At 38.1% G+C, this 57,671-nt stretch carries 45 protein-coding genes and 1 pseudogene (2 of these 46 cut by a window edge); 43 read left to right on the top strand and 3 right to left on the bottom strand.

Features of this window, described 5'->3' with window-relative positions:
- Positions 1-108: the end of a LacI family DNA-binding transcriptional regulator gene (locus ACZ9EE_RS21415; protein WP_476030356.1), read on the top strand. The gene continues 903 nt to the left of window position 1, outside the view; the window shows 108 of its 1,011 coding nt (coding positions 904-1,011); its start codon lies beyond the left edge, outside the window; its stop codon occupies positions 106-108.
- A 35-nt stretch (positions 109-143) separates the two neighbouring features.
- Here ACZ9EE_RS21415 and ACZ9EE_RS21420 read toward each other — a convergent pair whose 3' ends face one another.
- The gene (locus tag ACZ9EE_RS21420) at positions 144-1,076 is read right to left on the bottom strand and encodes an ROK family protein (RefSeq protein ID WP_476030358.1); all 933 of its coding nucleotides are present in this window, start codon (positions 1,074-1,076) and stop codon (positions 144-146) included.
- 36 nt (positions 1,077-1,112) lie between these two features.
- Positions 1,113-3,347, bottom strand: coding sequence for an alpha-galactosidase (locus ACZ9EE_RS21425; RefSeq protein WP_476030360.1), 2,235 nt, complete (start codon positions 3,345-3,347; stop codon positions 1,113-1,115).
- Between the two features lie 738 nt (positions 3,348-4,085).
- On the opposite strand from ACZ9EE_RS21425, the gene ACZ9EE_RS21430 reads away from it, so the two are divergent.
- From ACZ9EE_RS21430 to ACZ9EE_RS21535, 22 genes are all read left to right on the top strand, one after another.
- Complete coding sequence (locus tag ACZ9EE_RS21430) at positions 4,086-4,970, top strand: carbohydrate ABC transporter permease (protein ID WP_476030362.1); 885 nt, start codon at positions 4,086-4,088, stop codon at positions 4,968-4,970.
- A gap of 21 nt (positions 4,971-4,991) precedes the next feature.
- Positions 4,992-5,876 carry a carbohydrate ABC transporter permease gene (locus ACZ9EE_RS21435; protein ID WP_476030364.1) on the top strand — a complete coding sequence of 295 codons (885 nt, stop codon included), beginning with the start codon at positions 4,992-4,994 and terminating at the stop codon, positions 5,874-5,876.
- A gap of 99 nt (positions 5,877-5,975) precedes the next feature.
- Entirely contained in the window at positions 5,976-7,244 is a 1,269-nt protein-coding gene (locus ACZ9EE_RS21440; RefSeq protein WP_476030367.1) for an ABC transporter substrate-binding protein, read from the top strand.
- A gap of 126 nt (positions 7,245-7,370) precedes the next feature.
- A complete protein-coding gene (locus ACZ9EE_RS21445) occupies positions 7,371-8,507 on the top strand; it encodes an SGNH/GDSL hydrolase family protein (RefSeq protein ID WP_476030369.1) in 1,137 nt (378 codons plus the stop codon).
- Between the two features lie 38 nt (positions 8,508-8,545).
- On the top strand, positions 8,546-9,889 hold the full coding sequence (locus ACZ9EE_RS21450) for a cellulase family glycosylhydrolase (protein WP_476030371.1): 1,344 nt from the start codon (positions 8,546-8,548) through the stop codon (positions 9,887-9,889).
- Between the two features lie 281 nt (positions 9,890-10,170).
- Positions 10,171-11,562, top strand: coding sequence for a glycoside hydrolase family 1 protein (locus tag ACZ9EE_RS21455; protein ID WP_476030373.1), 1,392 nt, complete (start codon positions 10,171-10,173; stop codon positions 11,560-11,562).
- Positions 11,563-11,649: 87 nt separating this feature from the next.
- The gene (locus ACZ9EE_RS21460; RefSeq protein ID WP_476030375.1) at positions 11,650-13,086 is read left to right on the top strand and encodes a glycoside hydrolase family 1 protein; all 1,437 of its coding nucleotides are present in this window, start codon (positions 11,650-11,652) and stop codon (positions 13,084-13,086) included.
- Between the two features lie 23 nt (positions 13,087-13,109).
- A complete protein-coding gene (locus tag ACZ9EE_RS21465; RefSeq protein WP_476030377.1) occupies positions 13,110-14,549 on the top strand; it encodes a glycoside hydrolase family 1 protein in 1,440 nt (479 codons plus the stop codon).
- Between the two features lie 51 nt (positions 14,550-14,600).
- Positions 14,601-15,848: a sugar efflux transporter gene (locus tag ACZ9EE_RS21470; RefSeq protein WP_476030379.1), complete on the top strand. Its 1,248-nt coding sequence runs from the start codon at positions 14,601-14,603 to the stop codon at positions 15,846-15,848.
- Positions 15,849-16,332: 484 nt separating this feature from the next.
- Entirely contained in the window at positions 16,333-16,869 is a 537-nt protein-coding gene (locus tag ACZ9EE_RS21475; protein WP_476033038.1) for an IS110 family transposase, read from the top strand.
- A gap of 91 nt (positions 16,870-16,960) precedes the next feature.
- Positions 16,961-17,149 (top strand): hypothetical protein, encoded by a 189-nt coding sequence (locus ACZ9EE_RS21480; protein ID WP_476030381.1) that lies wholly within the window; start codon positions 16,961-16,963, stop codon positions 17,147-17,149.
- A gap of 222 nt (positions 17,150-17,371) precedes the next feature.
- Positions 17,372-18,316: a hypothetical protein gene (locus tag ACZ9EE_RS21485; protein ID WP_476030383.1), complete on the top strand. Its 945-nt coding sequence runs from the start codon at positions 17,372-17,374 to the stop codon at positions 18,314-18,316.
- Positions 18,317-18,357: 41 nt separating this feature from the next.
- The gene (locus ACZ9EE_RS21490; protein WP_476030385.1) at positions 18,358-19,131 is read left to right on the top strand and encodes a sulfite exporter TauE/SafE family protein; all 774 of its coding nucleotides are present in this window, start codon (positions 18,358-18,360) and stop codon (positions 19,129-19,131) included.
- Positions 19,132-19,217: 86 nt separating this feature from the next.
- On the top strand, positions 19,218-19,766 hold the full coding sequence (locus ACZ9EE_RS21495; RefSeq protein ID WP_476030387.1) for a helix-turn-helix domain-containing protein: 549 nt from the start codon (positions 19,218-19,220) through the stop codon (positions 19,764-19,766).
- 351 nt (positions 19,767-20,117) lie between these two features.
- A complete protein-coding gene (locus tag ACZ9EE_RS21500) occupies positions 20,118-21,116 on the top strand; it encodes a Gfo/Idh/MocA family protein (RefSeq protein ID WP_476030389.1) in 999 nt (332 codons plus the stop codon).
- Positions 21,113-21,877 carry a sugar phosphate isomerase/epimerase family protein gene (locus tag ACZ9EE_RS21505; protein ID WP_476030391.1) on the top strand — a complete coding sequence of 255 codons (765 nt, stop codon included), beginning with the start codon at positions 21,113-21,115 and terminating at the stop codon, positions 21,875-21,877. Before ACZ9EE_RS21500 ends, ACZ9EE_RS21505 begins: the two co-directional genes overlap by 4 nt.
- 180 nt (positions 21,878-22,057) lie before the next feature.
- On the top strand, positions 22,058-22,960 hold the full coding sequence (locus tag ACZ9EE_RS21510; RefSeq protein WP_476033039.1) for an ABC transporter permease: 903 nt from the start codon (positions 22,058-22,060) through the stop codon (positions 22,958-22,960).
- Positions 22,961-22,975: 15 nt separating this feature from the next.
- Positions 22,976-23,857, top strand: coding sequence for a carbohydrate ABC transporter permease (locus ACZ9EE_RS21515; RefSeq protein ID WP_476030393.1), 882 nt, complete (start codon positions 22,976-22,978; stop codon positions 23,855-23,857).
- Between the two features lie 34 nt (positions 23,858-23,891).
- The gene (locus ACZ9EE_RS21520) at positions 23,892-25,397 is read left to right on the top strand and encodes an extracellular solute-binding protein (protein WP_476033040.1); all 1,506 of its coding nucleotides are present in this window, start codon (positions 23,892-23,894) and stop codon (positions 25,395-25,397) included.
- A gap of 54 nt (positions 25,398-25,451) precedes the next feature.
- Positions 25,452-25,808 (top strand): cupin domain-containing protein, encoded by a 357-nt coding sequence (locus ACZ9EE_RS21525; RefSeq protein WP_476030395.1) that lies wholly within the window; start codon positions 25,452-25,454, stop codon positions 25,806-25,808.
- Positions 25,809-25,905: 97 nt separating this feature from the next.
- A complete protein-coding gene (locus ACZ9EE_RS21530) occupies positions 25,906-27,138 on the top strand; it encodes a Tm-1-like ATP-binding domain-containing protein (protein WP_476030397.1) in 1,233 nt (410 codons plus the stop codon).
- A complete protein-coding gene (locus ACZ9EE_RS21535) occupies positions 27,135-27,959 on the top strand; it encodes a phosphoenolpyruvate hydrolase family protein (protein ID WP_476030399.1) in 825 nt (274 codons plus the stop codon). The genes ACZ9EE_RS21530 and ACZ9EE_RS21535 overlap by 4 nt, the downstream gene beginning before the upstream one ends.
- A 171-nt stretch (positions 27,960-28,130) precedes the next feature.
- Here ACZ9EE_RS21535 and ACZ9EE_RS21540 read toward each other — a convergent pair whose 3' ends face one another.
- Positions 28,131-29,291 carry an ROK family protein gene (locus ACZ9EE_RS21540; protein ID WP_476030401.1) on the bottom strand — a complete coding sequence of 387 codons (1,161 nt, stop codon included), beginning with the start codon at positions 29,289-29,291 and terminating at the stop codon, positions 28,131-28,133.
- Positions 29,292-29,449: 158 nt separating this feature from the next.
- Between ACZ9EE_RS21540 and ACZ9EE_RS21545 the strand changes: the two genes are divergently transcribed.
- The 20 genes and pseudogenes from ACZ9EE_RS21545 to ACZ9EE_RS21640 form a co-directional block, all read left to right on the top strand.
- Positions 29,450-31,600, top strand: coding sequence for a glycoside hydrolase family 52 protein (locus ACZ9EE_RS21545; RefSeq protein ID WP_476030403.1), 2,151 nt, complete (start codon positions 29,450-29,452; stop codon positions 31,598-31,600).
- A 106-nt stretch (positions 31,601-31,706) separates the two neighbouring features.
- The gene (locus ACZ9EE_RS21550) at positions 31,707-32,345 is read left to right on the top strand and encodes a YesL family protein (RefSeq protein WP_476030405.1); all 639 of its coding nucleotides are present in this window, start codon (positions 31,707-31,709) and stop codon (positions 32,343-32,345) included.
- 224 nt (positions 32,346-32,569) lie between these two features.
- Positions 32,570-33,904 (top strand): xylose isomerase, encoded by a 1,335-nt coding sequence (xylA, locus tag ACZ9EE_RS21555; RefSeq protein WP_476030408.1) that lies wholly within the window; start codon positions 32,570-32,572, stop codon positions 33,902-33,904.
- Between the two features lie 87 nt (positions 33,905-33,991).
- The gene (gene xylB, locus ACZ9EE_RS21560) at positions 33,992-35,491 is read left to right on the top strand and encodes a xylulokinase (protein ID WP_476030410.1); all 1,500 of its coding nucleotides are present in this window, start codon (positions 33,992-33,994) and stop codon (positions 35,489-35,491) included.
- A gap of 28 nt (positions 35,492-35,519) precedes the next feature.
- A pseudogene (locus tag ACZ9EE_RS21565) lies at positions 35,520-36,670 on the top strand (family 8 glycosyl hydrolase).
- Between the two features lie 381 nt (positions 36,671-37,051).
- Positions 37,052-38,623, top strand: a complete 1,572-nt coding sequence (locus ACZ9EE_RS21570) for a response regulator transcription factor (RefSeq protein WP_476030412.1) — start codon at positions 37,052-37,054, stop codon at positions 38,621-38,623.
- Between the two features lie 5 nt (positions 38,624-38,628).
- A complete protein-coding gene (locus ACZ9EE_RS21575) occupies positions 38,629-40,428 on the top strand; it encodes a sensor histidine kinase (protein WP_476030414.1) in 1,800 nt (599 codons plus the stop codon).
- Between the two features lie 80 nt (positions 40,429-40,508).
- On the top strand, positions 40,509-42,173 hold the full coding sequence (locus ACZ9EE_RS21580) for an ABC transporter substrate-binding protein (RefSeq protein ID WP_476030416.1): 1,665 nt from the start codon (positions 40,509-40,511) through the stop codon (positions 42,171-42,173).
- 252 nt (positions 42,174-42,425) lie between these two features.
- A complete protein-coding gene (locus ACZ9EE_RS21585) occupies positions 42,426-43,295 on the top strand; it encodes an ABC transporter permease (protein ID WP_476033041.1) in 870 nt (289 codons plus the stop codon).
- Positions 43,296-43,306: 11 nt separating this feature from the next.
- The gene (locus ACZ9EE_RS21590) at positions 43,307-44,236 is read left to right on the top strand and encodes a carbohydrate ABC transporter permease (RefSeq protein ID WP_476030418.1); all 930 of its coding nucleotides are present in this window, start codon (positions 43,307-43,309) and stop codon (positions 44,234-44,236) included.
- 112 nt (positions 44,237-44,348) lie between these two features.
- Positions 44,349-46,325: a glycosyl hydrolase family 28-related protein gene (locus ACZ9EE_RS21595; RefSeq protein ID WP_476030420.1), complete on the top strand. Its 1,977-nt coding sequence runs from the start codon at positions 44,349-44,351 to the stop codon at positions 46,323-46,325.
- A 172-nt stretch (positions 46,326-46,497) separates the two neighbouring features.
- Positions 46,498-48,030, top strand: coding sequence for an alpha-N-arabinofuranosidase (locus ACZ9EE_RS21600; protein WP_476030422.1), 1,533 nt, complete (start codon positions 46,498-46,500; stop codon positions 48,028-48,030).
- A gap of 253 nt (positions 48,031-48,283) precedes the next feature.
- Positions 48,284-49,945, top strand: coding sequence for an ABC transporter substrate-binding protein (locus ACZ9EE_RS21605; RefSeq protein ID WP_476030424.1), 1,662 nt, complete (start codon positions 48,284-48,286; stop codon positions 49,943-49,945).
- Between the two features lie 202 nt (positions 49,946-50,147).
- A complete protein-coding gene (locus tag ACZ9EE_RS21610; protein WP_476033042.1) occupies positions 50,148-51,152 on the top strand; it encodes an endo-1,4-beta-xylanase in 1,005 nt (334 codons plus the stop codon).
- Positions 51,153-51,219: 67 nt separating this feature from the next.
- Positions 51,220-52,065, top strand: a complete 846-nt coding sequence (locus tag ACZ9EE_RS21615) for an SDR family oxidoreductase (protein ID WP_476030426.1) — start codon at positions 51,220-51,222, stop codon at positions 52,063-52,065.
- Between the two features lie 184 nt (positions 52,066-52,249).
- Complete coding sequence (locus ACZ9EE_RS21620; RefSeq protein ID WP_476033043.1) at positions 52,250-53,044, top strand: Nif3-like dinuclear metal center hexameric protein; 795 nt, start codon at positions 52,250-52,252, stop codon at positions 53,042-53,044.
- A 317-nt stretch (positions 53,045-53,361) separates the two neighbouring features.
- Positions 53,362-54,324: an ABC transporter permease gene (locus ACZ9EE_RS21625; RefSeq protein ID WP_476033044.1), complete on the top strand. Its 963-nt coding sequence runs from the start codon at positions 53,362-53,364 to the stop codon at positions 54,322-54,324.
- Between the two features lie 12 nt (positions 54,325-54,336).
- A complete protein-coding gene (locus tag ACZ9EE_RS21630; RefSeq protein WP_476030428.1) occupies positions 54,337-55,209 on the top strand; it encodes a carbohydrate ABC transporter permease in 873 nt (290 codons plus the stop codon).
- Between the two features lie 86 nt (positions 55,210-55,295).
- The gene (locus ACZ9EE_RS21635; protein ID WP_476030430.1) at positions 55,296-56,945 is read left to right on the top strand and encodes an ABC transporter substrate-binding protein; all 1,650 of its coding nucleotides are present in this window, start codon (positions 55,296-55,298) and stop codon (positions 56,943-56,945) included.
- Between the two features lie 201 nt (positions 56,946-57,146).
- Positions 57,147-57,671 carry the 5' portion of a DUF624 domain-containing protein gene (locus tag ACZ9EE_RS21640; protein WP_476030432.1) on the top strand. 171 nt of this gene lie beyond the right edge of the window, so 525 of the gene's 696 nt are visible here — the first part of the coding sequence; it begins with the start codon at positions 57,147-57,149; its stop codon lies beyond the right edge, outside the window.

Below are 57,671 nucleotides of genomic sequence, written 5' to 3' on the forward strand. Positions count from 1 at the left end.
GTTAAGTTTATCATGGAAAAGTTAAAAAACCCAAATATAAAATACGGCCGAACATTTGTAAAGGGAAACATTATTTACAGAGGTTCAGTCAAAAATATAGCAAAATAAAAACAAGGCATCTGCCTTGTTTTATTTTGTTTAAATTATGAGACACTAGTGGCAATCTGTTCTTCTTGACGCTGTAAGTAGTGAAACAATGCACCAAGTAGATTCGCGTCATTTTTGAAATGACATATTTCAATGACTGGACGTACCTTTGCAATCTCTACTGAGTCTAAGATAATGTCAAGTTTTTCATAAATTCTTTCAATTAAATCAGTCCGGCTGCTTATAGCACCGCCGAGAATGATTTTCTCGGGATCATATACATACTGAATATTGTAGATGCCCTGTGCCAAATATAGATAGAATTTCTCAATCGAATGGATACAGTCTTGATCACCAGCTTCAGCTGCTTCGAAAATCATTTTACCGTTTAATTCTGATGCTGCAACACCTTTTACTTTCGCCACATCTTTCACAAGGGCACCTGTTGCTGCTACATGGCTCCAGGTGCGAAACGTATACTGACCGTTATCATTTTCAACGTTTACAACCATATAGCCAATTTCTCCGCCATGTAAATTGGCTCCTTTATGGATTTTCCGATCTTTTATGACAGCTCCGCCTATTCCTGTGCCAATAATCGTAAACATCACATTTTGATTATCTTTTGCAGCACCTTTCCATACTTCCCCTAGTGCAGCGCTGTTAGCATCATTCTCAATTTCAACTGGCAAGCCCGTAGACCCGCCAAAAATTTCTTTGAAATTTGGCCCATGGATACAGGGAAGAGCACTTGCGCCGCCTATGATCCCTGTCTCACTATCAACTCCGCCAGGACAGCTAAATGCAAGCCCAGTAACATTGTATTTTTCTTTATTTTCCAATGTAACCGAAACAATGTCAGTATGAAATTTATCAAAATCATACGGGGATGATGGAAAATCACCCTTAGTTAGGAATTCTCCATCTTCATTTATGACCGCATATTTAACGTTTGTTCCTCCAACATCAAATACCATGTAATTTCTCATTGATTGCTCTCTCCTTATTCCGAATGATAGTTTAGTTTATGCGTTGACCTCTTTTAATAGGAAAAGTTTCGAAGAGAAATCACCTGATTTTTCTCGGCTCCAGTACTCACCAGCACGATCGGTATAATCTTCAGCCAGTACAATTCCAATATTCATTAGTTCATCACCGTAGTGTGTTGTATCTTTTCCTTCAATTGCGTAAAGTTTAGTAGGATCCAGTCCTTTTAATTTAATACGATAGTATTTATCATTGGGTTTTGCTAAAACTTTGTAATAACCGACCATCGCTTCCTTTTTGTCTTGTGATACCACCATCCAGGAAACTTCATTGGATTCAAATGGATTTAGTAAGCGATAAAACTGACCATTCCGAACAAGCCGCCTTTTTTCTTTGAAAAATGAGGTTTGTGCCTGTACTTTGGCTTTGTCTTCTTCACTTAGTTTGGTAATGTCAAGTTCATATCCAAAGGTACCAAAGTAAGCAACATTTGCTCTAGTTTCCATTGATGTTATTCTGCTTACTTGATGGTTTGGTACAGCAGAAATATGGCTGCCTATTGAGCTTAGTGGATAAATCATTGATGTTCCGTATTGGATTTTTAATCTCTCAACTGCGTCAGTGTCATCACTTGCCCAAGCCTGTGGAGCATAATAGAGTAACCCTGGATCAAAGCGGGCACCGCCGCCAGCACAAGACTCAAATAGGATTTCTGGATATTTCTCTATTAGTCTCTCGTACAGTTTGTATACTCCAAGGATATAGCGATGGGCTACCTCTCCTTGCTGGTCGTAATCTAAGCTTTGTGAATAGGTTTCCGTCATATAACGGTTCATATCCCACTTGATATAAGATATCTTTGATTTTTCTAAGATAGTATCCATTAAAGAAAAGATATGATCGACGACCTCTTCTCTAGAAAAGTCTAAAATAAATTGGTTCCGTCCATGTGATGGCCGGCGGTTCGGTGTCGCAATGATCCACTCAGGATGTTCTTTAAACAGCTTTGTATCCTTGCAAACCATTTCAGGTTCAAACCAAAGTCCGAATTTCATACCTAACGCATCAACCTTTTCGGATAACCCTTGAATCCCATTTGGCAGTTTGTCTCTATCCTCAAACCAATCTCCTAGAGAACTTGTATCATCATTTCGTTTCCCAAACCAGCCATCATCTAAAACGAATAGTTCAATTCCGAGATCTCTAGCTGTTTCTGCAATGGATAAGATTTTTTCTTCATTAAAATTAAAATAAGTAGCTTCCCAGTTGTTGATTAAAATTGGGCGTTCCTTATCACGCCAATATCCCCGGGCTAAACGTGTTCGATATAAATCATGGTAGGTTTGACTCATTCCGTTCAGCCCTTCGTTTGAATAGACCATCACGCATTCAGGAGTTTGAAAGGTTTGGTTTGGTTTCAGTTTCCACCTAAATTGGAATGGGTTAATACCCATGGTTACACGAGTGACGCTATAGGTATCAACCTCGACCTGTCCTAAGAAATTACCGCTATAAACAAGACTGAATCCATATACTTCCCCTGTATGCTCAGTTGTGTCTAATCTTTTTAGGGCTAAAAAAGGATTATGTGCATGGCTGCTCGCTCCTCTTGCACTATAAATGGATTGGATTCCTTTTGATAATGGTTGAACCTCGACGTGCGCTTCACGGGCCCAAGCTCCGTAAAGATGCAGCATTTCAAATTGATCATCTGGAAAATCGACACTAGTACTCATGGCGTTGTTTAAATAGAAGGAATCTTTCCCTTCATTTACAAATTTAGCATTCCTGCAAATCACATTCCGATCAGAATAAATGGTATAACTTAAAATTAACCTACTTTGTAAAACTGCATCTATTAAAGTGATTTCTAATGTTTCGGCTTCCGTGTTGTCTTCCAAATAGGTTGCTGGTAAGTTAACGAGGGCAGGCTTGCCCGAAATAATTTGATAACTTTGATATTGATAGTTCGAAATATGACTGCCGATACTATTAGTTATCATGTGGGCAGGCTGCCGATAGTCCGTGGTTCCGAAGCTTGGATATTCTTGCTTTATATGTTCAAGTGATGATGTATGATCACCTTCAAACATATTGCAGGAAGGACGTATCTCTCTTTCAATTAAGTGTTTAAATGATTCTCTGTGTTGAATTCTCTGGCCAAAGTATAAATGTTCTAATTGATTGCTCTTCTCGAGCACTCTAAAAATGTAACTAACTTGATTGTTAAATAAATGAAATTCTCTTGTTTCTGGATTTACCTTAATTGTCAATTTTTTCACCTCAATAAAATAATGTACTATCTAACTTTAAAGGAATTAAGTTATGGAATCCCTTACACTTTATGGCGAATCCTAAATAAATCAGCTTATCCTTGGCTTATTACTTGTATGTTTAGTTAAAATTTTAACAAGTTTATTAAACTATTACAATATATTTTTTGATAAAATAAGGTAATCGATTAGTTAACAAATAAACGTTAATAACTTTGGATGACAAAAAACTTTTCTTATTTAACTAAAGAGGGTATTGATCTAGTAATTCTATTGTTGAAATGTTTAATATCTAGGGCTGAATTTAATAGAAAACTGAAAGGATATGTAAGATTAGGTAAAAGAGTAAATTTTAAAAAAATTCCAATTAAAAGTATAGACATTTAATTGGAAAGGAGTATATAATAAAATCACAAAGTAAGTTACTTAATTATTAAAGTAATAAATAATTAAAATAACTTTAAAAAATAGTTGCTAAAAACTAAAAGTGAGTTTAAGATAAAAAAGAAGTTGGAAAGGCTTTCAACGCTTAACCTTCTTACATTTTATTTTTCTTCTCTAATAGTTGTAACTATGTTGAGTACTTTATAAGCAAACCTTTATTACAGCTAAAATTAATAACTTACTAAATTAATAGAGGAGGAGAGTTTTTTTATAATCCGTTATGAAAAGGGTTACAAGCCATATGATTGTTGTAATAAAAAACATAGGGGAAACCCAGGAAAGTGAGGGCGGAAGATGAATAAATCGCGAACATTTCTATTCTATATGTTCATATTACCGTGGTTAATCGGTTTCTTTATCTTTACAGCTGGACCAATGATTTACTCTTTATACATGTCCTTTACTGATTATTCAGGACTTGGAACAGCCAATTGGGTAGGAATAGAAAACTACAAGAAGATATTCACAGATGACCCATTATTCTGGCAATCGTTATGGAATACATTGTTTTATACCGTTTTAGGTGTTCCTCTTGGTTTGGTAGTTGGGTATTTGTTAGCTGTGTTATTAAATAGCAAAGTAAAATTTATGGGAGTATTTAGAACCATATTTTACCTGCCATCTTTGGTGCCAACAGTTGCTAGTTCCCTTTTATGGATATTAATCTTCCAACCTGACTTTGGTATTGCAAACGCTATTTTAGGATTCTTCCATTTACCAACTTCTAATTGGTTATTAAGTGAAGAAATGGTAAAACCATCCTTGATTATTATGAGTCTTTGGGGTGCAGGTGGAGGAATGGTCATCTACCTAGCTGGTCTCCAAGGTGTCCCAGTTAGTTTATATGAAGCAGCAGAATTAGATGGAGCAGGAAAACTTAGAAAATTCTGGAATGTCACTGTACCAATGACTTCAAACGTTATCTTCTTTAACTTAATTATGGGTCTTATTGGCTCATTTCAAGTATTCACCCAGGCATATGTAGTCAGCAGCGGGAATGGTGGACCAAACTATAAATCACTGTTCTATGTGTTCTATCTCTATCAAGATGCCTTTAAATTCTTTAAGATGGGATATGCTTCCGCCCTTGCGTGGATCTTGTTCATTATTATCTTAATCTTCACTTTAATTCAATTTAAAGTATTTGGTAAGAAAGTTTACTACGAGTTCGATGAGTAATTGCAGGAGGGAGGAATAAGGATGGAATTAGCTGCGAAAGTAAACCCGAAAGTAAACGTGAAGAAAGAGAGAAGTATCAAAAAAGGGAGAATCATTGAAAGAATTGTAACTTATGCTCTGTTAATTGGTTTATCAATTGTATTTATCTTTCCATTCCTATGGCTGCTTGGAACATCTTTAAAGCCGGAGAGTGAAGCATTAAGTTTCCCGCCAACTATTATTCCAGAAACTTGGAAGTTCTCAAACTATAAAGATGTTTTTACAATGGTTAATTTTGGAAAGTACTATTGGAATTCGATTATTGTTACACTATTAACCGTTCTTGGAACAGTCCTATCCTCTACCCTAGTAGCCTATGGGTTTGCCCGGATTAAGGCGAAAGGTAGAGATGTATGGTTTATTTTATTGCTAGCAACAATGATGCTGCCACCTCAAGTAACCATGATTCCAGTCTATATGATTTTTTCTAAGCTTGGGTGGGTTAATACATTTTTACCTCTAATTGTTCCTGCTTTTTTTGGAAACGCATACTTCATTTTTATGCTGCGTCAATTCTTTAAAACCATACCAAAAGAGTTAGAAGAATCAGCCTTTTTGGATGGGTGCGGGACATTTGGGATCTTCTGGAGAATTATCTTACCATTATCAGTTCCAGCCGTTATAACGGTTGCTTTATTAAGCTTTATGTGGACTTGGAATGACTTCCTAGGGCCTTTAGTTTACCTAAATGATGATTCCATGTATACGCTTGCTTTAGGAATTCTGCAATTTAAAGGTGCCTTAATCATCTCATGGGGACCTATGATGGCTGCAAGTGTACTGATTATCTTACCTTTAATCATTCTATTCTTTGTAGGCCAAAAATACTTTATCCAGGGTATTGCTACTACAGGTGGTAAAGGATAAACATTTCTACAATTTGGTTTCACTTTGGAAAAATGAGAAATACCAATTTCATTTTTTCTGATTAACATATTCTTAATTTACCTAGGGGGTAACAATTACATGAGGAACAAAAAAGGATTAGGAATTTTGCTTTTATCTCTTGTTTTTGCACTATCCGTTTTCTTAACAGGATGCGGCTCCAAGTCAGATTCTGCAAGTGGCACTTCCAAAGATGTAACACTTCGAATCTTAACATGGAACAATAACCCAGAAGGAACAAAACTTGAAGGTCAAATCTTTAAAGAGTTTGAAAAAGCAAATCCTGGTATTAAAGTGAAACCGGTTTATGCACCATATGATAAGTACAATGACAAATTCTTAACCATGTCTGCCGGTGGAGACCAACCTGACTTAGTATGGCTTCAGCCTTCTGCTATGGGTCAATTTGTTTCCAAAGGTACATTAATGGATTTATCTGATAAAAAAATCAATAAAGATGAATATATGCCAAACGTTCTTGAATTAGGACAAGTTGATGGCAAGCAATATGCCTTAATCCGTGATGCTTCTACACAAATGATTGGTTATAACAAAGATATGTTTGATGCAGCAGGCGTACCATATCCAAAGGATGACTGGACTTGGGATGATTTCCTAGATGCGGCAAAGAAATTAACAAAGGTTGAAAATGGAAAAACAACTCAATTTGGTATTGAAAACTTTTATTTAAGTCTATTATTATCATCAAATGGCGGCGGACTTGTAAGTCAAGATGGTAAAAAAGTTATTATTGACTCACCAGAAACGATACAAGCAGTTAAATTTGCCCGTGATTTAATTAACAAATATCATGTACAGCCAACAAGTGCACAATCGCAAGGTATGACTAACCTATTTATGACTGGTAAAGCGGCTATGAAAGTAACTGGTCCATGGGATTGGGCCGAATATAACAAAAATGTAAAATTCAAGTGGGATATTGTGCCTGTTCCTGCCGGTAAAGCAGGAAACATTTCCCCTGCTGCGTATCTACCAATTGGAATCGGCAAAAGTACAAAACATCCAGAAGAAGCTTATAAATTATTACAATTCTTAACAACTGGTAAAGGTCAAGATATTCAAGCTAAGATTATCTCAGCTGTTCCTACTGTAAAACGTAATGCTGACCAGATCACAAGCATGGCTAATGCTCCAGAAAATGCAAAGTCGTTAGCTAATATTTTGTCAGAAGGAAAGACTGTCATGACTGCTCCGTACATTCCAGCATATTCTGAGATTGATTCAAAGTTTGTTCCGGTAACAGACAATATTAATTTGAAAAACTTAGATCCTGCTAAAGAATTAAAGAAATTCGCAGATCAAGTTCGTAGAGATTATAACTTGAAATAATGAATGAAGGGTACTTGTTAGGTCTCAAACAGGTACCCTTTTCCCTAGATTTTTGTGAAGATGGATTTACCGGTGAAGAAAACACATCATAAATTGATGCGAACAAAAATTAAAAGGAGGATAAAATTGGAAGATTTAAAGATTACGCCTAAATGGGTGGGGTCTTGGAGTATTAGCCCTGTCGACTTTAGTGCGGCACCGCTGTACCTTAACGAGCAAACACTCAGAGCAAGAATTAAACTTTCCATTGGTGGTACCAAAATCAGGTTAAAATTTTCGAATCGATTTGGCCATCAACCAATATTTTTATCAGGGGTATCGGTTGCCCTGTCCAAAAAAGATAGTGATATTGCAGAGGGCACAAATCGTGTGGTTACGTTTAATGGAGAGCCAGCTATCATGATCATGCCCAATCAGGAAGTTGTTATCAGTGATGAGGTAGACATAAAAACAGTAGATTTAGGGTCTATTTCTATTAGTCTGTTTTTTTCTGGAAAAACTAAAATTTCAACTGCGTTTTTAGTAAGCAGCCAGTGTTTTACCTCTGTAGAGGGGAATTATACGGATTCTTCTAAATTTCCGATTGCTAAAGAGGCGGGTAATCAACCAGCTTTACCGTTATTAACAGGTGTTGATGTTTTAACGGGTGAGGAATACTCATCTGTAGTAACTTTTGGGGATTCCATTACTGCTATGGATTGGCCGGATTATTTAGCAGAGCGTTTAGTAAAAGCGGGTAAGAAAATCGGGGTATTACGTCAAGCTATCGGGGGAAACAAGGTATTAAATGATAGCCCGGAATCCCTTCAGTATGGTACTGCCGGAATCCAACGATTTCAGAAAGATGTCGTCCACCAAACAGGCGCTAAGTATATTGTTGTTTTACATGGTGTAAATGACATCATTCATTCCTGCGGACCCCATCCGATTTCAAAATCGGTTAAGGCGGAAGAAATTATAAATGGACTACATAAATACATCCAATGGGCACATGAGAGCAATATGAAAATATTGGGGGCCACGATTATGCCGTTTGGCGGATATGCAGGGATTACTTCTTTAGAAGAAGAAAAACGGCAGGCGGTCAACCACTGGATAAAAACTTCTGGAAAATTCGATGGAGTGATTGATTTTGATGCGGCAATACAGAATCCTGAAAAAACGAACGAACTTTTACTAGAGTATGATTCAGGTGATCATTTGCATCCTAGTAAACAGGGCGCTAAAGCAATGTCTGATTTCGTAGATTTGGACATATTTTAAATTCATATCAATAAGGAACAACCCAATATTGTTCCTATATGCAGGAGGAAATGGTGGAACATTTTATAACCCGAAAAGATGATAAGTTGTTCAATGGCCAAGAGGAATTTCGGTTTGTTTCTATTAATATACCCAATCTCCATATTAATGAAGATCCATTACCAAACTGGCATCGTATTGATCCATGGGAAGTGGAGGATGCTTTAAAAACCATCCATTTAATGGGAGGACAGGTCACAAGGACGTATACGTTTTCCATTAAAGGCGGAATTCGTCCAGGGGAAAGTGGAAAAGCACATATCTACGGTCCAGGACAATTTGATGAAGATCTATTTCAGGACTTGGATAAAGTAATTGAACTGGCCAACAAACATAATGTAAGGCTAATTATTCCCTTTATTGACTATTGGGATTGGTTTGGCGGTATCAAGCACTTTGCTGCATTAAGAGGGAAATCAGCACCTGAATTTTGGACAGATCGAGAATTAATTGAAGACTTTAAACAACTGCTTCATTATGTTATTAATCGCACGAACTCATACACGGGCGTCCCCTATAGAGAGGATAAAGCCATTATGGCCTGGGAAACAGGCAATGAATTAGATGATTGTCCTGATTCATGGACGGCGGAAATTACGGACTATATTAGAAGTCTAGATAAAAATCATCTCATTATTGACGGGAAATACGGGCTATCAATAGCTTCATTAGATAATCCGAATATCGATATTGTTTCCAATCATTATTATGTCGATCGTGGACATGACATCGTTGGCCGGGTTACCGCAGATGTGGAACTAGCGAAAGGAAAAAAGCCGTTTATTATTGGGGAATTTAATCATAAGGATCCCCAAATAGTAAAGGAAGTGCTAGAAACGGGAATAGAAAAAGGGATGGCAGGTGCTCTCCTTTGGAGCCTTCGTTACCATAGTAAAGATGGTGGATTTTATTATCATGGTGAACCTAGTGAGCCTAATAATCCTTGTTTCAACTGGCCTGGGTTTCCTTCTAGAGAAGTCACGGGTGAAAGAGATAAACTTCAATTTTTGAGAGAGTCTGCCTATCGAATTAGAAACTGTCCAATACCTGAAGTCGATGAACCGGACGCGCCAATACTTTTACCGATTGAGTCTCCTGAAAGGATTAAATGGAGAGGCGCAGCTGGTGCAGAAAAGTATATTCTTGAACGAGCTGAACAACCGGAGGGGCCATGGATCGTCATTTCCGATAATATACTAGAAGATTCTATCCCATTTGTACCTTTTAAAGATACTCCTCCAAGTGCACGCCGATATTTTTATAGAATCAAAGCTTTGAATCAAGCGGGTCCATCTGCACCCTCCAATGTCGAAGCAGTAGATAATACAGTAAAAAGTAAGTAAAGGTGTTCCAGCCCGTATGGATAATAGTACGTTAATTCAAATATTGCAGTCATTTTAACCAAATGTCTATACTTTTTATCAAAAACGAATAGACAAATTTAAAATAAGATTTATAATAGAACGTGGAAGCGTTTTAGAAACATATAAAACTCATTAAGAACAATCCTATCTTTGCTTAAAAATGAATAAACCACTTGAGCCGATCCATTAGAGAGTTACGTTAAAGTTAGCTTTGTTGAAATTTGATAGAAAAAAATTAAATGCTGAGAGGGGTAACAAAAATGGAAAAGAAAAATGTAATACCAGAAGGATTTTTATGGGGTGGCGCTGTAACGTCTTTTCAAACAGAAGGTGCTTGGAATGAAGGAGGAAAGGGTCCTTCCATCGTCGATGCCCGTTCTGTAAAGGAAGGTCAATCGGATTGGACAACAGCAGTCGATTTTTATCATCGCTATAAGGAAGATATTTCTCTTTTTCAAGAGATGGGCTTTAATGCATACCGGACAAGTATTTCTTGGTCAAGAATTTTCCCAGATGGTGAAGGGGAAGTAAATGAAGAAGGTTTACAATTCTATGATGACCTTTTTGATGAAATGTTAGCTAGTGGCATCCAGCCGGTGATTACTCTTTACCATTTCGATTTACCGCTGGCATTAGCTGAAAAATACAATGGTTTTGCTTCAAGAGAAGTGGTCGATTTATTTGATCGCTATGCAAGAACTGTATTTAAGCGCTACGGACATAAGGTGAAATACTGGTTAACCTTTAATGAGCAAAATCTAGTATTAACGAATCCTCAGTTCTGGGGTGTAAAACTAGATGGTGCTGAAAATGAAGAAGCGTTGAGATATCAAGTTACCCATAATGCATTTGTGGCACATGCGAAGGCAGTAAAGTCCCTTCATGAACTAGTGCCAGGCGGGCAAATGGCTGGGATGGTTACTTATCAAGTAACGTATCCAAATACATGCAAGCCTGAAGATGCGATTGCAAATATGAAAGCAAAAGAATTGTTAGTCGATTTCTATTTTGATGTATTTGCCCATGGGGAATATCCAACGTACGTGACAAAGGATCTTGAAAGAAAAGGCATTATGCCAGTATTTGAAGAAGGCGATGCTGAATTATTGAAAGAAAATACAGTTGATTATTTAAGCATCAGCTACTATCAAAGTCAGACAGTTAGTGCAGAAAAAGCAGATGGCAAATGGCTTATTTCTGGTATGACTCCTAATCCGAACTTAAAGACAAATGAGTGGGGGTGGGCAATCGATCCTATCGGCTTAAGGGTATGTTTAAAAGATATGTATGCGCGTTATAGATTGCCTATTTTTATAACTGAAAATGGAATTGGTGTCCGCGAGGAGTTAAACGAAAACAATACGGTTGTAGATGATTATCGGATTGAATACCTAAGCGAACATATCAAGCAAATGAAGCTGGCAATGGAAGAGGGCGTTGATGTAATTGGTTACCTTACATGGGGGTCAACTGATTTAATCAGCTCCGGCGGTCAATTCGAGAAGCGCTACGGATTCATCTTTGTAAACCGCGGTGAAACCGACATGAGAGATTTAAAGAGATATAAGAAAAAGAGTTTTGATTGGTTTAAGAAAGTGATTTCTACGAACGGACAAGATTTAGAATCTAAGGAAAGTGTTTCTCTAAAATAATAGGATGCTGGAGTAATCCTAGAGACCTAAATAGATGGAGATTGGTAATATTACTAATCTCCATTTTATATATAGGAGGAGAACGATATGGAATCAATGACTATAAAAATTCCTAACGATTTTATTCTGGGCGCGGCAGCCTCTGCTTGGCAAACAGAAGGGTGGACTGGGAAAAAGGAAACACAGGATTCTTATATTGACCTTTGGTATAAGAATAATAAGCATGTTTGGCATAATGGTTACGGACCGGCTATAGCAACCGATTTTTATAATCGGTACCAAGAAGATGCAGGATTAATGAAGGAAATAGGAATAACTCATTATCGCACCTCGATTAATTGGTCCCGGTTTCTTATCGACTATGAAAATATCACCGTAGACGAGGAATATGCAGAATTTATCGATCATGTCATTAATGCACAAATAGAAAACGGTGTGGAACCGATGATTTGCTTAGAACACTATGAATTGCCAGGCTTGTTGTTTGAAAAATATGGCGGCTGGGGTTCTAAGCATGTGGTAGACTTATTCGTTCGGTATGCAGAAAAGGTATTTGAGCGTTACGGAGATCGTGTTAAACATTGGTTTACCTTTAATGAACCGATTGTTGTCCAAACGAGAGTGTATTTAGATGCAATCCGTTATCCATTCGAGCAAAACACAAAAAAGTGGATGCAATGGAACTATAATAAAGCACTGGCAACCGCGAAAGTGGTTCGTTTGTTCAAGCAGAAAGGATATAAGGAAAAATATGGTGCAAAGATTGGCATCATTTTAAATCCTGAAGTTACCTATTCTAGGTCTACCGCCGAACATGATAAAGAAGCGGCAAGGATGTATGATTTATTTTATAATCGTGTCTTTCTAGATCCTTCTATTAAAGGAGAATATCCTGAAGAGTTATATGAGTTAATGGAAAAGCATGATATTGCATTCGAAACAACTAACGAAGAGTTACAAGTTATTAAGGAAAATACGGTTGACTATGTTGGTTTAAATTTGTATTTCCCTCATCGTGTAAAAGCTCGTTCGAATGCCTGGAATGAGAGAACCCCCTTTCATCCTGCTTACTATTATGAGATGTTTGAACTGCCGGGCAGAAAGATGAATCCGTTTCGGGGCTGGGAAATTTACCCGCAAATTATGTTTGATATGGCGATGCGGATGAAAGAAGAGTATGGAAATATTGAGTGGTTCATTGCTGAAAATGGCATGGGAGTAGAAAACGAGTTTAACTATAAAGACGACAACGGAATCATTCAGGATGATTACCGAATTGAATTTATTAGTGAGCATTTACAATGGTTATTAAAGGCAGTGGAACAAGGATCTAATTGCATAGGTTACATGCTATGGGCTTTTACGGATAATGTTTCACCAATGAATGCTTTTAAAAATAGATACGGTCTTGTTGAAATTAATTTGGAACAAAATCGGAATCGAAAGATGAAAAAATCTGCGTATTGGTTTAGTGAGCTTATTAAGAAAAGAGAATTAAAAATTGATCGGGATGTATATAAATAATAAATCAAAGGAGGAGAAGATTTATGATCTCTAAAACATTAAATCCTTTTCCAAACGATTTTCTTTGGGGAGCAGCATCAGCTGCTTATCAAGTAGAAGGCGCGTGGAATGAAGATGGTAAAGGGGTTTCAAACTGGGATGAGTTTGTTCGTATCCCTGGAAAAACATTTAAAGGAACAACTGGTGACATCGCCGTCGATCATTATCATCGATACAAGGAAGATGTCCAGCTAATGAAAGAAATGGGATTGAAAGCCTATCGTTTTTCAGTGGCGTGGACTCGAATTTTTCCAAATGGAAAAGGAGAAATCAATCCAAAAGGGGTAGAGTTTTATGATAATTTAATTAATGAACTGAAAGAAAACAACATTGAGCCTATTTTAACCTTGTATCACTGGGACTTACCACAAGCTCTTCAGGATGAATATGGGGGCTGGGAATCAAGAAGAATTATTGAGGATTTCACTAATTACAGTGTTACATTATTTAAGCATTTTGGTGATCGGGTGAAATACTGGGTCAGTTTAAATGAACAAAATATTTTTACGGGGCTTGGCTATCGGATGGCTGCACACCCACCAGGTGTTAAAGATGAAAAATTATTTTATCAAGTAAATCATCATGCAAACTTAGCTAATGCGAGCGTAATCAAGGAGTTCCACAAATATGTCCCAGATGGAAAGATTGGGCCTAGCTTTGCTTATTCTCCAGCTTATACACTAACTGCTAATCCTAAAGACGTTTTAGCTGCAGAAAATGCGGAAGAACTAAACAGCCATTGGTGGATGGATGTCTATGCTTGGGGGAAATATCCAAAGGCAGCATGGACGTACTTGGAAAGTAATGGATTAGCTCCAACCATTGAAGCGGGTGACTTGGAATTATTAAGAGAGGGCATTCCTGATTTTATGGGGCTTAATTATTATCAAACACATACATTTGAAGAAAATCCATTTGAAGGCGGCGTTTCCCAAGGAGAGATGAATACTTCAGGGAAAAAAGGGACCTCAAAGCATTCCGGGCTACCAGGCGGATTTAAAACGGCAACCAATCCTAATCTGAAAAGGACTAACTGGGATTGGAACATTGATCCAGATGGATTAAGAATTGCTCTGCGCAGAATTACAAGCCGATATGATCTTCCGGTTCTGATTAGTGAAAATGGTTTAGGTGAATATGACAAGGTAGAAGCAGATGATGTGATTCATGATGATTATCGAATCGAATTTATCCAGTCACATGTAAAAGCAATTCAGGGGGCTGTTTCTGATGGAGTGGAAGTTCTTGGCTATTGCGTCTGGTCCTTTACTGATTTATTAAGCTGGCTAAATGGCTTCCAAAAACGATATGGGTTTGTTTATGTGAATCAGCATGAAGAAGGAGAACATGATTTACGTCGGATTAAGAAGAATAGCTTTTATTGGTATAAAGAAGTTATAGAATCTAATGGAGCTAAGCTTTAAAATATATATATAACAACTTAGAGTAAACTAATGATGGGATTGAAGGAATATATGAAAAAAAATGTTTTGACCAATTTAAGGGAGAAAATTTTATTTGTATGGCGAATCCCTTCCTTTCCAGTCCTATTTTTAATAAACTTTATTTTCGGCCTTTCTTCATCCTTTTTTGCACCCTTTTCTTCTCTTTTTGGGATCGATGAGGTAGGGATGAGTAACATTGGGTTTGGCGTTTTTATGACGATTATGGCAATTGGCGGAGTAACAATCAGCAGCTATATTGCAAAACGATCGGATACAAGCACCAGCCGAAAAAAGATAATGGTTGTAGCGGCTGCGGCTGGAGTAATCGGATATACGCTGTTCGCCTTCCTAAGAAATTATATAGGCTTAGCGTTAACTGGCTTTTTTGTTTTAGGGACAGCGGGGGCAGCGGTTCCACAATTATGGGCTTATGCTCGGGATGCGCTTAAACAAGCAAATATTCCAAGTGAACAAACACCATTTGTCATGAATATTTTTCGTATGTTTTTTGCTCTATCTTGGACTGTAGGACCAGCGTTTGGGTCTGGACTGCTGCAGGCAGCTGGTTTTAAAGGACTGTTCTTATCTGTTGCAGCAGGCAATTTTCTTTCACTGATAACCATCCTTTTTCTTCTAAAGGATATTCCAAGAGTACAGGTATCCATAAAAAAGGCACCAGCAATAGGAAGATATGTGAAGAAACCTCATATTTTTGCCTATCTAGCTGCAGCCTTCTTATTATCAACAGCCACTTCGATCCATATGTTGAACATGTCTCAATTTGTAACAAAAGTATTGCATGGAACGGAGATGGATGTGGGGATTATTTTTAGTGTCCCGCCGATGTTCGAAGTTCCATTGATGATTATTGTAGGGATAGTAGCAACTAAAATTGAAAATGCGATTCTCATAAAATTAGGATTTGCGATTGCATTTACTTATTTTCTATTATTAAGCTTTGTAACAGAGCCATGGCAAATCTATCCGATTCAAGTATTAAGTGCTGCTCAAGTTTCCATTACTGCCGGGATTGCTATTGCCTATTTTCAGGATTTTATTCCCCAAGCGCAAGGAACTGCTACAACGCTTTATATGAATACGACTTCAATTGGATCAACCATTGGTTATTTGTTATTTGGATTTATTTCTCAAATAATAAATTATGGAAGTTTAATAATCGTTTATACGGTTTTTGCGGGTGTTGCCTTACTTTTACTTGTTTTCTTTGGTAAGGAAAAAGTAAACAATGCTAAAGTCTGTAAAATGCATATCTTGTAACTTATATAAGATGACAAATCTATGAATATAATCGAAGCGGGCGTTCGGAATTATTGTTGCCAGCAGTGTCCTTAGGTCTTTGGCATAACTTTGGGCGGTGTCGATGTTCAGGAAAACGCTGTTGGTTCGATTCCCTTTAGCCCGCTTGCACAGGGATTATTAACTAATAAGTATCTTTATAGTAAGGATTGAAGATATTCCAAAGAGTTAATTCGCATAAAAACATACTAACATTAGTAGCACAGACCAAGGCCATGGTTTGTGCTACTATTTTTTATAGTAGAAGTGAAGGAAAGGTCGAGACACCCTCTGGATCCCAAGAATCCGTATTAAAAACCGACCGACTTCACACCTTATTTGAATCAGTATAGTATGTTGGATCCACGAGATCGCGTAAAAGAAAATGGAATCGATAAGGCACTGTGAAGACTTCTATGTTTTGGTCAAAGAGGAGAAATGAATTTGAAACATGTATTTGCATTTGATGTTAGTATGGGAAAAAGTACAATGGTCGTCTATAAATGGCTATCGAAAATGTGAGCTTGAAATTGAAATTAAACACACCAAATCATCGTTTAAAGCATTAAAGGAAAAGGTTGATGAAACCACTAAACAAGATGGAGAAGCTCCTGAAATAGTATTTGAAGCATCAGGAGTGTATTCTATACCGTTAGAACACTTCTTTCAAACAGAAGGTTATGCCTATCATCGTCTTAGTCCATTAGAGGCGAAATTTCAAACGGCCTCAATTAGTCACCATAAGACCGATCAAAGCGATGCCCACGAGCTTGCTAAATCGCATTTTCGATTAGAACGGGAAAAGACATATCAAGAAGAGCACTATTATAAACAAATGCGTGCACTTACACGTTATTATGATGAATTAGATCGGGAAATCTCACACATCTTAAATCGGATGCACGCTATTTTTGCAGCTAAGCTTCCCAGAATTAGAACGTCTTTTTTCTACGCGATCCGCACTCTTTTTAAATATCGTACAACTTTATCCTCATCCAGATGAAGTATTAGCCCATTCTAAAACGGTAGTTCGGAATCGGCTAAAAGCAAACACTCGAAAAAATTTATGACTTGCGCGTGCAGAATCGAAGGGAATGGCTTTACTTGAAGCTGCCAGAGATTCCTACCAGGCCATTTCAAAAGAAGATGTGCGATGTGAACAAGTACGGGATTATGCCAAACGAATCTCAGATTTAAAAGAGAAAAAAGAACAGCTTATAAAGCAAATGGTTGACCTTTCAAAAGAACGAATCGAATACCAGGTGCTATTGCTTGTTCATTAATATAAGTAATGAATCATTGATAGAAATAAAAGGAATCTATTGTTTACTGAAAGAATAAATAAAGATAGGCAAACAATCTTACAATGTTTGAAAATGGGCGTCTATGAACGCACCGCCGGATGAAGCATCGTTGTCAAGCAAACGAATGAAATGGACGTATTCGTCTTCTACATTTCTGCTTAATACCAGCTCCCAAAAAATCCAAAATGGTGGTAGATGAAAATGAGTAAATATGAAAAAGAGGCCGTAAATCGTATTATAGAACATGTTGGTGCGGAAAGAATTTTGGAAGCATTAAGTGAAGAAATTTCGTTATCAGATCTGAATTCTATGCTACTAGGTATTTTTAGAAATAGAACAACTAATTGTGCCCCAAGTGACTTACTTAAGAGGTATACAGCAAATATATTTGTCCAACCTGCAGCCATTAATCCAATCAAGTTAAAGCAAATGGAATTAGACCTATTGAAAATGGCAGAAAGCCTTTCTTTTTTTCCTCTTCAATTATCGCCGGCCGCTCCACTAGGAGCATGTTCAATCATAGCCCCAGTTAATCAAAATAAAGTAATTTCGGCATTAAGGGGGACAGAAATCGTCGCAGATTCGACCAACTCATTAGCATTATATATTTGTGAAAAGTTGAAAAAAGGTGAATTAAATAACACTAGTGATTTCCTAAGGTTCAGTAGTTCACAAAGGATAGTCAGAGCACAAGCTTTTTCGAAACCAGGCTTAGTACCTCACTTTCATCTTTTTTGTCTAGTTACTTCTGGGCGGGATAGGGGATCATACTATTTTGAAAAGCAAGCGCTCATGGAACAGCTTGTTTTTTATCAAGAGGTATTTCAGTCCTTCTTAGAAACCAAAATTATCATTAGGTTTATTAACTCAAAAGGATATAAAGATAGCGAAGGCCTTATTCTAAAAATAACTGACGAAATCAAAAATAAAGTATCACATATTAATATCGACTCAATATCCGAAATAGGAGATCATTCATACTATCAAGGCCTGCAGTTTAAAGTGATCATCAAAGTGAACGGAGAAGAAGTACCCATTGGAGACGGTGGGTTTGTCGATTGGTCCCAGAAGTTATTAGGTAATAAAAAAGAAAGAATGTTAATTAGTGGATTTGGTCTGGATAGATTTTTACAGATGAAAAATTAAATTTCTACTATCAAGGACTACCTAAAAAACTTAAAGGGGATGTGGAAATCATATTTGATTCGTTAGAACTGCCTGAGTGGATTATATCTATTGCAGTAAGTATTCTTATCGGGGTTGCAAAGACGGGAATTGCTACTTTGGGGATATTTAATGTAGCCCTCTTAGCACAGGTCTTTCCTGCAAAAGAAACAGTCGGAATTATGCTTCCTATGTTGATTATCGGGGATATATTTGCAGTCATTTATTATCGAAGAAGTGTTGTTTGGAAACATTTATTCTCACTTGTTCCTTGGGTTCTAGTAGGAATTTTCGTCGGTTTTTTTGTATTATGGAAGTTAAATAGCGATCAGTTAACACATGTACTTGGTATATTAATCTTAACTTTAATTATTCTCCAAGTTAGTAAAGATCTTATAAATTCAAAGATTAATAACCTCAGGCTAAATTCAAAGTGGTTCACCTATTTAATGGGGTCTTTGGCTGGATTCGCGACCATGATAGGAAATGTTTCTGGGGTAATCATGTCAATCTACCTTATAGCAAAAAAACTTCCGAAAAAAGAATTCATCGGAACGGGAGCATGGTTTTATTTATTTGTTAATGTGATTAAGGTTCCTTTTTATATTGGTTTAGGAATCATTACTTTAGATTCGGCATCCTTCGATTTTATGATTAGTCCTTTTATATTTTTGGGGGCATTTATTGGCATTCTACTCATTAAGTTTATCCCCCAAACAACGTTTCAACGGATCATCTTAATCCTTGGTACAATAGGAGCAGTAAAGCTAATTTTTCCTAATCTCTTTCATTTATGATATTCATATAACAATGTTTGACTATTCAAAAATGTTTAATTATAATAAAACCAGTTGAATAAAATTAAACATGGGCGTGAATGCAGATGGAATTAGGACAGAAAATACGAAAGCTTAGAAAAGAGCAGAACCGTAATTTATCTGAAATTGCTGATGCTTGTCAGTTTTCAAAGAGTTTGCTATCTAAAATCGAAAATGGAAAAACTGTTCCATCTATTGCGACTCTAGTGAAAATTGCTGATTCTTTGGGTACAAAGGTTTCGGTACTGTTAGATGATCATGAGGAATGTGGCTCTATTTGTACAACAAAAGAAACTAGTATGGGTCAATTAGTAAAAACAGAAAATGGTTATTCTTTTTATGCTTTTGCGGTTGAACGACAGGAAAAATTAATGCAGCCCTATTTATTCATAGCCAAAAAGGGTGAAACAAAAAACAATTCCTTATCTCATACTGGTGAAGAGTTTATTTACATGATAGAAGGTGTAATGAAGTATTTTGTTGGTGCTAACCAATATATACTAAGTGCAGGAGACAGTATTTATTTCGACTCCCTCGAGGATCATCGGTTGGAACCAATCACAGAGGAGGTTACTTACTTAGCTGTTTTTTCTCAAGCAAAAGAAATAGACTAATAGAGATTACTGTATATCAAAAAACAACTATTTTGAAATAGTTGTTTTTTTGTGTGTTTGGACAATAGGCTTCTCTTTCTTTTAAAAAAACTAGGGTTTACTAGTAATATTAATCCTTTTTCTAACAAAACCCTACATAAAATTAGTTTTATTTCGCGTATTTAATATTATCTTTAATATAATAAATTTTTTAAAAGTGAAGGAGTATAAGTATAGAAAAAAGAATATTTTAAAAAGTAAAAAAATTCAAAATAGTAGTTGACTTATTCAACACGGTTGAATTAAACTAAATATAGTTGAACTGGAGTTAAGTTTAACAAGTTGATTTACCAAAACTAAGGGGTGGAAATTATGGGTAAATGTTTTAAAGTAGGTCTAATTGGTGCTGGCGGCGTAACTGAATTGCATTTAGAAGGGTACAAGGATAAGGGAGATCGCGTTCAAGTGGCTGCGATTTGTGACTATAATCCTGTCATCTTACAGGAAAAAGCAGATAAGTATGGTATTCCTCTTAGATTTACTAGTATAGAAGACTTTATCCAATCTAGTAATGTTGATGTTGCAGTAGTTTGTACTCCTACCTCGATTAGAAAAGACGTACTTTTTCCACTTATTGAAGCTGGATTTCCTATTTTTGTAGAAAAACCGTTCTCTGATTCTATTAAAGAAGCAGTTGAAATAGTGGAAAAGGCAAAACAACATAATGTTCCTATTTCAGTTAATCAAAATTTTAGACGACACTATCCTTTCGAGCTTATTAAAGAAATCGTTAAAAAGGATACTATCGGGAATGTCAGTCAAATCATTTTTAATGAGATATTTTTCAGACAAGATCAAGGCTGGCGGTTGAATTGTGAACGTCATGCTATGTCCGTTATGGGAATTCATTGGTTTGATGGATTTAGATTAGTACTTGATTCTAATCCCAAGTCCATTTCATGCTTAATCCGATCATCTTCAGCCATAAATTGTACAGGTGAAACGGAAGCAACTGTACAGGTTGCGTTTGAGAATGAAGCAATTGTAACGTATGTACAAAGTTTTTCCAGTACATATAGGAAAAATGAAATGGTCGTTATTGGTGAAACAGGTACGTTAGTGGCTAAACATACTTCAGTAGAATTGTATCGAAATGGTGAAAATGAACCGGTACAGGTTTGGGAAAATAAAGTCTCTCGAGAAGAAGCTACATTCAGTGGGCTAAATCAATTATTAACCTCAATTGAAACCGGTAGTGAAGCTCCTAATAGCGCAATCGATAACTTGAAAACGGTTGCATTGCTAGATGCTGCGTATTTAGCAGCTAATGAAAATAAAATAGTCTCATTTAAGCAAGGTGTATTAGTATGACAAAAAAGTTTGCTTTTTCCCGACCAACAGAAACAATAGAAGAACAAACCACATTGTTTCAAAACTATCAATCCTTTGGTTACGATGGACTTCAATTAAAGCATGGTCAGTATGCACCTTACCTAGATCAGCCAGAGAAGTTTTTAGAGCAATGGGGATCATTAAAAGGTCTTGGATCTGGGTTAATAACTGCTGGAACCCTTGATGAGAAAAATATCGAGCAATTGCGAAGGGTTTATCGATTTGGAGAAAAAGTAGGTACAGACTTAATTATTTTCTGTCATTTGGTACCAAGAGAAACAGTTGGAAAGAATGATATTCGCAGATTTGCAGATTTGTTCTCAGACTTGGGAAAAGAAGCAGAACAATTTGGGGTCAAGCTGTCCTTGCATCATCATTATAATAATCCTGTTATGTATAGAGAAGATTTTGATGTGTTCTTTGAAAGAGTTAAGAATCAGTCGGTCGGGCTTACGGTGGATACTGCCCATCTTGTAAAGTCTGGTATTACTAATATTGAAGAGGTTATTCATAGCTTTGGTGGAGTAATTGATAACTTCCATATGAAGGATTTTGCTGAGGGTGACTGGCACGTACTAGGCAAAGGAGATATCAACTTTACACCAGTCTTTAAAGCTATTGAAGATATTAAATATAGTGGGTGGATTTCAGCTGACGAGGAAAGTGGAAGCGGTATCATTGATGGGATGAAAGACTGTTATGCATTTATGAAACAGGGACTGTCAATCATGATCGATTAAGTAGATGATCGATTGCTGTTATTACCTCATCTGTTAATAGTCTTTAAAGGGGTAATAACAGCAATAATTTATTCCATCTGGAACTAGGTAAACGTTTTTTCAGAAAGGTTGTGATTCTACTTGGAAACAACTACAACGATTACTCACGCTAGTAAAGTAGCTGTGAAGAAAAAGAAAAGAATGAAGTTTTTTGCAGATATAAAACGTGATAAGTATTTATATGTACTAGCTCTTCCCGGTGTTTTGTTTTTTCTATTATTTAAATATGTTCCGATGTGGGGGGTCATCATTGCCTTTCAGGATTACTCTCCATATCTAGGTGTATTCAAGAGTGAATGGGTTGGTTTAGCTCATTTTGAACGTTTTTTTACAAATCCTGATTTTATCTTGCTCTTTAGAAACACAATGATGATTAGTTTCTTAAATCTAGTATTTTTCTTTCCTATCCCTATACTCTTAGCTGTTCTACTAAATGAAGTACGTTCTCAGTTTTTTAAACGTACCATTCAATCCATTATTTATCTTCCACATTTTCTATCATGGGTTATTATTGCTGGTATTTCATTTTTATTACTGTCTGAATCAACAGGAATCATTAATCTGATTTTAGAAAAAGTGGGACTTGGGAGTTTCGACTTTCTCACCAATGAAAGTACATTCTGGTATCTATTAGTTGGCCAAAATATTTGGAAAGAAACAGGATGGGGTACAATTATTTTCCTAGCTGCGGTTGCTGGGGTGAATCCTGAGTTATATGAAGCTGCTAAAATTGATGGAGCTAGCCGAATCAGACAAATATGGCATATCACGCTGCCAGGAATCAAGAATGTGATCATCGTTTTATTTATATTGAGACTAGGTAGTATTATGGATGTTGGTTTTGAGCAGGTGTTTTTAATGATGAACGGTGCAGTCTCTCAAGTAGCCGATGTATTTGAGACATATGTCTATCGTAATGGGATTCAAAGCGGACAATTTAGCTATACCACAGCTGTAGGATTATTCAAATCTGTGATTGGTTTAACATTAGTAATTCTCGCTAACTGGATCGCTAAAAAATCCGGTGAAGAAGGAATCTACTAAAAAAGAGGTGTAGAAATGAGAGAAAGTGCTGGGGATCGCGTTTTTAATTATCTAAATATCATTTTATTAATTGTGATAGGAATTGTTACGATATTTCCTCTTTATTATGTCTTTGTTGTTTCGTTTGCCACCCCTCATGAGTATGTTGAGAAGAATGGATTTGTTTTGTTTCCGAAGGAATGGACACTTGCTTCCTACAAGTATCTATTAACCACCTCTGCCTTTTTAAAAGCGACAGGAGTTAATATTTTTCTAGCTACCGTTGGGACTGCCTTAAGTCTAATTGTTACTGCCGGAATGGCGTTCGCTCTTTCTCGTAAAAGATTAAGAGGAAGAAAGATTATGATGATGTTAATTTTATTCACGATTTTATTTCACCCTGGGATTATTCCCAATTATATTTTAGTTCGTGATTTAGGTTTGATCAATAGTATATGGTCATTAATATTGCCTGTTCTTTCCAGCGGATGGTATGTCATCTTAATGAAAAGCTTTTTTGATAGCATTCCAGCAGAGTTAGAAGAAGCAGCCAAAATAGATGGTTGTAATGATATAGGGATTTTCTTCAAAATAGTGCTGCCATTATCCTTACCTGCCATGGTTGCTTTTGGATTATTTTATGCTGTGGCCTACTGGAATACTTTCTTTAATGCGATTCTTTATATTAATGATTTTGATAAGGTACCTTTACAGGTTGTATTAAGGAATATGTTAATCGACTCTGACACCTCCACTGGTGGAGCGTCTGCAGCTGAAATGGTTTCTGACCAACAACTTCCTACTCAAACGATAAAAATGGCTGCCGTTGTCCTGTCTACGCTTCCAATTTTAGTGGTATATCCTTTTTTACAAAAGCACTTTTCAAAAGGTGTCATGTTGGGCTCTGTAAAAGAATAATGAAGTGAAGAAAATGGGGGGCGTTTAAGTGGGGATGAAGGGGAATTCAAAGAGGTATAGCTTATCATTTCTTTTAGTTGTGGTAATGCTGCTTAGCACGATATTAGCAGCATGTTCAAACGCTAGTGAAAGTTCATCGCAAGGGGCCTCAGGCGGACCAGTAAAAATTTCTATCATGTCCGACTTTACCATTGCACAGCCTCCTTCAAAGGATAATCCTGTCTTAAAGGAATTAGAAAAACAAACAAATACAAAGTTAGACATTACATGGGTGACGGGACCCGATTACTTAGATCGGTTAAATGTAGTCTTAAGTTCAGGCGATCTTCCTGACCTCATCAAAATTGATGATGTAACGAACCCGGTATTTCAAAAACTTGTTAAACAGGGGGCGTTCTGGGACTTAACCCCATATTTAAAAAACCAAAAGAACTTACAGAAGTATCCGGAAGTTATTTGGAAAAATACCTCCATTGATGGAAAGAGTTATGTTATTCCAGTTGCTCGTCCTTTAGATGGTTTCGTTACTCCGTCGATTAGGAAGGATTGGTTGGATAAGCTGGGACTTCAGGTTCCTAAGACAACCGATGAATTATATCAAGTAATGAAAGCCTTTAAGGAAGCTAAACTGGATGGCAAAGACACTTACGGGTATACCATGCGTGCGGATTATTGGTTGGAATCTGTATTTACAGGTGCACGTGCAAAATGGAAAGTAGTTGATGGGAAACTAGTGGACGTAACATTAGGAGCTGAAATAAGAGAAGCCTTATTGTATAAAAATAAATTATACAAAGAAGGCTTAATTCCACCTGATTATGCAGTCATGAAAGAAGATCAATTTTGGGATCTTGCAACTAGCGGACGAGCAGGTATAACAGCAGAAACCATCGAGGCAACATGGCGTTGGACCTATGATCAATGGAAACGGGATCAAAAAGTTGATTGGCTCCCATTAGTAGCCCTTAGTGCTCCAGGAAGAGAAGCTTATACAGAGCAATATAGAGGGTATATTGGCTGTATTGCGATACCAAAAGCAGTACCAGAAGAAAAGATGAAGAAAATTTTATCACTAGTCGATTATGGTGCATCTGAAAAAGGTGGAACCCTTACCCTGTATGGGATTGAAGGAACACATTATACACAAGAGGATGGCTTTAAAGTGACTACAGAACAAGCTGTTAAAGATAGCGTTGGTGTTGGAGCATTTGGAAAAATGTTTATGAAATTTGATCCGTACATGTATGCGTATGCACCTGGCATGCCAAAAGAAAAATTTGAGCGTAATAAGAAAATTATTGATGAAAAGGAACCTATTAGTGTACCCGATCCATCGATTGGACTAGTGTCTGAAACTCAATTAACAATGGGAGCAGACTATGATAAGAAAATCAATGATTTAAAAATTAAAGTCATTATGGGTAAAGAACCTATCGAATCTTGGGATAAACTGGTTAGCGAATTGAAAAAGGATTCTACCTATCAAAAAATTATCAAGGAAATGAATCAGGCCTACAAGGCTCGTGAAGCTTCCTACTAAAATATTTTCTTAGTTCTTGGTGAAACTTCAAAATAATCTAAAGGGGATGAGCACATGGCGACAATTACTAATTTGCAAGACAAAAAACACGTACTGGATATGGATTGGGGGAAAATTCAATGGTTATGCGGTCAGGAAATTGATCCAGACTGTGAAATGACTTTTGGGATGGTATATATTAATGCTGGTGATGCCAATACAAGGCATATACATCCGAATTGCGAAGAATATATTTTTGTGCTCTCAGGCGAATGCGATCATACATTAGGTGAAGAAGTTCATCATCTTGGTCCTGGAATGATGCTAAGGATTCCAAGAGGTGTATCACATAATGCAACAGTAACAAGCTGGGAACCGTGCCGAATGATTATTGCGTATTCAGCCCCTAATCGCATTACGATAGGAGAATAAATTCATATATTAATAAACTTCTAGGTTAGTAACAATTGGATGTGTAGTATGGGTTTACTACACATCTTCAGTTTTATTCTTAAGGGGTGTGATGGTTTTGACTAAGAAGGTGGTTCTTGTTGGGGCATTGGATACCAAGGGAAATGAATTCGAATATGTAAGGGATATTCTAGAAAAGTCGGGCGTGGAAACCTTGCTTGTTGATGTCGGTGTACTTAACCACCCCGTTATCTCTCCGGATATTCCTAGTTCAGAGGTGGCGAAATTAGCTGGAACAACTCTAGAAATACTTAGAAATGAAAAGGACAGAGGAAAGGCAGTTACCGTAATGGCTGAAGGGGCTGCCAAGGTTGTGGAAAAATTATTAGCCCAAGGCCTTATTAGCGGTATTATTGGTATGGGGGGGACAGCTGGAACAACTGTCGGGGCTTCGGCAATGAAGGCAGTTCCAATTGGTATTCCGAAATTACTTGTCTCCACTGTTGCATCTGGAAATACAAGGCCCTATGTGGGGGTAAAAGATGTAACGATGATGTATTCAGTCATAGATATTGCCGGCATTAACCAACTATCACGCCGTATCCTTGGCAATGCTGCCTATTCAATGGCTGGCATGGTTAAAGGGATTGCTTCTGAGCCTGAGAAAACAGAGGATAAAATAACAATAGGCATGACGATGTTTGGTGTAACAACTCCATGCGTTACAAAAGTGCAAGAGATTCTAGTTGAAAAAGGGTACGATATATTAGTTTTTCATGCAACAGGATCTGGCGGTCTTGCGATGGAGGAGTTAATCGAAGCGGGTTTCATAAAAGCTGTGGCTGATATTACAACCACAGAATTAGCGGACGAATTAGTAGGTGGTATTTTCACTGCAGGTCCCAACCGCTTAGAAGCTGCAGGAAAAGTAGGAATACCTCAAGTTGTTTCTGTAGGGGCACTCGATATGGTTAATTTTGGTCCACCTGAGTCAGTACCTGAAAAGTTTAAGGGTAGAAAGTTCTACCAGCATAATCCAACTACTACCTTAATGAGAACAACAGTAGAAGAAAATCAAAGGTTAGGGGAAATTCTGGCAAAGAAATTGAATCACGCAAAATCTCCGACTGTTGTCATTTTTCCAAAGGGCGGGGTATCGTTAATCGATCAGGCCTCCCAAGCGTTTGATGGGGTGGAGGAAAGAGAAGCACTTTATGCAGGTATTAAGGAAAACTTACGAATGGATATTCCTTTAATCGAGACCAATAAGGACATTAATGATTCTTCTGTTTCCGAACTTATTGTCGAGCATTTATTAAGTATTTTAAGAAAGGAGTTGTCTGTAAAATGACAATTTCTAGGGATGAGATTCTTCATCGTCTACGGAATAATATTGACGAAAATATAGCTATTGTAGGAGCGGGAGCTGGAACTGGGCTTTCAGCTAAATGTGCTGAAATGGGTGGCGTGGATTTAATTATTATATATAATTCTGGCAGGTACCGCATGTCAGGAAGGGGATCGTTATCCGGATTAATGCCATATGGAGATGCCAATCAAATTGTGGTGGACATGGGAAGAGAGGTTCTGCCAATTGTTGAAAATACCCCCGTATTAGCAGGTGTTTGTGGTACGGACCCTTTTAGAATTATGGATGTTTTTTTAGAGGATTTAAAACGTATGGGTTTTTCAGGGGTGCAAAATTTTCCGACAGTTGGGCTATGTGATGGAATCTTTAGACAAAATCTTGAAGAAACAGGAATGGGATATGATCTAGAAGTCGAAATGATAAGCAAAGCGCATAAGCTTGGCTTATTAACTACTCCCTATGTCTTTAATGAAGAAGATGCTGTAAAAATGGCCAATGCGGGAGCTGATGTTTTAGTTGCACATGTTGGCTTAACGACTAAAGGTGCAATTGGAGCCAAGACAGCATTAACACTGGATCAATCAGTGGATCTTGTCCAAAGAATACATGATGCAGGAAAATCAGTCAATCCGAATATAATTGTTTTATGCCATGGCGGACCTATTTCTGAACCGGAAGATGCAGCATATGTAGTGAGAAAAACAAATGGTGTGGCAGGCTTTTTTGGAGCATCTAGTATGGAGCGTCTGCCAACAGAAATAGCTATCACTGAGCAAGTAAGAAAATTTAAGGATATCTTATAAAATTACTTCAAATCCCTTTGGAAATTGAATTCCCGCTTGAAATCCATATAAAAGACAGGGAGACCCAAAAACACGGTCTCCCTGTCTTGGTGTGAAGGTGGAATAAATGAAAGCAGAACATAAAGAGGATATTTTAATATTTCAAAATAAAGTAGCCAATCATAATAAAAACTACAGCTGTCTTTTCCCGTCTTTAATAAAGTTTTGAGTCACGAAGGCAGCAACACCTAATGCAGCTGAATAACTGGACAAGGATGAAAATTGAATTTCCATTTCATTCTGGTGTAAGGACAAGGCATGATCTTCAATGGTTTTTCTAATAGGTGCCTCAAGCCATTTCTTTGCCTTAGCTAATCGATTACCGATAATGACTTGCTCAGGATTAAATGTATTTATAATGTTATTAATGCCATACCCCAGATAGAGGCCAATCTCCTTAAACAGCTCCAGTGTATCTTCGTCGTTTTTCTCAGCTAATTGGATCAATGATTCAAGTGTAGCATCATTATCGTTGGCCATTTTTAAAAGAGTATGTTCTGAAGCATACATTTCCCAGCAACCCTTACTTCCACAGCTGCAAGGTCTTCCGTTTACCTCGATTATCATATGGCCAAATTCTCCTGAATAGCCGTTATTTCCTTGATACAACTCACCATTCAGGAGAATTCCAACTCCAATACCGATTCCGGCACTAATATAAATGATATTTTCGTGATTTTGGCCTGCACCAAATTGTTTTTCCCCATAAGCGCCGGCATTTGCTTCGTTTTCAATGATAACTGGAAGTTTAAATACTTCCTCAATTTCTGACTTTAAAGTTACGTATTTCCAGCCTAGGTTGGGTGCCAATAAAATCATACCTTCTTTATCCACAATTCCAGCAACACCCAAACCCACACCAACTATGCCATATTTGCTTGGAGGCATTTCAGTAAGCATGGTATGGATACCTGTTTTAACCATTTCTTTTACAACTGAAAAACTAGAATCTTGAATCAGTTGGTTTTTTTCAATAATGATATTGCCCTTTAAATCGGTTAAAACACTAAGGATGTAATTAACACCAACATCAATCCCAATGGCATATCCTGCCGTCTTATTAAAGTGAAGAAGGACCGGACGACGGCCGCCGCTGGATTCACCTGGACCTGATTCATAAATAAGCTCCTCATCTAATAATTCATTCACCATGGAGGAAACGGTGCCTTTATTTAAACCGGTTACCTGAGCAATGTCAGCGCGTGAAATCGGTTCTTTATCGATTATCATTTGCAGTACCAATGATTTGTTATTTCGTTTCACCACTTGTTGGTTCCATGTAATCGTTGTCAATTAACAAATCTCCCCACGTTCGTTATTGTAAATCTATTTTAACATAAACTTAGTTTATTGGATATACAAACAAAGAGAGTGATGATATAATGAGGTCGTAAGTTAAGATTCGCTATATATTCTTTAATCAATATTATTGGAGAAAGTAGGGAAACAAGTTGACGAAAAACATGTTTTTCAACGCACATCATTCACCAATCGGAGCATTTTCTAGCTTTACCCTTGGGTTTTACAGGAACGGCGGAGGCTTGGATTTAGAGCTTGGCCGTTCACCACGAAAAAATGTCTATGTGGGTGTTGAATCGGCAGAACGTGAAGGAATCTATGAAGCACTTCCATTTTTTGAATTAGAAGATGATGAAAGTAAGCGCTATGATATTGAAAATATGGATCCAAACCCAGATAAGCCGCGCATCATTTTACCTTTTGAGAAGGGAAAAGTAGAACGGGATTTTCAGTTAGGAACCGATTCATGGAAGGCGGGCGATTTAACCTTCACCGTCTATTCTCAAGTGCAATCCGTACCAGATCCAGCTGCGGCATCTGAGGAAGAGCTAAAAAATACGTTAATCCCAGCGGTTTGGGCAGAGCTCACCATTGATAATACTCAAGGAAAGAATAGCCGCCGTGCCTTTTTTGGTTACCAAGGCAGTGATACATATAGCTCGATGCGCCGATTAGATGATACTTGTGACGGGATTGCTGGTATTGGACAAGGGCGACTAACAGCAATCGCGTCCAATGATCCTGAAGTGAAATCAGCTTTACACTTTAGTTTGGAGAATATTTTGACCACACCGTTTGAAGAAAACTGGACCTTCGGGTTAGGGCCTGTTGGTGCATTAGTGATGGATGTTCCAGCCGGACAAAAACGCACGTACAAATTTGCTGTCTGCTTCTATCGCGGAGGGTTGGTTACAGCCGGTTTAGATGCATCGTATTATTACACAAGATATTTTTCAAATATCGAAGCAGTGGCAGCATACGCTTTAGAAAATTTTGATTCATTCACAGCGGTTGCTAAAGATTCCAATCGTTTAGTAAGTGATGCTGAATTATCAGATGATCAAAAGTTCATGCTGATTCATTCGATTCGCAGCTATTATGGATCTACCCAATTGCTTAATGTCGATGGAGAACCGTTCTGGGTTGTTAACGAAGGTGAATATCGAATGATGAACACCTTTGACTTAACTGTTGACCAAATTTTCTTTGAGTTAAAAATGAACCCTTGGACAGTTAAGAATGAGTTGGATATGTTTGTCAGCAGATTTAGTTATGAAGATAAAGTTCGTTTCCCAGGGGATGAAACAGAATATCCTGGCGGTATCAGCTTTACCCATGATATGGGGGTTGCCAATACAGTTTCCCGTCCGCATTATTCTTCCTATGAGCTATACGGCTTGGACGGCTGTTTCTCCCATATGACATATGAACAGTTAGTAAACTGGGTATTGTGTGCGGCTGTTTATGTTGAACAAACAGGAGATGTACAGTGGTTACAAGCGAATTTAGATGTATTCGTCCGCTGCTTTGACAGCATGATAAATCGTGATCATCCTGAAGCAGATAAGCGTGATGGTATTATGGGTCTCGACTCTACACGCGTAATGGGTGGGGCAGAGATTACCACTTATGATAGCTTAGATGTTTCGCTAGGTCAGGCAAGAAATAATATTTATTTAGCCGGCAAGACATGGGCTTCCTATGTGGCGTTAGAGAAAATCTTTAAAGAGAATGGACTAGCTGACTTGTCTCAACAGGCTGCAGAGTTAGCTGAAAAATGTGCATCCACAATATCTGGCCATATGACGCCTGGCGGCTATATCCCTGCGGTTATTAAGGAAGGGAACGATTCGAAAATTATTCCAGCCATTGAAGGACTGATTTTCCCTTACTATACAAACAACAAAGAAGCATTGGATCCGAATGGCCGTTTTGGCACCTACATCCAGGTATTGAAAAAGCACTTAACTACCGTATTAACTGAGGGTATTTGCTTGTTTGAAGACGGCGGCTGGAAGATTTCATCTACAAGCAATAACTCCTGGTTAAGTAAGGTTTACTTGAGCCAGTTTATTGCCCGTGAAATTCTTGGGCTCGAGTGGGATGAAAAAGGAGCGAAGGCAGATGCAGCCCATGTTGCTTGGCTCACCCATCCAACTCTATCTGTTTGGAGCTGGAGCGATCAAATTATTTCTGGTGAAATCGCCGGAAGTAAATATTACCCGCGTGGAGTAACAAGTATTTTATGGCTTGAGGAAAGTAAGAAATCCGCACCATTAGTTGCTTCTGCAATGACTGAATAAAGGAATCGAGACTGTCTGGTAGTAACTGGACAGTCCTATTTTTTAATAGAAGTAATGCTATACTTGCCTTATAATAAAGATAGTACTCATCAAGAGGTGAAAGAACATGCAATTCAATTGGGTAGTTGGCAAGGCATACACAGGTTGTGAGTGGGTTATGAAACTAGCCTATGTAAATATTTTATGGGTGCTCTTTTCATTAGGCGGTCTTATTTTTCTCGGCATTTCCCCTGCATCTGTCGCATTGTTTACCATTTTAAGAAAATGGTTGATGAATGAGACGGATGTACCAATCTTTCGTACCTTTTTAAATACTTATAAAAAAGAGTTTGTCAAATCCAATCAGCTTGGATGGGTAATGGCGTTGATCGGGATGTTCCTGTATTTCGATTTCAAGTATCTGATTACGGTTGGAGGAACGATACAATATGTGCTTTCCATCCCGCTTGTGATTGTTGCGATTTTATATTTTATCACCATGCTTTATCTTTTTCCTGTTTATGTTCATTACGAATTACGCCTGATTCAGTATATTAAAAATTCCTTTTATATTGGAATCATAAACATGCATATCACTATTTTGATGATTGCTGTAACGCTCCTTATAGGCATCCTGTATCGTTCTATTCCTGGGATTGTTCCGTTTTTTAGCATAAGTTTATTCTCTCTCATGCTGATGACTGGGGCAAAACAAAGTTTTAATCGGATTGAAGCTAAACAAAAAAAACTTAGTGGACAAAATTAATAAACTCACTACCGAAAAAGCTGTCGCCGCAAAAATGGGACCGCTTTTTTCTTTGTCAAAATTTATTCAAAAATTTTCTATAAATCTTTGTTTATCCGATAGACAAACGAAGTTGAGGATGCTATAATCTAGTTAAACCTAGGTTAGAGACTACGAGATTAAAAGACATGTAAGCATTTACAAGACCAAGTCTATAACCGAAAAACCTTAGGAGGAATCCACCCATGGCTTATTTTGAAAATGTAAAAAACATTCAATTTGAAGGCGCAAATTCAACTAATCCTTTAGCATTTAAGTATTATAATCCACAAGAGGTAATCAACGGAAAAACAATGGAGGAATTACTACGTTTCTCTGTCACCTGGTGGCATACATTTACAGCAGACGGAACAGATCCATTCGGCGTAGGTACTGCAATTCGTCCTTGGAACCACTTAACAGGACTTGATTTAGCAAAAGCGCGTGTTGAAGCAGCATTTGAACTTTTTGAAAAATTAAATGTTCCATTCTTTGCTTTCCATGATGTTGATATTGCTCCAGAAGGAAGCACATTAGCTGAATCAAACAAAAACCAAGATATCATCGTTAACATGATTAAAGAATACATGAAGACAAGCAAGACAAAGCTTCTTTGGAATACTGCTAATATGTTCACAAATCCACGTTATACACATGGTGCGGCAACTTCTCCAAATGCAGATGTATTTGCTTACTCTGCTGCAAAAGTGAAGAAGGGCTTAGAAGTAGCGAAAGAACTAGGCGCAGAAAACTATGTATTCTGGGGCGGCCGTGAAGGATATGAAACATTATTAAATACAGATATGAAGCTTGAGCAAGATAACTTAGCCCGCTTCTTCCACATGGCTGTAGATTATGCTAAAGAAATCGGATTAAACGTTCCATTCTTAATCGAGCCAAAACCAAAAGAGCCAACAAAACACCAGTATGATTTTGATGTAGCAACAGGACTTGCTTTCTTACAAAAATATGACTTAACAGATTACTTCAAGTTCAATCTTGAAGCAAACCATGCAACATTAGCTGGCCACACATTCGAACATGAACTTCGTGTTGCCCGTATTAATGGCATGCTTGGATCGATTGATGCAAACCAAGGTGATCCATTACTTGGCTGGGATACTGATGAATTCCCAACTGACCTATATTCTACAACACTAGCAATGTACGAAATTCTTCTAAATGGCGGTCTAGGAAAAGGCGGTACGAACTTCGATGCAAAAGTACGCCGAGGCTCTTTCGATCCAGAAGATTTATTCCATGCTCACATCGCTGGAATGGATGCATTTGCAATCGGATTAAAAGTAGCAAACAAGTTACTGGAAGACCGTGTATTCGAAAACTTCATTGAGGACCGTTACAGCAGCTTTACAAAAGGTATCGGTTTAGACATCGTTGAAGGCAGAACGAATTTCCGTGAATTAGAACAGTATGCACTTGGATTAACAGAAATCAAGAATACTTCAGGCAGAACAGAAGTATTAAGAGCTACACTTAACCAGTATCTATTAGAGACGCTTTCAAACGTAGCGGTTCGATAAAAACAACGAAGAACATAACAAAATAAAGTGAAAAAATGTGCTGGAAGTTTCTTGTCCAGCACATTTTTATAGGAAGGGACGAGTAAGATGAAATACGTTATCGGTGTTGACCTTGGTACAAGCGCTGTCAAAATTCTACTTGTTAATCAAAAAGGTGAAGTAGCCCAGGAGGTTTCTAAATCTTATCCATTAATCATCGAAAAATCAGGTTATAGTGAACAAAATCCGGAGGAATGGGTGGCAAAAACAACAGAGGGACTGGCCGAACTAATCCAAGCATTCGAAGGAGATGTCAAAGATATAGAGGGAATCAGCTTTTCGGGACAGATGCATGGATTGGTATTATTAGATGAATCCAATGATGTTCTCCGAAATGCGATTCTTTGGAATGATACAAGAACCACGAAGCAGTGTCAGGAAATTTATGAGGTTGTGGGTCAGGAGAAGCTTCTTGAGATTACGAAGAACCCGGCATTGGAAGGCTTCACTTTACCAAAAATCCTTTGGGTAAAAGAGAATGAGGCTGAAACATTCAAACGTGCAAGCGTATTCATGCTTCCGAAGGATTATTTGCGTTACCGGATTACCGGCAATATTCATATGGAATATTCGGATGCAGCCGGAACATTGTTGTTAAATGTAAGTAAACGTGAGTGGAGCCCAGAAATTTTAAATCTATTTGGTATAGCTCCTGAACTTTGTCCGCCGCTGGTAGAATCCCATGCTTGTGTTGGTACGGTTACAGCTGAATTTGCGCAAAGCACTGGATTATCAGAAGCAACCAAGGTGTTTGCGGGCGGAGCAGATAATGCTTGTGGAGCAATCGGTTCAGGAATTCTTTCAGAAGGTAAAACATTGTGCAGCATTGGTACTTCTGGTGTTGTCCTTTCATATGAAGAAAGAAACGATCTAGATTTTGAAGGCAAAGTTCACTATTTTAACCATGGTGAGGAAAATACTTATTACACGATGGGGGTTACTCTTGCTGCGGGCTATAGCTTAAGTTGGTTTAAAGATACGTTTGCTAAAGAAGAAGCCTTTGATCAGTTTTTAGAAGGTGTCGATGGGGTAGCTGCAGGAAGTGATGGCTTATTATTCACTCCTTATATAGTAGGAGAAAGAACACCACATGCTGATTCCAATATCCGCGGCAGCTTTATTGGAATTGATGCTGGCCATGAACGGAAGCACTTTGCTCGTGCGGTCCTTGAAGGAATCACATTCTCTTTAAACGAGTCCATCGAAATTTTTAGAAACAGTGGAAAAACGATTGATTCAATCATATCCATTGGCGGCGGTGCCAAGAATGAAACATGGCTGCAGATGCAGGCGGATATCTTCAATGCCAAAATCGAAAAGCTAACTAGCGAACAAGGTCCAGGTATGGGGGCAGCAATGTTAGCAGCTTATGGCTGTGGCTGGTTTACTTCATTGAAAGAGTGTGCAGAGAAGTTTATTCAAACGTCAAAAACCTATTATCCTATTGAGGAAAATGTAGAGGCTTATAAAAAACTATTTGCTATTTACCAACAAGTTTATACACAAACAAAGGTGCTTAATGATCAATTAAAGGATTTTAGAAGATAAGTAGTAGATCGATAGGTGGAGGGGACATATGACAAAGCTAGTTGAAAAGCAAGATGGCTCTTTTTACACTGGGGAATATCGAAATCTCTTCAAAGAAATCGGCAAAACAGAGGAAGAAATTAATCGAAGAATAAAGGATAATTGGGAAGAACTTTTTACGGTGATGAAGAGACAAGAATCTATTATCCAGTCGGCGATGATTTAGGGTATATGCTCGATACCGGAAACCTCGATGTCCGGACGGAGGGCATGTCCTATGGAATGATGATGGCGGTACAAATGGATAATAAGGATGTGTTTGACCGGCTTTGGAACTGGACAATGAAGTACATGTACATGACTACTGGGGAACACGCAGGTTACTTTGCCTGGTCTTGCCAGCCTGATGGTACGAAAAATGCTTACGGTCCTGCACCGGATGGGGAAGAGTTCTTTGCGATGGCCTTATTCTTTGCCTCCCACCGCTGGGGAGATGGTCCGGAGCCTTTTAACTATAGCTTTCAAGCAAAGAACATTCTCCGGACTTGCCTTCATAACGGTGAAGACGGTCTGGGCTACCCTATGTGGAATCCGGATAACAAATTAATTAAATTTATCCCTGATTGTGAGTTCTCTGATCCATCCTATCATTTACCCCATTTCTATGAATTGTTTGCATTATGGGCTTATGAGGAGGACCGTCCGTTCTGGAAGGATGCAGCCATAGCAAGCAGGGAGTATTTGAAGATATCCTGTCATCCTGAAACAGGTTTAGCCCCTGAATATGCCTATTATGATGGCACGCCAAACAATGAAAAGGGCTATGGTCATTTCTTCAGTGATGCGTATCGTGTTGCTGCTAATATCGGTCTTGATTATGAGTGGTTTAGAGGGGATGCATGGGAAACGGAAGAAGCGAATAAGATTCAGGCCTTTTTTGCCGATAAGGATCCTGTTGATTACCGGCGTTATACGATTGCTGGAGAACCATTTGAGGAAAAATCTCTCCATCCAGTTGGTTTGCTTGCGACAAATGCGATGGCGTCCCTTGCCGCAGATGGTCCAGATCGTTTAAATTGGGTGAAATTATTCTGGAATACTCCTGTTCGAACTGGGGAAAGACGGTATTATGATAACTGCTTGTATTTTTTCAGTTTGCTAGCATTAAGCGGCAATTATAAAATTTGGGTGCCTTATTAAGTCAATAGATAAACTAAAAGAATGCTCTTCGTATTTATTAATACGAAGAGTATTCTTTTTTTGTTGTCAATTCACATAGAAACTAAAAATATAGGACATTAAATGAAGCCTCTCAAGTATTGAATTTGAGGGGCTAAATCGTTTGAAAATTTCATTAAATTCCAAAAAACTTTCTGATAGTCTAACCGCTAAACTATGTTCCATGGTAAAATGAGAATAAATAAATTGTTCTTTATTTATTAGTCTTTCAACAGCAATAACAATAAAACATTAGTAATAATATCAGGTGTGGGATACGTCTATTTTTATTATGAAAGCGCTTAAGATTCAGGTGTTTAAAGCGCAAAATGCTAATTTCATCTAATTGGAGTTGAATAGACAATGCATAAAGTGATTTTAGTTGATGATGAAAATTTTTTCCGGAAAGGATTAAGAAGTTTAATAGATTGGGAAGCATGTGGATTTAGGGTTGCAGGAGAGGCAGCAAATGGTGAAGATGCATTAGCACTTATTGATGAAGTAAATCCCGAACTCGTCATAACCGATATCCGAATGCCGGTCTTAGATGGATTAGAGTTAATTAAACAAGTCATGCAAACAGAGGGATATCATCCTAAATTTATTATTATCTCGGGTCACAGTGATTTTAAATACGCCCAACAAGCGGTACGTTACGGTGTTCATGATTTTATCCTAAAGCCGATTGATCAGGAAGAAATCGAGGAGACCTTGCAATCACTTTCCCATACAATAACAGAACAAAAGCTCGTTCTTGAACGGAACATCGAAATAAAGAAGGCCGTTTTTCTTGAAAATCTGACTTATGGAAAAGTCAATGAGGAGGACGCTTACGCTTTCTCAAGAGAACTGTCTTTGAGCAGTGCTGCCGAATATTATTATCTGATTTTGGAGGTAAATGGACATCCTCAATCTCCAGAAATTCAAGTGAAGGAAAAAATCACTAGTATCATCCGCGATATATGTGATCCACAGGTGGGGGTATTTATTCAAGAGTTAGAACAAGGGAGCTATGGATTGTTAATTCCCTCCACTTATCTGTGTCGTTTCCAAATGCAAATTAGTCATTTTGTGAAGTGGATTTATGGATTGCTTACAAGTAGTATGCCTCAAGAGGTTACCTTTTATATTGGTCCTGCTGTTCCCAAATTATATTTCTTAAGAGATTCGTTCGAAGCAGCCAAAAATGCACGCGAGTATAAGTATGTGTATGAAGATAAAAATATTATTCTATCAAAAGAGATCGAGAACAATAAAGTGATTACCTATACAGAACTTGAGGATTCCTATTACCATCTATTAATGGAGCAAATAGAAGAAAATACAACGATGGCCATTATGGAAACAATAGATAAAATTTTCCTTCAGTTTGCCTCGAAAAAAATGGCTCAAGTAGCAGTGAAGGCATCCATCAATCGATTTGTTCACGCCATTTTAAAAATTATTAAAAACATGGAAGGGGAAGTATCGAATTTAAAAAACTTCCGGATAATGCTTCAGTTGCAAAACTATAATTTAACATTACAACAACTTAGGAAACAATTTCTTGAATTTGTGTTAGAAAGTAAAGAAATGATCACAATCCTTCGCAAACAATCTGCAGATGGTGAGGCTCATAAAATTAAACAATTTGTAGACTCACACTATCGGGAGAATATCAGTTTGAAATCCATCGCCGCAAAGTTTTTTATGAATCCTGTCTATTTAGGCCAGTTATTTAAGAAAACCTACGGGATCTACTTTAAAGATTATTTATTGCAGGTAAGAATTAATGAGGCGAAAAAACTGTTGAGGCAATCAGAACTGAAAATATATGAAATTGCGGAAAGAGTAGGTTTTAATAATACTGACTATTTTGTGACCATGTTTGGGAGGTTTGAAAAAATAACTCCCTCTGAATATCGGAATAAACTCCTAGAAAAAAGAAAAGTGTGATTACCATGAAAAAAGTGAAATTCAGTTTTCATAATGTGCGTTTAAGTAAAAAATTATTGATTATGTATATTTTTTCAGTCTTTATTCCGATTGTTTTAACCAATATTATTTTTTACACGGTTACGATAAAAAATGTAAAACAGCAGCAAATGCACGACTCGCAGCTGGCATTGAACCAAATAAGTAATGATTTTGGGAAGATTATCGACGATGCCGTCGGGATATCTTCCTCTCTTTATACCAATACCAATATTAATTTATTCCTGGAGAGAGATTACCCTTCAGATGTGGCTTATGTGGATGATTATGATACTTATTTACGAACCTTTAACCAATCAAGCCCTATTAATCCTTCAATCAATTCGATAAGATTTTATACGGATAACCCCACGATTATCTATTCGGGCGGTGTCTATCCATTAACAGAGGAAATCAAAAAATTGGCTTGGTATAAACAATTAATGAAAAAGAATAATACGTCTCCTATCGTATTGAATTCAATACTTGATAACCAAACATCAACTTTCAGTATTATAAGAAAGCTTGATTACTTTAACTTTAATAATAGACAAAAGATTGTAAAAATCGAAATTAATCCCGCAACCATCGATAAAATATTCAATAATGTTACCTTTAAAGGAGATGTATATCTTCTCAATGACAAGGGGCAAATTCAGTATTCAACGAAAAAGGATTTAGCATGGAGAGATAAGCACACCCCATTTAGTCAGCTCTCAAACACAAATAAGACGGTGCTCTTTGATTCGACCCACTTGGACCAAGCCTACCTTCAAAGCTGGAAGGTGGTCGGAACTCTCTCCGAAAAAACGATGCTTAATACCGTTAACAAATCGGGGCGCTTTATTCTCTATTTGGCTTTTATCAATATCATCATTCCTACTATTATCATTATTTTAATTAATCGATCCTTTTTAAGAAGGTTACAGCGCATATTTAGACATGTTAAAAAGATGGGGGATCAAAATTTTGAAAAGATTCCCGATCCGGAATATACAGATGAAATAGGAATCTTAACAAGTGAGTTTAATCGCATGGTAATGAAAATTGAGGAATTGATTCAAGATGTATTGATCGCTAATATCCAGAAGCAAGAGATGGAGATTAAACGAAATCGTGCTCAGCTTAGCGCTCTGCAAAGTCAAATCAATCCGCACTTTTTATTCAATGCGCTTGAAACGATCAGAATGAGAAGTTTAATGAAAGAGGAGATTGAGACGGCTAATATTATCCATAATATGGCCAAAATTTTTCGTAACTCCTTAACTTGGGGAAAAGACATGGTAACGGTCCGATCGGAAGCAAACCTGGTCGTTAGTTTTCTTGAAATCCAAAAATACCGATTTGGTGAAAAGCTAGAATATGAAATTGATATAGATGAGGCTGCAGAACAATGCATGATACCAAATATGGCTCTCCAGCCATTTGTTGAGAATGCTAGTATTCATGGAATAGAGCCTTTAAAGGGAAATGGGAAAATTAGTGTAAAAGTCACAGTTAATCAAGATATCTTAACTTGTATCGTCATGGATAATGGTGTAGGAATGCCTGAAGATAAAAAGGAACAGATACTCTTCTCCTTAAAAAATGAAGATGAAATGGGAAAAAGTGTGGGTATAAAGAATGTGTTTTATCGTTTGAAGCTGTACTACGCGGACCAATTTCACTTTTATGTGGATAGCGAGAAGGGAAAAGGAACCATTGTTACAATGAAAATCCCCTATAAGACGAGTATAACAGACAAAAAAAATGAAATTTCACAAAACAAACTATACTTTACTAAGTAACAACTATAGTTTTTAGGTACTCGAGAAAGCCCTTACATTTTATAATTAACATGTAACTAAAAAGAAACGGGGGTTAGCAAATGATTAACAAGAAATTCTTGGCCGTACCATTAATGGCTGCGATGTTATTTACTGCAGCAGGATGTACAAAAGATGAAAGTGCAAGTACAAGTACAAGTTCCAGCAAAAATGACAAATCACCAGTAACCTTTACTTATTTTAATGCCGGTGCCGCAGGAAAAGACCTGAATACCGATGAAACCACCATTGGTAAAGAACTTGAAAAACAAACCGGAGTAAACTTTAAGGTCGAGCACATTGTGGGTGACGTTAATACAAAGATAGGAACGATGATCGCTAGCGGAAAATATCCAGACCTTCTTGTTCCCGATCAAGGGATCGATAAAGTGGTACAAGCAGGAGGATTTATTGATCTAACTGACCTGATCGATAAATATGCCCCGAATCTTAAAAAATTATATGGTCCTTACCTAAATCAAATGAAAGATCAGAAGGATGGGAAAATTTATTTTATCCCATTTGGTGCCAGCCAAGGATATGCCCCATATCCGGATATTCAGCAAAGCGCGTTTTGGATCCGTCGTGATGTTTTGAAAGAAGCTGGTTATCCAAAAGTTACGACAACGGATGAATATTTCAAACTAATCGAAGACTTCCAGAAAAAACATCCACAGACGAATGGTGCTCCTACGATCGGCTATACATCACTAAACTACGATTGGAGGTTTACCGTAGGTGATGGTGCAAGGCATGCTGCCGGTTATGGAAATGATGGCGGCGTTATTGTCGATACGAAGACACAAAAAGCCTCTATTTTTGCAAACAAGGATTGGATGAAAAATTATCTTCAAAAATTAAATGACCTTAATGCTAAAGGAGTATTTGATAAAGAATCATTCGTTTCCAATTATGACGAATATCTTGCGAAAATAGCTTCAGGACGTGTCTTGGGATTCTTTGATTATCAATGGGAAGTTTCCCAATCTTTAAATAGTTTGGCAAAAGCCGGCAATGACGATATGCGTTACATGGCATTACCAATCACCTTTGATTCCAGCATAAGAGATGCTTATGTCGATCCGCCAGCTTTTGTAAACAACCGCGGTATTGGTATTACTGTTAGTGCAAAAAATCCTGTTCGAATCATTAAATACTTAGATGCACTTTGTAAAGAAGAAAATCAAAAGTTAGTTATGTGGGGAATTAAGGGACAAACTTATGAAGTCAATGACAAAGGCAGATTCTATCGTACTCCGGAAGAAATTGCAAAAGCCCAAGATCAGAAATTTAATGACCAGTTTGGCTTTACGACCTTTGATTGGTACTGGCCTGTCGGTGACGGACTTTACAAAGATGGCAACGCCTGGGGTCCAGCGAAACAACCGGAAGTGGCGCAAGCTTCTTATACCGAAGGGGATAAGAAATTATTATCCGCATACGGCATAAAAGTGTTTTCCGACCTGTTTGCGAAACCTGAAAACCGTCCGTGGTATCCGGCATGGAGCGCACAGCTTGAGCAAGGATCTCCGGCCCAAATTTACGACCAGAGAAGCCAGGATTTGCAAAAGAAATACTTTGCTAAATTGGTATTAGCTAAGCCGTCACAATATAATTCTCTATGGAATGAGTTTACGAAACAATACAATGCCCTAGATTCTAAACCATATGAAAAAATAATGAATAAAGTAGTTCAAGACCGGGTTAAATTAGCTGAGCAAAAGTAGGATAAAGAGAATGCACTCAAGGCCGATATTTGCAAAAACAAAGATATCGGCCTTGACCATTTTAGTAGACACTAATCACGGGAAGCTTTATAACATTTGAAGGAAAACGGACTTAGTACTTTTCTTAAGGGAGGGCTAGTAATGCAGGCAGAAACGAAAGTTGCTGATGAGTTGATTCAATCTTCAGTTTCCATTCAGTCTAATAAGAAAAAGGGGCTATTTCTCAAAAGATTGAAGACCCAAAAGGCACTTATGGCCATGAGTATTCCATTCCTGATTTGGTTGTTTATTTTTAAGTACGTCCCTTTATGGGGCTGGAGCATTGCTTTTCAGGATTATAAACCAGCTTTAGGCATGTTTGATCAAACCTGGGCTGGATTAAAACATTTTAAGTTTTTATTCGATGACGCAAACTTTTACCGGGTGCTTCGTAATACGCTGGGCATGAGTGTTATTAATCTTGTATTGGGGTTTGTAACCGCAATTAGTCTTGCCCTGCTTTTAAATGAAATCAGACATAGCAAATTTAAGAAAATCGTTCAAACCATCAGCTATATGCCTCACTTTCTTTCATGGGTGGTGGCGGCAAGCATCATTTCTTATTCTCTTTCCACAGATACGGGAATTGTCAATATTGTATTAATGAAACTGGGTATTATTCATCAGCCGATCCTATGGCTTGGAAAGGAAACTTGGTTCTGGGGAATTAACGGGGTTTCCGATGTTTGGAAAAATGTCGGCTGGAATACGATCATTTATTTGGCCGCCATTACGATGATTGATCCGGAACAATACGAAGCAGCAGATATTGACGGTGCAACCAGGCTGCAGCGAATCAGGTATATTACACTTCCGTCTTTAAAACCAACCATCATTATCTTGCTGATCATGAATTTGGGTTATATTTTGGAATCTGGCTTTGAGGCCCAATATTTACTAGGCAATCCAATGAACCTTGACTACTCGGAAAACCTTGATATATATGTATTAAAATACGGAATTTCAATGGGCAACTTTTCACTTGCCACAGCAGCAGGTATTTTTAAAACAGTCGTTAGTTTCATCTTCCTGTTTACTGCTAACCATATCGCTAAAAAGTTTGATCAGCCAAGGCTGTTTTAGGGGGGAGACTTATGAAACAAAGGAAATTCTTTAAAGCAACAAAAAATTATTCCGGAGCAGGCGATTATCTGTTTGATTTTTTTAACTATACATTTATGATTTTTCTTTGCATAGTTATGCTATACCCATTTTTAAACCAGGTGGCTGTTTCTTTGAATGAAGCCACTGATTCCTTAAAGGGCGGAATCTTTTTATTCCCAAGAATATTTACCTGGGCAAATTATAAGTATGTATTTGGCGAGGCCAGTATTTTTCATGCCTTCTTTATTTCAGTTTTAAGAACGGTAATCGGAACACTGACTTCCGTCCTTTGTACGGCAATGGTTGCTTATACCATTAGCCGAAAAGATTATGTCCTCCGCAAATTCGTGACGATCGCCTTCGTTATTACGATGTATATTAACGGCGGTCTGATTCCGAATTATTTACTCACCAAAGACCTTGGTTTATTGGATAGCTTTTGGGTATATATTATCCCAGGTATTATTGGAGTATTTAATCTGATCGTTATTCGCTCCTTTATTGAAGGAATTCCTGATAGTTTATTCGAATCTGCGAAAATCGACGGCGCAGGTGATTTTACTACCTTTATCAAGATTGTCCTTCCGTTGTCCTTGCCGGTATTGGCAACGGTTTCGCTCTTTGTCGCCGTTGGTCAATGGAACTCCTGGTTCGATGTTTTCTTATATAATTCCTCAGATTCAAATTTAAGTACGTTACAATACGAGTTGATGAAGATTTTGCAAAATTCGAATGCCTCGATGTCGGGGAAAACAGCGTCTGATGCCATGGCGAATACAACTGCCCAGGCAAACATGGTAACGCCTACTTCGATTCGGGCAACGATGACGATTATTGCCAGCTTACCGATTATCATGGTCTATCCGTTTCTGCAAAAATATTTTGTTAAAGGTTTAACACTTGGTGGGGTTAAAGGCTGATACTATAAAACTCCTAAATGCAATACCAGTGAAAAGTGTAAAAAAGGACTAAATGTCCTTTTTTTTTGAAGTATTTTTTAAAAGTAAATATACAGAGAAAGGATGAATGACTTTGGAGTATGGCGAATCAATTTTTCCTGTTCAACCGGATGATCCGAAGGCCTATGTATTTTCGGCGGAAGAGTTCGGCGCTGACGCAAGCGGTAAAGGTGATAATACAGCCGCTATGCAGGCGGTGATCGACAAGCTGGAAGCGGAGGTAGATAACGGAATTATCTTTATCCCGGAAGGCACCTATCGTTTCGAGGGCACGGTGAATTTATGGCGTGGCATCCGCCTTATCGGTTTTGGAACCGAACGTCCGGTATTCACTGTGGCGGAAAATACTCCGGGCTTTCAGGGACCGGATTCCAAATACATCTTTCATTTCCGGGTGAATAAACCGGGCCCCGGTGAAGAGCTGCGTGATGCACAGAACACCACTTTTTATAGCGGCATCCGGAACATAGACTTCAAACTGGGAAAGGGTAACCCTGGGCTGGTTGCTTGCCGGTTCCGTGTGGCTCAGCTTTGTTCCATAGAAGATGTTGACTTCTACATGGAAGACAATCGTGCAGCTGTTGAGATGGTCGGTAACGAAATGGAACGCTGTCGCTTCTTTGGCGGACAATTCGGCATTCTCACCGGTGAAACCGTCCCTTATTGGCCTTTCTATCTGGGCGACTGTGTTTTCTCCGGCCAGTCCAAGGCATGCATCTCGACTTATCGCGCTGGCATGACCATGCTGCGAAACACTCTCTCCAATGCCCCTTACGGTGTGTACGTTCCCAACAAGGAGCGGGACAACCACTACATTGAGGAATTTGAGCGGTTATATATGCAGGATTGCCGCCTGGAAAATTTGACTGAAGCCGGCATCAGTATGAACATGGTGCGATATCCGCAGAACTGGCTGCACGGAAGCGAAATTTACTGCAAGAATGTGCCGAGGTTCTTTGAATCCTTCGGATATCAGTATAACCACCACATCGGCGTGCCCCACATCGAGCCGACTAAGGAGTGCTACAGCGTAAACATCGACATGGGCTTACGTATTGATGTGGACAATCAGGACATCAACCGCCGCTTTGATTTTAGATATAATGTTGAGCCGGAAGAAAGTCTTCCAGATGCGTCGAGTCCCGACTATGTACCAATGCCTGCATTTTCGGATTGGGTCAACATCAAAGATTTTGGGGCAAAGGGTGATGGTGTAACGGATGATACTGAGGTGTTTGAGAGCGCCATTGCCAGGCATCAGGCAATCTATCTGCCACAGGGTGAATATTTGATCACCCGAGGACTTGAACTGAAGCAGGATACGGCCATTCTCGGTCTTCAATGTTCGAAGACCAGACTAATACTGAAGGATCATTCCACGGGGTTTGACAACGATCGAGCTCCTGCCACCATGTTCAAAATTCCAAAGGGTGGTTTGAACCATATTTCCGGCATCTGTTTCGATGGGGGTAAGAACAAAGGTGTCATTCAGGTAGAATGGCTGGGCGACCCATCCTCCATCATGGAAGACTGCCTCTTTGACTTTGGCGGTCATGGCGACACCAAGAAAGGCCGCGGCCGTTATTACGGTATTTATATCCACGACGATGGTGCGGGGGTGTTCAAGAACATTTGGATGCCCGACGTTTGGACCAGGGATGGCTTGCATATCAGCAATACTTCTGCTCCGGGCCAGATCTGGATGGTTTCCATTGAGCACCATCTCGATGTGGAGGTAGTGTTGGAGAACGTCTCCAACTGGAAGATTGTTGCGCTGCAGACAGAAGAGAACCTTGGAAGCGAATATGCCTCTTCGCTCCACATCGAGAATTGTTGGGATCTCGAAATCGCTAATCTATTCCAATATAGGGTACAGGCCATCGAGATTCAGCATCCCAATGCAACCATAATCAAGAATTGCAAGAACCTGACCATTAACGGGATACACTGTTTCAGTATTGGGCCAACACCTTTTACCAACTCTGCTCTAATCGACGGGAAACTGTTTATCAAGGATCAGGAGATTGGCACCCTTCACGTAAACTGCTAATTTGGTATCCAAAGGCTATTCAACTGCTAGCTTTTCTGAATGATTCCTCTTGTGCAGACAGTATAAAACTAAACTTACTGAACATAGCTCAAGGCACAAAATATATAATTCTGCGTTTTGTGCCTTGGGAGAAGCGAAAGGATGGGAAATACCTTTGACATCATTTATTGATTTGGATTTACGCAAAGGTAAAGATGTAATAAGTAAACATATTTATGGTCATTTTGTTGAACATCTTGGCCGCTGTATTTATAACGGACTTTGGGTTGGCGATGATTCCCTTATTCCTAATATTCGTGGAATCCGAAGTGATATAGTGGAAGCGTTAAAAGCAATCAAGATCCCTAATTTGCGATGGCCTGGAGGATGCTTTGCTGATAATTACCATTGGAAAGATGGGATTGGACCACGTGAAGATCGGCCGTGCATGGTTAATACAGACTGGGGACATGTTGTAGAAAATAATCATTTTGGTACACATGAATTTATGGATTTGTGTGAACAACTTGAGACTGAACCATATATTTGTGGTAATGTTGGCAGCGGTACTGTACAAGAAATGCAGCAATGGGTTGAGTATTTGACCTTTGATGGTCAATCCCCAATGGCCAATTTAAGAAAAAAAAATGGTAAGGATGAACCTTGGAAGGTTACGTTTTTTGGAGTAGGTAACGAAAACTGGGGTTGCGGGGGGCATATGAAAGCAGAAACATATGCCGAAAAGTACAGACAATACCAGACCTATGTCAATAATTACTCCGGGAATAATATCCTTAAAATTGCCTGTGGTCCCAGTGAAGCAGATTACCATTGGACAGAAGTAATTATGCGTGAATGTATGACGGAGACACAGCAACTGAAAAATTCAACACATGATAAACCAATCCATTCTGTTTGGGAATACTATCGACCGCAAATGTGGGGACTTAGTCTTCACTACTATGTAAGAAATCGTCTTAATTATACTAGTGCAACGAAATTCGATGAAAGCTTGTGGTTTGAATACATGCAAAGAACACTTTATATGGATGAACTCATTACCAATCACTCTAATGTGATGGATCAATATGATCCAGATAAAAAAGTCGCACTAGTTGTCGATGAATGGGGATCATGGTACGAACCCGAGCCAGGGACACATCCAAGATTTTTATTTCAACAAAATACTTTGCGTGATGCTTTAATAGCCGGGGTTACTCTTAATATTTTTAATAATCATTGTGATCGGGTTAAAATGGCCAATATAGCGCAATTAATTAATGTTCTGCAGGCTTTAATTCTGACTGATGGACCCGATATGCTCTTAACTCCGACATACTATGTATTTGAACTGTATAAAGATCATCAGGATTCGACCCTAATTCCACTTGATTTAAAAACAAGTGATTACCTATTAGGTGATGCGAGTATTCCTGTTATTAACGCTTCTGCTTCGCGTGATCAGGAAGGAAAAGTTCATATTACATTGTGTAATCTTAATCCAAATCATAGCGAAGAAATCACTTGCATCTTAAAAGGGGAAAATGGAATTTCAAATGTTAATGCTCGGATTTTAACAGCTGCTGCGATGAATACCTGTAACACGTTTGAACAACCAGACCAAATAAAACCTTGTAATTTTAAGGATATTAAGGTCCAGGAAAATGGGATTTCCATGGTATTGCCAGCAAAATCTTTGTTAGCAATAGAAATATCGTTTAAATAAAATGACTAACCTGAAGAATGGATCTTCAGGGTTTTTAATTATATTTGGATAAAAATTTTCATAAAACACTATTCGACTTATTATAAACTAGGACCGTATACCTGGAGTATTCCTCATTAAAAATAGTTAAAAAAAGTCTGATTTTAAAAAAAACTAAGCTTTTCAAAGTATAAGCTAAAGTTTTTAAGGTATTCCTGTAAACACTTACATTTTATAATGAAAGGGCTTACAAAAAAGCGAAGGGGGATGGCAAATGAAAAAGAGGAACCTTTTAATTGTGCCAATAATGGCTACGATGTTATTTACTGCAGCAGGATGTACGAAAGATCAAAGTGCAAGTACAAGTTCCAGCAAGAATAACAAATCACCTGTAACCTTTACTTATTTTAATGCCGGTGCAGCAGGGAAAGACTTGAATACAAACGAAACAACAATTGGAAAAGAGCTTGAGAAACAAACAGGCGTTAACTTCAAGGTAGAACATATTGTGGGTGACGTTAATACTAAGATAGGTACCATGATTGCTAGCGGAAAATATCCAGACCTTCTTGTTCCCGATCAAGGGATCGATAAAGTCGTACAAGCAGGCGGGTTTATCGATTTAACTGACCTAATTAATAAACATGCCCCGAATCTTAAAAAATTGTACGGCCCTTACTTAAATCAAATGAAAGATCCGAAGGATGGGAAAATTTATTTTATTCCATTTGGCGCGAACCAGGGATATGCAGCATACCCGGATATTCAGCAAAGTGCATTCTGGATCCGTCGTGATGTCCTGAAGGAAGCAGGCTATCCAAAAGTAAAGACAATTGATGAATATTTCAAATTAATAGAAGACTTCCAGAAAAAACATCCCCAGACGAATGGTTCTCCTACGATCGGCTATACATCCTTAAACTATGATTGGAGATTTACAATCCGTGATGGTGCGAGGCATGCAGCCGGTTATGGAAATGATGGTGCCAATACTATTGTCGATGCCAAGACACAGGAAGCCTCTGTTTATGCCAACAAGGATTGGATGAAAACCTATCTGGAAAAATTAAATGATCTTAATGCTAAAGGGGTATTTGATAAAGAAGCATTCGTTTCCAATTATGACGAATATCTTGCGAAGATTGCTTCAGGGCGTGTCCTGGGATTCTTTGATTATCAATGGCAGGCTGCCCAGGCTTTAAATAGTCTGACACAGGCCGGCAATGACGATTTGCGTTACATGGCATTGCCAATTACCTTTGATGCCAGCATAAGAGATGCCTATATCGACCCTCCGACTTTTGTCAACAATCGCGGTGTCGGGATTACCGTCAGTGCGAAAGATCCTGTCCGGATTATCAAATATCTTGACGCTCTTTGTAAAGAAGACAATCAAAAGCTGGTTGAGTGGGGTATTAAGGGGCAGACTTATGAAGTCAACGATAAAGGCAGATTCTATCGTACTCCGGAGGAAATTGCCAAAACCCAAGATCCGAAATTTAATGACAAGTTTGGCTTTACAACCTTTGATTGGTATTGGCCTGTTGGTGGTGGACTTTACAAGGATGGTAACTCTTGGCTCCCGGCACAACAACAGGAAGTGGCGCAAGCTTCCTACACCGAGGGTGATAAAAAATTATTGGACGCATACGGCTTAAAAGTATTCTCCGACCTGTTTGCGAAACCGGAAGACCGCCCGTGGTTCCCGGCATGGAGCGCACCGCTTGAACAAGGTTCTCCGGCCCAGATTTTCGACCAGAAGGCCACGGACCTGGAAAAGAAATATATGGCTAAATTGGTATTAGCAAAACCGTCCCAATTTAATTCGCTTTGGGATGAGTATGTGAAACAATTCAATACGCTCGATATTAAATCATATGAAAAAACGATGAATAAAGTGGTTAAAGATCGGGTTAAATTAGCGATGCAAAAGTAGGATAAAGTATTCTGTGAGAGGGCCTGCATTGAGTAGGCTAAAGAGTGATCCAATTAAATACTAGTAAAAAACAGAGTTTTTTCAAAAAACTCTGTTTTTTTATTGTAAATTCATTATAAATTATATATGATAGACATGAATTAGTTTGTTGGCTGCATAAACAAACTTTTGAAATCCAAATGTTAATGGGAGATGTTTAATGATGGTAAAAACAAGTGTTGAGGTTCCTTCATTACAGATAGTCTATGAAAATTTTTTTAACATTGGTGCAGCGGTAAACCTTCGTACAATTGAAACACAGCAAAATTTAATAGCAAAGCATTTTAATAGTATTACAGCTGAAAATGATATGAAATTTGAGTTATTACAACCAGAAGAGGGCAAATTTACATTTGAACGAGCCGATGAATTGGCAGCGTTTGCACAAAGTCATGGGATGAAGATGCGTGGGCATACATTGGTATGGCACAATCAAACGCCTGACTGGGTTTTCCAGAATTCTGATGGAGAAAAAGTAACCAGGGATCAATTGTTGCAACGGATGAAAGACCATATGACCACTGTCATGCAGAGATATAAAGGACAAATATACTGCTGGGATGTAGTCAATGAAGCAGTAACTGACGAAGGTCCTGAATTGTACAGAAAAACTAATTGGCTCGACATCATCGGCGAAGATTACATAGAAAAGGCCTTTGAATTTGCACATGCCGCTGACCCGGATGCCCTGCTTTTTTACAATGATTATAATGAATCCAATCCAGGGAAGCGGGAAAAGATTTATCAGCTTGTGAAATCGTTGGTTGATAAAGGGGTTCCGATTCATGGTGTGGGTCTTCAGGGACACTGGAACCTAACGAACCCAAGTTTGGACGAAATTCGGGAGGCAATTGAACGATATGCATCACTTGGCTTGAAGCTCCAGCTTACAGAATTAGATGTATCTGTTTTCGAATTTGAAGACAAGCGGACGGACCTGACTGAACCTACTGAGGAAATGACCGAACGTCAGACACAGAGATATCAGCAAATTTTCGAATTACTAAGAGAGTATCGTGACGATATTACAGCCGTCACGTTCTGGGGGGCTGCTGATGACTATACATGGTTAAATGATTTTCCAGTGCGTGGACGTAAAAACTGGCCATTATTGTTCGATGAAGACCACCAGCCAAAGGAAGCTTTTTGGAAGGTTACTAGCTTTTAATATTTTTTAGAATGAGAACACTTGAAAACGTTTAAACAGAGTAGACAACAAGGAGGACACAGATATTATGCTTCCATTAAACCAGAATTTAACAGGAAAAGTCGCAGTAGTCACAGGCGGCGGCGGCGTTTTATGCGGCTGCATGGCGAAAGAGTTAGCCCGTCAAGGAATGAAGGTGGCGATTTTAAATCGTACCTATGAAAAGGCAGTAAAGGTAACAGACGAGATTAAAATTTTTGGCGGCAAAGCAATCGCCATTGAATGTGATGTACTAAATGTTGAGAGTGTAAAAAGGGCGGAGGAAATTGTCTCTTCTGAATATGGAAGCTGTGACCTATTAATTAATGGGGCAGGCGGAAATCATCCAAAGGGAATCACAACAAAGGAGATTTTTGAGATAAGTGATCTTGAAAAATCTGATTTAACCACCTTTTTTGATATGACCACAGAGGGATTTGGTTATGTTTTTAACCTTAACTTTATTGGTACGTTAATCCCTACTCAAATTTTCACAAAAAAAATGATTCATAATCAAGGATCCATCATAAATATATCTTCAATGAGTGCTCCTAGTCCGATGACAAAGGTTCCAGCATACAGCGCAGCCAAAGCGGCCATCGAAAACTTTACTCAATGGCTTGCCGTTCATTTTGCTGAGGCTGGTATCCGAGTAAATGCGATTGCACCTGGCTTTTTCTTAACCGAACAAAATCGGGCATTGTTAACGAATCCAGATGGGACCAATACAGAAAGAACCAATAAAATCATCGCCCATACACCGATGAGACGATTAGGAAAACCTGAGGATTTACTTGGGACGCTGCTATGGCTTGCTGATAAGGAGGCAAGCGGATTCGTCACAGGGATAAGCGTGCCCGTCGATGGCGGATTTATGTCTTATTCAGGTGTTTAGGAATCAAGAACATACATTTAGAGCAGCAGAGTTATGTATTGAAGCCCAGGAAAAGGCAATCTGGATTGAAACAGCAGACTCTTTACTCGTTTCTAACGAATCTAAACATTAATCGTGATGGAGTTGCCTTTGAAACGGGCAACTCCTCCATAAAATGAAACTATTTTTCGGAAGAAGGTTCAGAATCATGATTACCGTTCAAAATGTCATAGACCAATTAATAGAACAAGTGGATACGCTCGAAAACACGGTAGACACTCTTAAGTATGGTAATCCAAGCATGGAAGTGACAGGCATTGCAACAACGTTTATGGCCACGCAACACGTGATTGAGCAGGCGATAAACCTTGGTGTCAATCTATTGATTACCCATGAAGGTCTATTTTATAGCCATATGGACAATACGGAAATAGCGGCAGAAAGCCAAGTTGTCATTGAAAAGCTCCGGCTTATTGAAGAATCCGGGATTGCTGTCTATCGTTTACACGATTACGTGCATCGCTACAAGCCAGATGGTATTATGGCCGGTCTGATTGAGGCTTTGGAATGGGAATCATACGTGGAAAAGAATCATCCAACATCGACGATCGTAAACATTCCCCCAATGACTGTTAGGGAAATTGCTCAGTACGTAAAAACAAAACTGGGAATGGAGTTTGTACGGACAGCGGGAGAGTTATCGCAAAACTGCACTCGTATTGGTCTGTTAGCAGGCTATCGAGGAGGAGGAGCATTGTCCATTCCGCTGTTTGAGAAAGAGGATCTTGATTTAATTATTTCAGGAGAAGGACCTGAATGGGAGACTCCTGAGTTTGTAAGGGATGCTTCTTATCAAGGAAAACGTAAAGCACTAATCGTACTAGGCCATGCTGAAAGTGAAGCACCTGGTATGAAGTATCTGGCAGCATGGATGAAAACAATATTCGCTGATATCCCTGTTCATTTTATATCTGAAAAGCCTCTGTTCCAATTAGTCTAAAACTACTGATAATAAAGGATAATAATAATGTAAATAGATTAATGAAAAAGTTAAGAATTATATCTGAAACCGCTTGCACCTATATAGTTGTGATGTTAAAATAGTGATAACATAGTTCGTGTGGTGAACAAACTATCTAAGTATTTCAATACCTAGTAAAACAAAAGGTAGTAGGATAGTAATAGGTTAAGATAGTTTGTAGGATAAACGAACTATAGGGATGGAATCGTATAGATAAGAATGATTTCAATTTTAGCAGGATCACCCGAATGAAGTTTTAAAATACTAAACCATAGGAGGGAATTTCATTGAAGCAGGTGGTTGAGGTCTCAAAGCAAACACAAGAGCTGCAAGTACCCATTATTACCACTACCAAACGATCTTTGGTACTAAAGGCGCTTAAAAAGGATTGGCAGCTGTATTCTCTGCTTATTTTACCAATCATTTATCTGGTGATATTCAAATACATACCGATGATTGGTAATATTATTGCCTTTAGAAGATTCATCCCTGGCGGAAATATTTTTGGTGAAGAATGGGTTGGGTTTCGTTACATACAGATGTTTATTGGAGATGCTACCTTCTGGCATGTGTTTAAAAACACCCTTATCATGAGCAGTTTAACCTTACTTGTTTGTTTCCCGGCTCCAATTATTATTGCATTATTATTAAATGAAGTGAAATCGAAGAAATTCAAAAAGTTTGTTCAAACGGCATCTTATTTACCTCACTTCCTATCAATCGTTATTATAAGTGGGATGATCTTACAATTAACGGCTACAAACGGAGCTCTTAATTCTTTGATTGAGTTCTTTGGAGGGAAACCAATCCTGTTTATGCAGGATGCAAAGTGGTTTAGACCTATCTATGTTGGCTCGGAAGCCTGGCAAACGATGGGATGGGGAGCAATTCTGTATTTAGCGGCACTTACAAATATAGACGAATCCTTGTATGAAGCAGCCAAAATGGATGGAGCAAATCGATGGAAACAAACCATTCACGTTACCATTCCTGGAATTCTTCCTACAATTATTACTCTATTAATCTTAAATATTGGAAGTATCATGGCAGTAGGATTTGAAAAAGTATTATTACTATATAATCCTTTAAACTATGAAACTTCGGATGTTATTTCTACCTATCTATTCCGTGTCGGTTTACAATCCAGCAACTTTAGTTATGCGACAGCAATAGGGTTGTTTGAATCAATTATTGGCCTGATCTTAGTATATTCAACTAATTTCCTTTCAAAAAAATACACAGATAACGGTCTGTGGTAAGGGTGGAAAAATATGAAGGAGACTAAATCATATAAAGTTTTTAAAGTGGTTAACGTCATCATCTTATTACTGATAGTATATATTACCTTGTTTCCATTTCTGAATGTTGTGGCCCAGTCCTTCAGCGGCAGAGCACAAATAGAAGCTGGACAAGTAACTCTGATTCCAAAAGGTTTTAACGTTACCACTTACAAAACGATTCTGCATGATAAGACTTTCTGGACTAGCTATAGAAATACCATCGTTTATACGGTTGTTGCAACCTTTATCTCAATTGTTATGACGACCATGTTTGCCTATGTATTATCTAAAAAGCGCCTTATGGGCAGGAAGTTCTTTACATCCTTGGCGATTTTCACGATGTTTTTCAATGGCGGATTAATTCCTAACTATATACTGATAAAAACACTTGGTATGACAAATACCATCTGGGCCATGGTGATTCCAGGAGCGATTAGTATTTTCAATATGTTAATTATGAAATCATTTTTTGAAGGTATGCCGGAAGAACTGGAAGAAGCTGCTTCCATTGACGGATCTACTACTTATGGAACACTTGTAAAAATTATTTTGCCATTATCGAAGCCGATCTTAGCAACAATGGTGCTGTTCTATGCGGTAGGAAACTGGAATTCATGGTTTGGGGCATTTCTCTATTTGGATAAGTCAGACATGTTCCCAGTCACTCTTTACTTGAGAAATCTTTTGGCGGGTGCCACTTCGGGGCAATCGGCAGGTGCAACTGCTGCAGATGATTTGACACAAATTGGCGCTAATATTAAAGCGGTAACAATGGTATTAACAGTGCTGCCAATTTTAATGGTTTATCCGTTTGTTCAAAAGTATTTTGTATCCGGTATCATGCTTGGATCCGTCAAACAATAACGATTAGCTTCATTCTTGTTAAGCAATAATCTGAATGTAACTTAGAAATAAGTTCATTATAAAACATCAAAAATGGGGGAACTGCAATGGCAAAGATATTAAAAAAGCTAGTCTTTTTAGTTGCAATCGTTACGGCTATCAGTAGTTTATTAGCTGGTTGCTCAAGTAATAAAAGCACTAGCTCAACGGCTTCGGTTAAAGGCGATGGAATGAAGGACTATGCGGTTGGGAAAACATTTAAAGCTGCAAAGCCGCTTACCTTTACCACCATGTATAATGATGCAGCATGGTATGCTTTTAAAAAGGATTGGCTGCTATGGGACGAAATCACAAAGAGAACGAATGTTACGTTAAAGCAAACGGTTGTTCCAATGAGTGATTATGGTCAAAAAAGAAGTTTATTGATTAGTTCTGGGGATGCTCCGTTAATTATCCCGAAAACGTATCCTGGTGAGGAGTCTCCATTCGTTTCATCGGGTGCTATTTTACCAATCAGTGATTATGTAAAATACATGCCTAACTTCGAGGATAAAGTGAAAAAATGGAAGTTGCAGCCTGAATTAGACCGCCTAAAACAAGCGGATGGAAAATATTATGTGCTCCCTGGCTTGCATGAAGAAGTATGGCCAGATTATACATTAGCCATTAGAACAGATATTTTCGAAAAGAATAATATCGCCATTCCAAAAACATGGGATGAATTTGAAGCAGCATTAAAACAATTAAAAGAAATTTATCCAGATGTTACCCCATTCTCTGATCGCTGGAGTACATCAGGAGCAGCAAGTCCACTAGGTGCATTACTGCAATATGCAGCTCCTACATTTGGAACTGTTGGCGGCTGGGGTACAACAAACTATATTAAATTCGATCAAGATAAAGATAAGTTCATTTTTGCAGGTGCAACAGAAAACTACAAACAGATGCTTCAGTACTTTAACGGACTTATAAAAGAAGGCTTGATGGACAAAGAAAGCTTGTCACAAAGTGATGACACAGCGAAGGAAAAATTTGTCTCTGGTAAATCATTTGTTATTAGTTCCAACTCACAAGAAATTGTAGCTATGCGCGATTCGATGAATAAAACACTAGGGGAAGGCAAGTTCTCTATCGCTAAAATTGATGTCCCTGGAGGTCCTAAAGGGAATGTCATTGCTGGATCAAGATTAGAAAACGGATTGATGATTAATGCAAAAGCGAAGGATGACCCGAACTTTAAAGAATTACTGCAATTTGTAGATTGGTTATGGTATAGCGATGAAGGTCAAGAATTAGCTAAATGGGGCGTTGAAGGAACAACCTATAAGAAGGAAAATGGCAAACGCGTTCTTATGCCAGACATTAACTTCCTTGGGTTAAATCCAGCTGGTAAGAAAGATTTACGTGTGGACTATGGATTCGGAACTGGGACATTCGCTTATGGTGGAACAACCGATTTACTTCAATCCACAATGAGTGATGAAGAAATTAAATTCCAGGATAGCATGCATAAGAATAAGGAAGTATTGCCGGCAGATCCTCCATATCCAATGGAGTCAGTTGATCAAGAACAAGCTACACTTCTTTCCACACCATTAACGGATATGGTAAAACAAAATACTGCGAAGTTTATTTTAGGTACGCGTTCATTCTCTGAGTGGGATGCCTATGTATCTGAATTAAAAGCAAAAGGTATGGACAAGTACGTTGATTTAGTAAATAAAGCCTATAAAGAATATAAAAAGAAAAATAAGTAAGTAGAATAGTGATTGTGATAACTGCCTGTCTATCACCGTGATTTTACTAGAATAGCAGGCAGTTATTCCAAAGCGATAAACTGTAAATGGAAAAGGAGATGGTTGTGGAGAGAGCGGGGACGTCTCACATTCACAGCCATTTTTCTCTATAAGAGTTATGAGAGATATCACAATCTAACTGAATTGATGGGTGGATTTTCTATGAAAAAAAGAGATTTTGGTGAAGGAATTTTATTTTCATTAACCAACCATATTTATTGGCTTTTAATGACTAATATTTATTTTGTTATCAGTAACGCCATATTCTTATTCTTTTTTATGACATTAAAACCGACTTTTTCAAATATCACCATTTATTTTCTCGCGCTTACTCTGACTGGTCCTTCTTTATCAGCCCTTTTTTATTCAATTGGAAAACTCATCCGAGAGAAGGAACTTTCTCCATTAAGAGATTTCCTCCACGGATATAAGATAAATTTTAAAGATACCATGAAGTTTTGGCTGCCGCTGCTTCTAGTCCTATATATCCTTTTTATCGACCTGCAATACTTTAATTCAAATCCATCCGTGACTCATCACATTCTATCGGTCATTTTTTTCATAGGTATTTTGATCACGATGATTATCATGATGAATTCATTTTTAATTAATGCAGGTTTTAAATTTAGATTAAAAGATATTTGTAAACTGTCCATTTATTACAGTTTCAAAAAAGTAAAGGTAACC

The sequence above is a fragment of the Bacillus sp. URHA0034 genome, from assembly GCF_056280405.1.

Bases quoted from the DNA above. Each gene is read 5' to 3' on its own strand.
- ACZ9EE_RS21420 (WP_476030358.1), bottom strand. From the start codon at position 1,076: ATGAGAAATTACATGGTATTTGATGTTGGAGGAACAAACGTTAAATAT.
- ACZ9EE_RS21430 (WP_476030362.1), top strand. From the start codon at position 4,086: ATGAATAAATCGCGAACATTTCTATTCTATATGTTCATATTACCGTGG.
- ACZ9EE_RS21435 (WP_476030364.1), top strand. From the start codon at position 4,992: ATGGAATTAGCTGCGAAAGTAAACCCGAAAGTAAACGTGAAGAAAGAG.
- ACZ9EE_RS21440 (WP_476030367.1), top strand. From the start codon at position 5,976: ATGAGGAACAAAAAAGGATTAGGAATTTTGCTTTTATCTCTTGTTTTT.
- ACZ9EE_RS21450 (WP_476030371.1), top strand. From the start codon at position 8,546: ATGCAGGAGGAAATGGTGGAACATTTTATAACCCGAAAAGATGATAAG.
- ACZ9EE_RS21455 (WP_476030373.1), top strand. From the start codon at position 10,171: ATGGAAAAGAAAAATGTAATACCAGAAGGATTTTTATGGGGTGGCGCT.
- ACZ9EE_RS21460 (WP_476030375.1), top strand. From the start codon at position 11,650: ATGGAATCAATGACTATAAAAATTCCTAACGATTTTATTCTGGGCGCG.
- ACZ9EE_RS21465 (WP_476030377.1), top strand. From the start codon at position 13,110: ATGATCTCTAAAACATTAAATCCTTTTCCAAACGATTTTCTTTGGGGA.
- ACZ9EE_RS21470 (WP_476030379.1), top strand. From the start codon at position 14,601: ATGAAAAAAAATGTTTTGACCAATTTAAGGGAGAAAATTTTATTTGTA.
- ACZ9EE_RS21475 (WP_476033038.1), top strand. From the start codon at position 16,333: ATGTTAGTATGGGAAAAAGTACAATGGTCGTCTATAAATGGCTATCGA.
- ACZ9EE_RS21480 (WP_476030381.1), top strand. From the start codon at position 16,961: ATGGCTTTACTTGAAGCTGCCAGAGATTCCTACCAGGCCATTTCAAAA.
- ACZ9EE_RS21485 (WP_476030383.1), top strand. From the start codon at position 17,372: ATGAGTAAATATGAAAAAGAGGCCGTAAATCGTATTATAGAACATGTT.
- ACZ9EE_RS21495 (WP_476030387.1), top strand. From the start codon at position 19,218: ATGGAATTAGGACAGAAAATACGAAAGCTTAGAAAAGAGCAGAACCGT.
- ACZ9EE_RS21500 (WP_476030389.1), top strand. From the start codon at position 20,118: ATGGGTAAATGTTTTAAAGTAGGTCTAATTGGTGCTGGCGGCGTAACT.
- ACZ9EE_RS21505 (WP_476030391.1), top strand. From the start codon at position 21,113: ATGACAAAAAAGTTTGCTTTTTCCCGACCAACAGAAACAATAGAAGAA.
- ACZ9EE_RS21510 (WP_476033039.1), top strand. From the start codon at position 22,058: ATGAAGTTTTTTGCAGATATAAAACGTGATAAGTATTTATATGTACTA.
- ACZ9EE_RS21515 (WP_476030393.1), top strand. From the start codon at position 22,976: ATGAGAGAAAGTGCTGGGGATCGCGTTTTTAATTATCTAAATATCATT.
- ACZ9EE_RS21520 (WP_476033040.1), top strand. From the start codon at position 23,892: ATGAAGGGGAATTCAAAGAGGTATAGCTTATCATTTCTTTTAGTTGTG.
- ACZ9EE_RS21525 (WP_476030395.1), top strand. From the start codon at position 25,452: ATGGCGACAATTACTAATTTGCAAGACAAAAAACACGTACTGGATATG.
- ACZ9EE_RS21535 (WP_476030399.1), top strand. From the start codon at position 27,135: ATGACAATTTCTAGGGATGAGATTCTTCATCGTCTACGGAATAATATT.
- ACZ9EE_RS21550 (WP_476030405.1), top strand. From the start codon at position 31,707: ATGCAATTCAATTGGGTAGTTGGCAAGGCATACACAGGTTGTGAGTGG.
- xylA (WP_476030408.1), top strand. From the start codon at position 32,570: ATGGCTTATTTTGAAAATGTAAAAAACATTCAATTTGAAGGCGCAAAT.
- xylB (WP_476030410.1), top strand. From the start codon at position 33,992: ATGAAATACGTTATCGGTGTTGACCTTGGTACAAGCGCTGTCAAAATT.
- ACZ9EE_RS21570 (WP_476030412.1), top strand. From the start codon at position 37,052: ATGCATAAAGTGATTTTAGTTGATGATGAAAATTTTTTCCGGAAAGGA.
- ACZ9EE_RS21575 (WP_476030414.1), top strand. From the start codon at position 38,629: ATGAAAAAAGTGAAATTCAGTTTTCATAATGTGCGTTTAAGTAAAAAA.
- ACZ9EE_RS21580 (WP_476030416.1), top strand. From the start codon at position 40,509: ATGATTAACAAGAAATTCTTGGCCGTACCATTAATGGCTGCGATGTTA.
- ACZ9EE_RS21585 (WP_476033041.1), top strand. From the start codon at position 42,426: ATGGCCATGAGTATTCCATTCCTGATTTGGTTGTTTATTTTTAAGTAC.
- ACZ9EE_RS21590 (WP_476030418.1), top strand. From the start codon at position 43,307: ATGAAACAAAGGAAATTCTTTAAAGCAACAAAAAATTATTCCGGAGCA.
- ACZ9EE_RS21605 (WP_476030424.1), top strand. From the start codon at position 48,284: ATGAAAAAGAGGAACCTTTTAATTGTGCCAATAATGGCTACGATGTTA.
- ACZ9EE_RS21610 (WP_476033042.1), top strand. From the start codon at position 50,148: ATGGTAAAAACAAGTGTTGAGGTTCCTTCATTACAGATAGTCTATGAA.
- ACZ9EE_RS21615 (WP_476030426.1), top strand. From the start codon at position 51,220: ATGCTTCCATTAAACCAGAATTTAACAGGAAAAGTCGCAGTAGTCACA.
- ACZ9EE_RS21630 (WP_476030428.1), top strand. From the start codon at position 54,337: ATGAAGGAGACTAAATCATATAAAGTTTTTAAAGTGGTTAACGTCATC.
- ACZ9EE_RS21635 (WP_476030430.1), top strand. From the start codon at position 55,296: ATGGCAAAGATATTAAAAAAGCTAGTCTTTTTAGTTGCAATCGTTACG.